At 53.5% G+C, this 56660-nt stretch carries 57 protein-coding genes (2 of these 57 cut by a window edge); 21 read left to right on the top strand and 36 right to left on the bottom strand.

Features of this window, described 5'->3' with window-relative positions; all coding sequences use genetic code 11:
* On the bottom strand, positions 1 to 434 hold the 5' portion of the coding sequence (locus RIC05_RS01940) for a cryptochrome/photolyase family protein (protein WP_350047625.1). It extends 1051 nt beyond the left edge of the window; the window shows 434 of its 1485 coding nt (coding positions 1-434); its start codon is at positions 432 to 434; its stop codon lies off the left edge, out of view.
* 113 nt (positions 435 to 547) lie between these two features.
* Positions 548 to 2068 carry a MocR-like pyridoxine biosynthesis transcription factor PdxR gene (pdxR, locus tag RIC05_RS01935; RefSeq protein ID WP_350047623.1) on the bottom strand — a complete coding sequence of 507 codons (1521 nt, stop codon included), beginning with the start codon at positions 2066 to 2068 and terminating at the stop codon, positions 548 to 550.
* A gap of 150 nt (positions 2069 to 2218) precedes the next feature.
* On the opposite strand from pdxR, the gene RIC05_RS01930 reads away from it, so the two are divergent.
* A complete protein-coding gene (locus RIC05_RS01930) occupies positions 2219 to 2896 on the top strand; it encodes a pyridoxamine 5'-phosphate oxidase family protein (RefSeq protein ID WP_350047621.1) in 678 nt (225 codons plus the stop codon).
* A gap of 74 nt (positions 2897 to 2970) precedes the next feature.
* Here the strand turns inward: RIC05_RS01930 and RIC05_RS01925 are convergent, their stop codons facing one another.
* Positions 2971 to 3879, bottom strand: coding sequence for a pseudouridine-5'-phosphate glycosidase (locus tag RIC05_RS01925; protein ID WP_350047619.1), 909 nt, complete (start codon positions 3877 to 3879; stop codon positions 2971 to 2973).
* A gap of 230 nt (positions 3880 to 4109) precedes the next feature.
* Between RIC05_RS01925 and RIC05_RS01920 the strand changes: the two genes are divergently transcribed.
* The gene (locus RIC05_RS01920) at positions 4110 to 5306 is read left to right on the top strand and encodes an MFS transporter (protein WP_350047617.1); all 1197 of its coding nucleotides are present in this window, start codon (positions 4110 to 4112) and stop codon (positions 5304 to 5306) included.
* Between the two features lie 56 nt (positions 5307 to 5362).
* On the opposite strand, the gene ilvC is transcribed toward RIC05_RS01920, so the two are convergent.
* From ilvC to RIC05_RS01880, 8 genes are all read right to left on the bottom strand, one after another.
* Positions 5363 to 6382, bottom strand: coding sequence for a ketol-acid reductoisomerase (gene ilvC / locus RIC05_RS01915; protein WP_350041871.1), 1020 nt, complete (start codon positions 6380 to 6382; stop codon positions 5363 to 5365).
* A 118-nt stretch (positions 6383 to 6500) separates the two neighbouring features.
* Positions 6501 to 7010 carry an acetolactate synthase small subunit gene (gene ilvN, locus RIC05_RS01910; protein WP_350041870.1) on the bottom strand — a complete coding sequence of 170 codons (510 nt, stop codon included), beginning with the start codon at positions 7008 to 7010 and terminating at the stop codon, positions 6501 to 6503.
* Positions 7011 to 7118: 108 nt separating this feature from the next.
* The gene (locus tag RIC05_RS01905; protein ID WP_350047614.1) at positions 7119 to 8882 is read right to left on the bottom strand and encodes an acetolactate synthase 3 large subunit; all 1764 of its coding nucleotides are present in this window, start codon (positions 8880 to 8882) and stop codon (positions 7119 to 7121) included.
* 152 nt (positions 8883 to 9034) lie between these two features.
* Positions 9035 to 9979: a tRNA (adenosine(37)-N6)-dimethylallyltransferase MiaA gene (gene miaA / locus RIC05_RS01900; protein ID WP_350047612.1), complete on the bottom strand. Its 945-nt coding sequence runs from the start codon at positions 9977 to 9979 to the stop codon at positions 9035 to 9037.
* A gap of 36 nt (positions 9980 to 10015) precedes the next feature.
* The gene (locus RIC05_RS01895; RefSeq protein WP_350047610.1) at positions 10016 to 10447 is read right to left on the bottom strand and encodes a type II toxin-antitoxin system VapC family toxin; all 432 of its coding nucleotides are present in this window, start codon (positions 10445 to 10447) and stop codon (positions 10016 to 10018) included.
* Positions 10447 to 10701, bottom strand: a complete 255-nt coding sequence (locus tag RIC05_RS01890) for a type II toxin-antitoxin system Phd/YefM family antitoxin (protein WP_350047608.1) — start codon at positions 10699 to 10701, stop codon at positions 10447 to 10449. The genes RIC05_RS01895 and RIC05_RS01890 overlap by 1 nt, the downstream gene beginning before the upstream one ends.
* A 76-nt stretch (positions 10702 to 10777) precedes the next feature.
* Positions 10778 to 11200 (bottom strand): type II toxin-antitoxin system VapC family toxin, encoded by a 423-nt coding sequence (locus RIC05_RS01885; RefSeq protein WP_350047606.1) that lies wholly within the window; start codon positions 11198 to 11200, stop codon positions 10778 to 10780.
* Entirely contained in the window at positions 11197 to 11451 is a 255-nt protein-coding gene (locus RIC05_RS01880; RefSeq protein WP_350047604.1) for a FitA-like ribbon-helix-helix domain-containing protein, read from the bottom strand. Before RIC05_RS01880 ends, RIC05_RS01885 begins: the two co-directional genes overlap by 4 nt.
* A 196-nt stretch (positions 11452 to 11647) precedes the next feature.
* On the opposite strand from RIC05_RS01880, the gene serB reads away from it, so the two are divergent.
* Positions 11648 to 12538 (top strand): phosphoserine phosphatase SerB, encoded by an 891-nt coding sequence (serB, locus tag RIC05_RS01875; RefSeq protein WP_350047602.1) that lies wholly within the window; start codon positions 11648 to 11650, stop codon positions 12536 to 12538.
* Positions 12539 to 12623: 85 nt separating this feature from the next.
* On the opposite strand, the gene RIC05_RS01870 is transcribed toward serB, so the two are convergent.
* The 4 genes from RIC05_RS01870 to hflK all read right to left on the bottom strand — a co-directional run bounded on the left by RIC05_RS01870 (position 12624) and on the right by hflK (position 16636).
* Complete coding sequence (locus tag RIC05_RS01870; RefSeq protein ID WP_350047600.1) at positions 12624 to 14123, bottom strand: DegQ family serine endoprotease; 1500 nt, start codon at positions 14121 to 14123, stop codon at positions 12624 to 12626.
* 202 nt (positions 14124 to 14325) lie between these two features.
* A complete protein-coding gene (locus tag RIC05_RS01865) occupies positions 14326 to 14517 on the bottom strand; it encodes a DUF2065 domain-containing protein (RefSeq protein ID WP_350041865.1) in 192 nt (63 codons plus the stop codon).
* Between the two features lie 116 nt (positions 14518 to 14633).
* Positions 14634 to 15506 carry a protease modulator HflC gene (hflC, locus tag RIC05_RS01860; RefSeq protein WP_350041864.1) on the bottom strand — a complete coding sequence of 291 codons (873 nt, stop codon included), beginning with the start codon at positions 15504 to 15506 and terminating at the stop codon, positions 14634 to 14636.
* Entirely contained in the window at positions 15506 to 16636 is a 1131-nt protein-coding gene (hflK, locus tag RIC05_RS01855) for an FtsH protease activity modulator HflK (protein ID WP_350041863.1), read from the bottom strand. The genes hflC and hflK overlap by 1 nt, the downstream gene beginning before the upstream one ends.
* 402 nt (positions 16637 to 17038) lie before the next feature.
* On the opposite strand from hflK, the gene RIC05_RS01850 reads away from it, so the two are divergent.
* The gene (locus RIC05_RS01850; RefSeq protein ID WP_350047598.1) at positions 17039 to 18211 is read left to right on the top strand and encodes an Mrp/NBP35 family ATP-binding protein; all 1173 of its coding nucleotides are present in this window, start codon (positions 17039 to 17041) and stop codon (positions 18209 to 18211) included.
* 86 nt (positions 18212 to 18297) lie between these two features.
* Here RIC05_RS01850 and RIC05_RS01845 read toward each other — a convergent pair whose 3' ends face one another.
* Positions 18298 to 18702 (bottom strand): hypothetical protein, encoded by a 405-nt coding sequence (locus RIC05_RS01845; protein ID WP_350041861.1) that lies wholly within the window; start codon positions 18700 to 18702, stop codon positions 18298 to 18300.
* 132 nt (positions 18703 to 18834) lie between these two features.
* On the opposite strand from RIC05_RS01845, the gene RIC05_RS01840 reads away from it, so the two are divergent.
* Positions 18835 to 19650, top strand: coding sequence for a helix-turn-helix domain-containing protein (locus RIC05_RS01840; protein WP_350047596.1), 816 nt, complete (start codon positions 18835 to 18837; stop codon positions 19648 to 19650).
* 56 nt (positions 19651 to 19706) lie between these two features.
* Here the strand turns inward: RIC05_RS01840 and purL are convergent, their stop codons facing one another.
* The 5 genes from purL to RIC05_RS01815 form a co-directional block, all read right to left on the bottom strand.
* Positions 19707 to 21920 carry a phosphoribosylformylglycinamidine synthase subunit PurL gene (gene purL, locus RIC05_RS01835; RefSeq protein WP_350047594.1) on the bottom strand — a complete coding sequence of 738 codons (2214 nt, stop codon included), beginning with the start codon at positions 21918 to 21920 and terminating at the stop codon, positions 19707 to 19709.
* Positions 21917 to 22606 (bottom strand): phosphoribosylformylglycinamidine synthase subunit PurQ, encoded by a 690-nt coding sequence (gene purQ, locus RIC05_RS01830; RefSeq protein WP_350047592.1) that lies wholly within the window; start codon positions 22604 to 22606, stop codon positions 21917 to 21919. The genes purL and purQ overlap by 4 nt, the downstream gene beginning before the upstream one ends.
* A gap of 81 nt (positions 22607 to 22687) precedes the next feature.
* On the bottom strand, positions 22688 to 22927 hold the full coding sequence (purS, locus tag RIC05_RS01825; RefSeq protein WP_350041857.1) for a phosphoribosylformylglycinamidine synthase subunit PurS: 240 nt from the start codon (positions 22925 to 22927) through the stop codon (positions 22688 to 22690).
* Between the two features lie 125 nt (positions 22928 to 23052).
* Positions 23053 to 23817, bottom strand: coding sequence for a phosphoribosylaminoimidazolesuccinocarboxamide synthase (purC, locus tag RIC05_RS01820; RefSeq protein WP_350047590.1), 765 nt, complete (start codon positions 23815 to 23817; stop codon positions 23053 to 23055).
* Between the two features lie 222 nt (positions 23818 to 24039).
* Positions 24040 to 24819 carry an NRDE family protein gene (locus RIC05_RS01815; protein ID WP_350047588.1) on the bottom strand — a complete coding sequence of 260 codons (780 nt, stop codon included), beginning with the start codon at positions 24817 to 24819 and terminating at the stop codon, positions 24040 to 24042.
* Between the two features lie 163 nt (positions 24820 to 24982).
* Here RIC05_RS01815 and RIC05_RS01810 point away from each other — a divergent pair, with 163 nt between their 5' ends.
* The 3 genes from RIC05_RS01810 to RIC05_RS01800 all read left to right on the top strand — a co-directional run bounded on the left by RIC05_RS01810 (position 24983) and on the right by RIC05_RS01800 (position 26964).
* Positions 24983 to 25300, top strand: coding sequence for a DUF1476 domain-containing protein (locus RIC05_RS01810; protein ID WP_350041854.1), 318 nt, complete (start codon positions 24983 to 24985; stop codon positions 25298 to 25300).
* Positions 25301 to 25463: 163 nt separating this feature from the next.
* Positions 25464 to 26141: a response regulator gene (locus RIC05_RS01805; RefSeq protein WP_350041853.1), complete on the top strand. Its 678-nt coding sequence runs from the start codon at positions 25464 to 25466 to the stop codon at positions 26139 to 26141.
* A 121-nt stretch (positions 26142 to 26262) separates the two neighbouring features.
* A complete protein-coding gene (locus tag RIC05_RS01800) occupies positions 26263 to 26964 on the top strand; it encodes a CTP synthase C-terminal region-related (seleno)protein (RefSeq protein ID WP_350047586.1) in 702 nt (233 codons plus the stop codon).
* A gap of 58 nt (positions 26965 to 27022) precedes the next feature.
* Here RIC05_RS01800 and RIC05_RS01795 read toward each other — a convergent pair whose 3' ends face one another.
* Positions 27023 to 27949, bottom strand: a complete 927-nt coding sequence (locus RIC05_RS01795; protein WP_350047584.1) for a DMT family transporter — start codon at positions 27947 to 27949, stop codon at positions 27023 to 27025.
* Positions 27950 to 28048: 99 nt separating this feature from the next.
* Between RIC05_RS01795 and RIC05_RS01790 the strand changes: the two genes are divergently transcribed.
* Positions 28049 to 28957 carry a LysR substrate-binding domain-containing protein gene (locus tag RIC05_RS01790; RefSeq protein ID WP_350047582.1) on the top strand — a complete coding sequence of 303 codons (909 nt, stop codon included), beginning with the start codon at positions 28049 to 28051 and terminating at the stop codon, positions 28955 to 28957.
* Between the two features lie 83 nt (positions 28958 to 29040).
* Here RIC05_RS01790 and purB read toward each other — a convergent pair whose 3' ends face one another.
* Positions 29041 to 30351: an adenylosuccinate lyase gene (gene purB, locus RIC05_RS01785; protein WP_350047580.1), complete on the bottom strand. Its 1311-nt coding sequence runs from the start codon at positions 30349 to 30351 to the stop codon at positions 29041 to 29043.
* A 292-nt stretch (positions 30352 to 30643) separates the two neighbouring features.
* On the opposite strand from purB, the gene RIC05_RS01780 reads away from it, so the two are divergent.
* From RIC05_RS01780 to RIC05_RS01770, 3 genes are all read left to right on the top strand, one after another.
* Complete coding sequence (locus tag RIC05_RS01780; RefSeq protein WP_350047578.1) at positions 30644 to 32398, top strand: HD domain-containing phosphohydrolase; 1755 nt, start codon at positions 30644 to 30646, stop codon at positions 32396 to 32398.
* A 221-nt stretch (positions 32399 to 32619) separates the two neighbouring features.
* Complete coding sequence (locus RIC05_RS01775) at positions 32620 to 33816, top strand: AraC family transcriptional regulator (RefSeq protein WP_350047576.1); 1197 nt, start codon at positions 32620 to 32622, stop codon at positions 33814 to 33816.
* A 127-nt stretch (positions 33817 to 33943) separates the two neighbouring features.
* Positions 33944 to 34810: a MipA/OmpV family protein gene (locus RIC05_RS01770; RefSeq protein WP_350043765.1), complete on the top strand. Its 867-nt coding sequence runs from the start codon at positions 33944 to 33946 to the stop codon at positions 34808 to 34810.
* A gap of 130 nt (positions 34811 to 34940) precedes the next feature.
* On the opposite strand, the gene radC is transcribed toward RIC05_RS01770, so the two are convergent.
* The 3 genes from radC to sfsA all read right to left on the bottom strand — a co-directional run bounded on the left by radC (position 34941) and on the right by sfsA (position 37483).
* Entirely contained in the window at positions 34941 to 35828 is an 888-nt protein-coding gene (gene radC / locus RIC05_RS01765) for a RadC family protein (RefSeq protein WP_350047574.1), read from the bottom strand.
* A 24-nt stretch (positions 35829 to 35852) separates the two neighbouring features.
* Entirely contained in the window at positions 35853 to 36659 is an 807-nt protein-coding gene (gene map / locus RIC05_RS01760) for a type I methionyl aminopeptidase (RefSeq protein WP_350047572.1), read from the bottom strand.
* Between the two features lie 110 nt (positions 36660 to 36769).
* The gene (sfsA, locus tag RIC05_RS01755; RefSeq protein ID WP_350047570.1) at positions 36770 to 37483 is read right to left on the bottom strand and encodes a DNA/RNA nuclease SfsA; all 714 of its coding nucleotides are present in this window, start codon (positions 37481 to 37483) and stop codon (positions 36770 to 36772) included.
* A gap of 127 nt (positions 37484 to 37610) precedes the next feature.
* On the opposite strand from sfsA, the gene RIC05_RS01750 reads away from it, so the two are divergent.
* Positions 37611 to 37826: a DUF6500 family protein gene (locus RIC05_RS01750; protein WP_350047568.1), complete on the top strand. Its 216-nt coding sequence runs from the start codon at positions 37611 to 37613 to the stop codon at positions 37824 to 37826.
* A 335-nt stretch (positions 37827 to 38161) separates the two neighbouring features.
* Here RIC05_RS01750 and RIC05_RS01745 read toward each other — a convergent pair whose 3' ends face one another.
* The 3 genes from RIC05_RS01745 to RIC05_RS01735 all read right to left on the bottom strand — a co-directional run bounded on the left by RIC05_RS01745 (position 38162) and on the right by RIC05_RS01735 (position 42028).
* Positions 38162 to 39070 (bottom strand): methyltransferase domain-containing protein, encoded by a 909-nt coding sequence (locus tag RIC05_RS01745; protein WP_350047566.1) that lies wholly within the window; start codon positions 39068 to 39070, stop codon positions 38162 to 38164.
* Positions 39071 to 39167: 97 nt separating this feature from the next.
* Positions 39168 to 41300: a 2Fe-2S iron-sulfur cluster-binding protein gene (locus RIC05_RS01740; RefSeq protein WP_350047564.1), complete on the bottom strand. Its 2133-nt coding sequence runs from the start codon at positions 41298 to 41300 to the stop codon at positions 39168 to 39170.
* A gap of 110 nt (positions 41301 to 41410) precedes the next feature.
* On the bottom strand, positions 41411 to 42028 hold the full coding sequence (locus RIC05_RS01735; protein WP_350047562.1) for a glutathione S-transferase family protein: 618 nt from the start codon (positions 42026 to 42028) through the stop codon (positions 41411 to 41413).
* A 135-nt stretch (positions 42029 to 42163) separates the two neighbouring features.
* On the opposite strand from RIC05_RS01735, the gene RIC05_RS01730 reads away from it, so the two are divergent.
* From RIC05_RS01730 to grxC, 3 genes are all read left to right on the top strand, one after another.
* Positions 42164 to 43078 (top strand): LysR family transcriptional regulator, encoded by a 915-nt coding sequence (locus tag RIC05_RS01730; protein WP_350047560.1) that lies wholly within the window; start codon positions 42164 to 42166, stop codon positions 43076 to 43078.
* A 60-nt stretch (positions 43079 to 43138) separates the two neighbouring features.
* Positions 43139 to 43903 carry a double zinc ribbon domain-containing protein gene (locus RIC05_RS01725; protein WP_350047558.1) on the top strand — a complete coding sequence of 255 codons (765 nt, stop codon included), beginning with the start codon at positions 43139 to 43141 and terminating at the stop codon, positions 43901 to 43903.
* Between the two features lie 125 nt (positions 43904 to 44028).
* Positions 44029 to 44286, top strand: a complete 258-nt coding sequence (grxC, locus tag RIC05_RS01720; protein WP_350044398.1) for a glutaredoxin 3 — start codon at positions 44029 to 44031, stop codon at positions 44284 to 44286.
* Positions 44287 to 44374: 88 nt separating this feature from the next.
* Here the strand turns inward: grxC and RIC05_RS01715 are convergent, their stop codons facing one another.
* The 3 genes from RIC05_RS01715 to RIC05_RS01705 form a co-directional block, all read right to left on the bottom strand.
* The gene (locus RIC05_RS01715) at positions 44375 to 45712 is read right to left on the bottom strand and encodes an NAD(P)H-dependent oxidoreductase (RefSeq protein WP_350047556.1); all 1338 of its coding nucleotides are present in this window, start codon (positions 45710 to 45712) and stop codon (positions 44375 to 44377) included.
* Positions 45713 to 45732: 20 nt separating this feature from the next.
* Positions 45733 to 46527, bottom strand: coding sequence for a phytanoyl-CoA dioxygenase family protein (locus RIC05_RS01710; protein WP_350044396.1), 795 nt, complete (start codon positions 46525 to 46527; stop codon positions 45733 to 45735).
* Positions 46528 to 46591: 64 nt separating this feature from the next.
* Positions 46592 to 47263 (bottom strand): GntR family transcriptional regulator, encoded by a 672-nt coding sequence (locus tag RIC05_RS01705; protein WP_350047554.1) that lies wholly within the window; start codon positions 47261 to 47263, stop codon positions 46592 to 46594.
* 472 nt (positions 47264 to 47735) lie between these two features.
* On the opposite strand from RIC05_RS01705, the gene RIC05_RS01700 reads away from it, so the two are divergent.
* Positions 47736 to 48563 carry a carbon-nitrogen hydrolase family protein gene (locus tag RIC05_RS01700; protein WP_350047552.1) on the top strand — a complete coding sequence of 276 codons (828 nt, stop codon included), beginning with the start codon at positions 47736 to 47738 and terminating at the stop codon, positions 48561 to 48563.
* Positions 48564 to 48602: 39 nt separating this feature from the next.
* Here RIC05_RS01700 and RIC05_RS01695 read toward each other — a convergent pair whose 3' ends face one another.
* Complete coding sequence (locus RIC05_RS01695) at positions 48603 to 48986, bottom strand: VOC family protein (protein WP_350047550.1); 384 nt, start codon at positions 48984 to 48986, stop codon at positions 48603 to 48605.
* Between the two features lie 229 nt (positions 48987 to 49215).
* Between RIC05_RS01695 and RIC05_RS01690 the strand changes: the two genes are divergently transcribed.
* Positions 49216 to 49755 (top strand): YHS domain-containing (seleno)protein, encoded by a 540-nt coding sequence (locus tag RIC05_RS01690; protein WP_350047549.1) that lies wholly within the window; start codon positions 49216 to 49218, stop codon positions 49753 to 49755.
* Between the two features lie 75 nt (positions 49756 to 49830).
* Here RIC05_RS01690 and RIC05_RS01685 read toward each other — a convergent pair whose 3' ends face one another.
* Positions 49831 to 51744 carry a PhoX family protein gene (locus RIC05_RS01685; protein WP_350047547.1) on the bottom strand — a complete coding sequence of 638 codons (1914 nt, stop codon included), beginning with the start codon at positions 51742 to 51744 and terminating at the stop codon, positions 49831 to 49833.
* 117 nt (positions 51745 to 51861) lie between these two features.
* Positions 51862 to 52389 carry a class I SAM-dependent methyltransferase gene (locus RIC05_RS01680; RefSeq protein WP_350047545.1) on the bottom strand — a complete coding sequence of 176 codons (528 nt, stop codon included), beginning with the start codon at positions 52387 to 52389 and terminating at the stop codon, positions 51862 to 51864.
* Between the two features lie 113 nt (positions 52390 to 52502).
* Between RIC05_RS01680 and RIC05_RS01675 the strand changes: the two genes are divergently transcribed.
* Entirely contained in the window at positions 52503 to 52937 is a 435-nt protein-coding gene (locus tag RIC05_RS01675; RefSeq protein WP_350047543.1) for a DUF1178 family protein, read from the top strand.
* Positions 52938 to 53114: 177 nt separating this feature from the next.
* The gene (locus tag RIC05_RS01670) at positions 53115 to 54542 is read left to right on the top strand and encodes a GGDEF domain-containing protein (RefSeq protein ID WP_350047541.1); all 1428 of its coding nucleotides are present in this window, start codon (positions 53115 to 53117) and stop codon (positions 54540 to 54542) included.
* A gap of 25 nt (positions 54543 to 54567) precedes the next feature.
* Here the strand turns inward: RIC05_RS01670 and ubiG are convergent, their stop codons facing one another.
* Entirely contained in the window at positions 54568 to 55332 is a 765-nt protein-coding gene (gene ubiG, locus RIC05_RS01665; protein ID WP_350047539.1) for a bifunctional 2-polyprenyl-6-hydroxyphenol methylase/3-demethylubiquinol 3-O-methyltransferase UbiG, read from the bottom strand.
* A gap of 425 nt (positions 55333 to 55757) precedes the next feature.
* Here ubiG and RIC05_RS01660 point away from each other — a divergent pair, with 425 nt between their 5' ends.
* Positions 55758 to 56660, top strand: the 5' portion of a protein-coding gene (locus RIC05_RS01660) for an aspartate kinase (protein WP_350047537.1). It continues 318 nt past the right edge of the window; 903 of the gene's 1221 nt are visible here — the first part of the coding sequence; its start codon is at positions 55758 to 55760; its stop codon lies off the right edge, out of view.

Genomic DNA, 56660 nt, shown 5'->3' with positions numbered 1-56660 from the left:
TCAAACAAAAGATTGGCCTTAAAGCTTTCACAAGTCAGACCACGATCCTGCAGTGTGGTTTTGATCTCGGTATCGCGGCTGGTTGATGGCCTGTCATATAACCGGTTCCAAAACACGGCTTTAACAGGGTTCTGATCTGCAATGTTTTCAAGGATGTTGCCCGCATTACCCGTGAACAGCCGCAAAGTTGCCATCGGACCTGCTTCATTCTTGCGGATCGCGGACAGGCTGTTTGTAAGGGCGATAAGGCTTTTTTCAAGCCACCAGCGGGTTGCGCCGCCAAGTTGATCGGAAATAACGCGATCAAGGATAAAGACCGGCAAGACCACGCCATTATTTTGATCGGCCCATTTTACCGCTGCCATCAATGCCGGATTGTCGGCCAGACGCAGATCATTTCGAAACCACATGATTGCGATCGGGCGTTCAGTCATCTGCATTCCTGATGTTCGTGGGGGAGTAAAACTTGGCGGTTGGACCCTAGGGGAGAGAGCGTCGCGACTTTAGGAAGGGGGACGCCGTGGCGCTCTCTCTGGCTTGGGGTACATTAATTGCTACGGTTAATGATCTCGATCAGTTCACCGAAACTTTCAGAAAGTGCATTTTTTTTCCAACCGGCAAATCCAAGCACCAATCCTTGCGGCAGGTTTTCGCGGTTTTCGGGTGATTTATCATGGTAGTAGGATGAAAGTGCCCGACAATCGAGCCCGGCCTTAACCATCTTTTCCTGAAGGGTGATATCGTCATGCCCGGCGATTAAACGGGCACACAGATGCAACCCGCCATCCGATGGCATGACCGATAAAATATCCCCGGCTGTTTCGGAAATCAGGGATTTAAGGTGTGCGCGCCGTTCGCCGTAGCGCAGGCGCATCTTGCGGACATGGCTGCCAAAATGCCCTTCGGCAAAGAATGTCCCAAGGGCAGCTTGGGCGGTGGGGGCCGGAACCCCGTCAGCAAATCCCCGCATGCCGCGAAATGCCGGGATCAGGGTCGGCGGCAACACAAGATATCCAAGCCGGATACCGGGAAACATCACACGGGAAAAAGTCCCGACATAGATCACCCGGTTATCACTATCCAACCCCTGCAGCGATGAAAGTGGCGGGCCGTCATAACGATACTCGCTGTCGTAATCGTCTTCGACAATCCACGCATCATTGGATGTCGCCCATTGCAAGAGTGACAGGCGTCGGGCAAGCGAAAGCGTGGTTCCCAGCGGATAATTCCGCGACGGGGTGGTTACAACAATCCGGGCCGGTGATCGGGTTTGGGAAAGCCCATCAACGCATAAACCTTCCGTATCGACCGGGATCGGGTGAACCATCGCACCGCTTGATGCCAAAACGCCGCGAATGCCTTCATATCCGGGGTCTTCGGTGGCAATGATATCGCCGGGATCGACAAGTGCGCGGGCAATCAGATCAAGTGCTTGTTGCGCGCCCGATACCACCATCACCTGATCGGCATGGCAATTGACTCCGCGCGATTGACGCAGCCATTTGGCGATTTCACCCCGCAACAAAGGCAGGCCAAGCGGATCGTCGGGAATGGTCAGATCAATATCAGGCGCCCGCCAGGACCGGCGCAACAACCGTGCCCAAAGATCAAATGGAAAGCCATCAAGGTCCGGGGTGGCCGGGTTAAACGGGCGCGCGACGCGAAACCGTGGAAAACGTCGCTGATATTCCAGCATGCGTTTGACACTTTGGCTAAGCCGCAAGGGGCGGTCACTGGCCGTTTTTGATGTTGGCGACTTCCGGTCGGGGTCTGCATGCATGTCGCGATCAGGAAGCGACCCCGCAACAAAGCTTCCGGCACCGACACGGGTTTCAAGATAACCTTCGGATGTCAAAAGATCGAAGCTGGTGACCACCGTGTTGCGTGAAATCCCCAACGACTTTGCCAAATCCCGGCTGGCCGGAAGGCGTTCACCCGGATGCAGGCGTCCATCAAGGATTGCCGCCCTGATCCCGTGATACAAACGGCGATAGGCGCTTAACGATCCTGCTTCGTTACCATCATTGGTTTGGCTTGGATAAATCCAGCTGTAGTCACTGCGCGACATGGCAAGCCTGATCAAATAATTGGTTCTATCATTTTTATTATAATGGACCTTTTGAAAAGTCCAATTCTAACCATGATGGGGCAACCAGGCGCGAAAGCCGCGCAATCTGTGCGATCAAAGCCACCACAAGACTTATGAAACGAGAACGCCATGTCTGAAACCATCGCAAAGCCGGAACAACCCGCATCCGATCAGTATGAAGTTTACCCCGATACCAAAATTGTGCGTGGCCCCAAACGCGCATCCTATGACCGGAAACTTGTTCACGGCATTATTGATGACGCGCTGATTTGCCATGTTGGCACGGTGGTGAATGGACGCCCGGCCATGATCCCGACCGCCCATTGGCGGGTGGGGGAGCGGATTTATATCCATGGTGCGTCGAAAAACCGGATCTTGGCCGCGATTGCCGAGGGGGCAGAAGCCTGCCTTTGCATTACCCATCTCGATGGTTTGGTGATGGCGCGTTCGGCCTTTCATCATTCGGCCAACTATCGGTCTGTCGTGATTTACGGCAAGGGCGAACTGGTATCTGATGAAGACGGCAAAATGGAACATTCCCGCCTGTTTGTTGAAAAGCTTGAACCGGGCCGGTGGGAAACCATTCGCGAACCCAACAAGCAGGAACTCAAGGCAACCATGTTCCTTGGCTTTGACTTAAAAGAAGTCTCGGCAAAGGTCAGAACCGGCGATCCGGTGGATGATGATGAAGATTACGATTGGGATGTCTGGGCGGGTGTTTTGCCCTGTGTGACCCAATGGGGCACGCCAATTGACGATGCCAAGATCAAGCCGGGGTTTGAAGGCAAAGGCATTCTGAAAAGTTAAATGCAAAACAGGCTGGCACATCACTGCCAGCCTGTTTTGGTTTACCGTCTTGTTTCGTGCGCGTTGGGCGCTGGTTAGCCCGCCATCGCAACCGCAATCTTTGCTCCAAGGCGCGCATTGTTGCGGACAAGGGCGATATTGGCTTCAAGGCTTTTGCCTTCGGTCAGCTTGGTCACACGTTCAAGCAGGAACGGCGTAACGTCGCGGCCAAGGATGTTCTGGGTTTTGGCGGCGGCCAGTGCGTCATCAATCGCACCTTCGATGGCCTCGCGGGCCAATGCCTTGTCGGCTTCCGGCGGATTGCCAATAACAACACCGCCTTCAAGTCCAAATTCCCATTTCGATTTCAGGAATGCCGCGATTTCATCCGGGCTATCAAGGCGAAGCGGGGATTTCTGGCCGCTTTCGATGGAATAGAATGCCGGGAATTCATCGGTGCCATAGGCAATAACCGGAACACCAAGCGTTTCAAGATGCTCAAGCGTTTTGGGAATATCAAGGATCGCCTTGGCCCCGGCACAGACCACAGCAACGCTGGTTTTGCCAAGTTCGGTCAGATCGGCCGATACATCATAGTTACCGGCAAGATCACGGTGAACACCGCCAATCCCGCCGGTGGCAAAGACGCGAATACCGGCTTTTTCCGCCAAGATCATGGTGGCTGAAACCGTGGTTGCGCCGTCGCGTTTTTTGGCAATGCAATATGGAATGTCGCGGCGTGACAGTTTCAGGATATCACTGCCCTTGGCGAAATATTCAAGTTCTTCGGGCAGCAGGCCGATTTTACAACGCCCGCCAATAACCGCGATCGTCGCCGGAATGGCGCCATTATCACGCACATCCTGTTCAACAGCGCGCGCTGTTTCAAGGTTTTGGGGATAGGGCATGCCATGGGAAATGATGGTTGATTCAAGGGCGACAACCGGCTTGCCAGCAGCAAGGGCTTCTGCGACTTCTGGGGCGATATCAATAGTGTCCGACATTCCGAAATGCTCATATCTGGTTTAAAGTTTTAAAGGCCAGAATTAAACAGATCGTGCTGTGAAATCCAGTGCAAAGCACAAAGATCAAGGATGGTTTGAGTATAGCTGCCTTGCATATGACATTGCATCGTTGCCGTATCTGCAACGCACCTGTGCCAGTGATCTGATTGTAACCATCTGATTTGGCGGGTATCTTGGGATACCACCAACCAGCTCAGAGCCCTTCCGCTATGAATGCCAAGCCCACTTTGACGACCGGTCTTCTGGCCTTTATGGCGGTCGGAAGCGGCCTGTCCGTTGCCAGTTTGTATTATGTGCAGCCCTTGCTTGAACTGCTTGCCCGTGAATATGGGTTGAGTGAAACCAGTGCCGGTTTGCTGGTGACGGTCGCACAGCTTGGCTATCTGACCGGTCTGATTACGGTGGTGCCCCTTGGCGATCATCATGAACGGCGCAAGTTACTTACCATCACATCCGCCCTGACGGCCTTGGGGTTGCTGGCCATTGGATTGGCGCCGTCATTTTTGATGTTGGTTGCTTTTAGCATCACGGTCGGCATCACTTGTGTAACTGCACAGATATTGGTGCCCTTGGCCGCCCACCTTGCCAGCGATGATAAACGCGGGGCTGCGGTCGGGGCGGTGATGAGTGGCTTGTTACTGGGGATCCTTCTGGCCCGCACATTTTCGGGCATCATGGCGGAATTGGCCGGATGGCGGTCGGTTTTCATCGTCGCATCGGTCTTGATGGCGTTTTATTCCGTCGCCTGTTACCGGATTATTCCCCATATCCCGCCAACTTCGCACACCAGTTACAGAACGCTTTATGTTTCCATCCTGCATCTGTTTCGTGACGAAGCGGTCCTGCGCCGCCGAAGCCTGATTGGCGGACTGCAATATGCTGTGTTTGGCATCTTCTGGACGTCGATGGCCTTCATGTTGGTGCGCCAATATGAGATGTCCGAAGCTGTCATTGGCCTATATGGCCTGATCGGCGCGATTGGTATCCTCGCTGCCCGCATTGCCGGAAGGCTGGCCGATAAGGGCTGGGCACGGCTAAGCACTGGTGGGTTTCTGATGACCACGGTGTTTAGTTGGACGTTGCTGTATTATGGGCAATGGTCGCTGGTTGCCTTTGCGATCGGGGTGGTGTTGCTCGACCTTGGAATTCAGGGTGCTCATATCTCAAATCAAAGCGAGGTCTATCGCCTAACCCCCGAAGCACGAAGCCGCCTCACCACGGGCTATATGGCCAGTTACTTCCTTGGCGGGGCCTGTGGGTCGGCCAGTTCGGCGGTGGCCTATGGCATCGGCGGGTGGGCTGCTGTTGTCACCCTTGGATCAAGCGTTTCGATCCTGTGTGTATTGATCTGGGTGGTTACAGAGCTTCGGTTTCCCGTGCGGCAAATGAAACAGGGTGCCAAATAGCAAAACGGCCGCCCCATCGGGACGGCCGTTTGCGTAAAAGCATCCAAGCGAAAAGCTTAGTTCTTTTCTTTGTCGACAAGCTGGTTTGCAGCAATCCACGGCATCATGGCGCGCAGTTTGGTGCCAACTTCTTCGATCGGGTGTTCTGCATTCAGGCGACGCGTTGCTTTGAACATCGGCTCACCGCAATGCATTTCCTGAACGAAGTCACGAACGAATTTGCCTTCCTGAATGTCGGCAAGAACTTCTTTCATGCGTTCTTTGACCGACGGATCAATAACACGCGGGCCGGTGACATAGTCGCCGTATTCTGCGGTGTTGGAGATCGAGTAACGCATGTTGGCCATACCGCCTTCATACATCAGATCGACAATCAGTTTCACTTCGTGCAGGCACTCGAAATATGCCATTTCCGGAGCATAACCAGCTTCGGTCAGGGTCTCGAAGCCGTATTTGATCAGCTGGGTAAGACCACCACACAGAACAGCCTGTTCGCCGAACAGATCGGTTTCACATTCTTCACGGAAGCTGGTTTCGATCACGCCCGAACGGCCGCCACCAATTGCCGAAGCATAAGACAGCGCCACTTCAAGGGCATTGCCCGAAGCGTTCTGTTCGATTGCGACGAGGCAAGGAACGCCGCCGCCACGTTTATATTCGGAACGAACCGTGTGGCCAGGACCCTTTGGTGCGATCATCATGACGTCAAGATCAGCGCGTGGCTCGATCAGGCCGAAATGAACGTTCAAACCGTGTGCGAACAGAAGTGCAGCACCCTGTTTCAGGTTGTCACGCAGTTCGTTTGCATAGATTGCTGCCTGGTGTTCATCCGGTGTCAGGATCATGACAACGTCGGCCCATGCTGCGGCTTCAGCCGGGGTCATGGCTTTCAGACCGGCGTTTTCAGCTTTCTTACGCGAAGAAGAACCTTCACGCAGGCCAACAACAACTTCTTTAACGCCGGAATCATGAAGGTTAAGCGCATGGGCATGACCCTGCGAACCGTAACCGATGATGGCAACTTTTTTGGTTTTGATCAGATTAACATCTGCATCGCGGTCGTAATAAACACGCATCTTTCGATACCTCTGGACGTTGGACCACGCTGAATTTTATGCGTGGTGGATGGTAATAATTATTTCGGGGATGAAACCCCAATGCCATGCCCGATGCGGATCACCGGACAGGGCAAACTCACATCGTTAGCGTGCCGCGTGAAATCGCAGCCACACCAGTACGCGAAATCTCCGAAAGCCCCAGCGGCGCCATCAATTTAATGAAGGCATCAATCTTTTCGGGGCTGCCGATGATTTCATAAACGAAGGAATTATTGGTCGCATCGACTGCGCGGGCCTTGAAGATATCGGCAATGCGCAGGGACTCAACACGCTGTTCGCCCGTTGCGATCACTTTGACCAAGGCAAGTTCACGTTCGACACATGGCCCCGCCAAGGTCAAATCGCTGACCTTGTGAACCGGGACAAGGCGCGAAAGCTGTGCCTTGATCTGTTCGATGACCATCGGGGTTCCCGAGGTAACGACAGTGATGCGCGACTGGTGGGCATCGGCGTCGACTTCTGCCACGGTCAGGCTTTCAATGTTATAGCCACGACCAGAGAACAGCCCGATAACACGGGCAAGGACGCCTGATTCGTTATCCACCAGAACGGATATTGTGTGTTTCGAAATTTCGGTTTCTTTCACGGTCTCGCTCCGCTAGAGCAGGGGCGGGGGCAACATCAGGTCGCCACCCGAACCGGCTTTTAATTTATGGTTTTGATGATATCGTCTCGCACGCGCTCTCGCTGCGGATCAGACCAGAACCATCCCTTCATCGGAATCAATGGCTTCGTCGCCGTTGGTTTCCTGCCCAAGCAGCATTTCATTATGCGGCTTGCCCGACGGGATCATCGGATAGCAGTTTTCCTTGTCGTCGACGGCGACATCCAAAATCACCGGACCGTCAATTTCCAGCATCTGCTTGATGGTATCATCAAGATCAGCCGGATCTTTGCAGGTCAACCCGGTAAAGCCGAATGCCTCGGCCAGTTTGACGAAGTCAGGCAGGGTTTCGCTATAGCTTTCGGAATAGCGCGACCCGTGCAGAAGCTGCTGCCACTGGCGAACCATGCCCATGTAACGGTTGTTCAGGATCACGGTTTTAACCGGCAGGCGATACTGTTTAAGCGTCGCGCATTCCTGAATGTTCATCATGATCGACGCATCACCGGTAAAGCAGACAACCGTTGCTTCCGGGTGGGCAACCTGCACACCAAGGGCGGCTGGCATGCCATAGCCCATGGTGCCAAGACCACCTGAGGTCATCCATTCATAAGGATGTTCAAACCCGAAATGCTGGGCGGCCCACATCTGATGCTGACCAACGTCCGTGGTGATGTAGGTTTTGCGATCACGGGTCAATTCATGGACGCGGCGAATAACGTGCTGCGGCTTGATCACGTCTTTTGGCTGTTTGTAGGACAGGCAGCGTTTTTCACGCCAGCCCTCAATCTCTTTCCACCAACCATCAAGCGCTTTTGCATCAACCTTGTACTGTTTGGCTTTCCAGATTTTGATCATGTCTTCAAGAACATGCCCAACATCGCCAACAATCCCGACATCGACCGGCACGTTTTTATTGATCGAGCTTTGATCAATATCGACCTGAACTTTCTGCGATCCCGGCGAGAAGAAATCAAGATTGCCTGTTACGCGGTCATCAAAGCGCGCGCCAATTGCGAACATGACATCGCAATCATGCATCGCCATGTTGGCTTCATACGTGCCGTGCATGCCCAGCATACCAAGATGCTGTTTGTCGGATGCCGGATACGCACCAAGCCCCATCAGGGTCAGCGTGATCGGAATACCGGTGGTGCGGGTGAAGTCGGCCAACAATTTACATGCCTGTTCGCCGGAATTGATCACACCGCCGCCGCAATACAGGATCGGCTTTTCGGCCGATGCCAACATTTTAAGGGCTTCTTCGATCTGGCCGCGATCGCCTTTAACCACCGGGTTATAGGTCCGGTGCTGAACCTGTGACGGTTCAAGGTATGGCGCCTTGCCAACCAGAATATCTTTTGGCAGGTCAATAACAACCGGACCCGGACGACCGCTTGATGCGACGTGGAATGCTTCATGCATTGTACGCGCAAGCTTGTCGCTGTCCTTCACCAGATAGTTATGCTTGGTGCAAGGGCGGGTAATGCCGGTGGTGTCGGCTTCCTGGAATGCATCATTGCCGATCAAATGGGTCGGCACCTGACCTGTCAGGCAGACAACTGGAATCGAGTCCATCAACGCGTCGGTAAGGCCGGTAACTGCATTTGTCGCACCGGGGCCGCTGGTTACCAGCACAACGCCGACCTTACCGGTCGAGCGGGCGTAACCTTCAGCAGCGTGGACAGCAGCCTGTTCATGGCGGACGAGAACGTGACGAATTCGGTTTTGTTTAAAAATCTCGTCATATAGCGGTAGGACAGCGCCGCCTGGATAGCCAAACACGACTTCCACACCCTGATCTACAAGGGCCTGCAACACGACTTCCGAACCGTTCAAAATACGTTCTACCATGATTTTCGAGCCTCTTTACTTAGCGACAACAACGTGTCGCGTGATAACCGCGTGGTTGAAACATGATCCAATTATCCTTGAATTGGAGTTGAAAAATCCGCCGAAACGGCGGTTTTCCGCCATTTAGGCGGGGGAAGCGCCAACCTATCGCCTCACTTTGGCGTGGTCAACAGAAATTGGTTAATATCATGACGCATTTTTGCTGCCAAACTTTCCGAATATTGCGCGTCGATGATTTCCTTGTCGGTCATTTGATGGCGAAACCACGTTAATTGACGCTTGGCATAGCGTCTGGTTTCGCGCTGCGATTTCTCTTTTGCGGTCTCAAGATCCATCTCACCGGCAAGGTGGGCGGCAAGCTCCCGGACCCCGACAGCCTTCATAACCGGGGCGCTCGGCGGTAGATCAAGGGCAATCAACCCGGCCACTTCATCAATTGCACCCTGCTCGATCATCAGATCAAAACGCCTGTTGCAGCGGTCATATAAAATGTCGCGCGGGGGCATGTAACAAAGTTTCTTGAATTTCATGTTTTCGGGCGGGGTTATGACCGGTTCGCTGTGCCAACTTGCCAATCCGCGGCCGGTATGGGCAAAAACCTCGGCGGCGCGAATCAAACGCTGGGTGTTTGTGCCATCCAGTGTTGCCGCTGTTTCCGGGTCATCCCGGGTCAGTTTGGCAAAGAACGCTGCGTGCCCCAATTCTGCCAACTCGGCACTGACCAGATCGCGAATCCGGGCAGGCACATCGGGGATCGGCGCAATGCCATTGGTCAGGGCATTTAAATACATGCCGGTACCACCCGTAATGATCGGCAGTTTGCCCTTGGCGTGACACTCGGCAATCTCGGCCATCGCCATGTCGCGCCACTTGCCAGCAGAACAGGCTTCGCGACCCGAAAGAACCCCGTAAAGCCGGTGCGGCACCCGCGCAGTTTCCGAATCATCGGGGCGGGCACTTAACACGCGCAGTTCTTCATAGACCTGCATGCTATCAGCATTAATCACCACACCGTCAAACGCATCGGCCATATCAAGCGCAAGGGCGGACTTACCACTCGCAGTCGGGCCCGCGACGATCAGGACAGGGGCAGTCATGGTTTGAGAAGTCGTTGGCATCATATCAATCAGTGTCTATTCAGTTTTTCCGGGCTGCCAAGGATCAAGCAGTCTGACACCTGACGGATCAAAGTCACGAGTGTTTCGTGTAACAATCGTCATACCATGAACCAAGGCGGTTGCAGCAATGAGTGCGTCACGTTCTGATTTTGGATCGGGAACATGCAACTGCGCACATTGTCGGGCGACAGCCTCATTGATCGGGAGAATTCTGTTTTCAAACGCCTTTAAAACGTGACCTTCAAACCAGCGGCGCAAAACGGTTGCCTGATCCTTGTCGCGTCGCGCGATCTGCAGAATACCGGTTTCGATTTCCAGAATGCTCACGACAGAGACATACAAGCTTGTCGTTTCGACGGAACTTGCCCAGCTTACAACGTTATCATCTGCCATGCCCTGTCCCGCCCGGCGCAATTCCGAAATAACATTTGTATCAAGGATGTACATTACGACAGATCAGCCGGTTTCAGGGTGACCTGTGCTGGTTGCGGCTCAAACGTGATGGCATCTGTTCCGGGCATGGCAAGAAGATCAACAATAGAGGGCAGGGAGCCTGTCAATTGCTGATAGTCTTCTATGGACAGCAGAACATGCGACGGCTTGCCCCGGTCCGTAATAATGACCGGACCGCCCTTTGACGCCTTTTTCGCCCCGCTGGTATCCTGATTGAAATCACGGCTTGTGATCGTTGTGATGCTCATGAGCGACCTCCTGAATGTAGCAACAATACTACATTTACGGTGTTGCGGAAACCGTCATTCAGGTGCCGGTGCCGGTTTATTCTGCCCAGTCCCACGGATTGATGACACGGACATTTGCAGCTTTGAACGGGGCAATATCGCGTGTTGCGACCGAAAAGCCCTGTGAGACGGCAATGGCAGCAATATAGCCATCTGGAACAGGCAGGCCCCGTCCTGCAGCCCGGGCTTTTGCAGCCAGTTCGGCATAATGGCGGGCAGCCGCCGGATCGAACGAAAGAACACGTCCGTCGAACAGGTGCATCAGACCATCCAGAACATTGCCAAGCGCGTCCTTGCGCCGACCGTCGGGCAGGGCGGCAATGCCAAACAGCAATTCTGCCAATGAAATGCTCGACAGATAAAGTGTTTCGACCGATTGGGCATTAAGCCATGCTTTTACGGTCGGCTCAGGATGGGGTTTCATCGCCTCGGAAATGACATTGGTATCGAGAAGGATCATTCAAACCCCATCGGTTCTGCCGGGGTCTTGTCGCGGATTTGTTCAAGGGTGGCAAAATCTTCATCCGTCAGTCCGGCCTCGCGGCCCAAAGCCATCAGGGCGTCCCCCATCTGCAGGCGTTCTTCCGGTCGCGTAGCTTCTTCCAGAATGGCGCGCACTTCGGCTTCAGCACTGCGGTTATGACGTTTGGCCCTTGCTTTTAAGGCGTTATGTACTTCATCAGGAATTTTCCTGACTGTGATCATACCCATGATTATTACCTCATTCTGGCAAGGGCGACTTCAATTTGAATTCATTTTATAGAATTGAATGCAAAATAACAAGTTTCATCAGGACGGTTATGTGAATGAGTCCAGACCCTAACAAACTCCTTGTCTTTGCCGGGCGCAATTCGGATAAAGAACCCAAATCCGTTCAACGCCCTTTCCGCCAAGGAGCCTGCAGACCATGAAATTGGTACTGACACTGATTGCCGTCCCCAATTCGAATGCACTGACAAAAGACGTGATTGATCGTGCGGCGATTGCCCTGACGGGGGCCGGGGCACTGGTTGGTGATGTGACCTGGCTTGCAGATGGCGAAGCATGCGATCTAAGCTTTGATGGCATCACCCTTGATATTGCAGATACCACGCTGGCCGAGGCGGAATTGCCGGTCGATGCCGTGACCCAAAAGGCCGCAGCACGTCGCAAGAAATTGTTGATTGCCGATATGGACAGCACCATGGTCACCGGCGAAACACTTGACGAATTGGCCGAGTTTGCCGGGGTCAAGGAACGGGTGGCGGCGATTACTGCGCGTGCCATGAATGGCGAGCTTGATTTCGAAGCCGCCCTTGATGAACGTGTCGGGCTTTTAGAAGGCATGTCGACCGATATGCTCAAAGAAGCCTGGAAAACCGTTGAATATACCGGTGGTGCGAAAACACTTGTCGCGACGATGAAGGCTAATGGTGCCTTTGCCGCCCTTGTATCAGGCGGGTTTGATTTCTTTACCGGGGCTGTTCGGGCCGAGCTTGGCTTTGATTATGATCAGGCCAATGTTTTGATCGAAGCAGATGGCAAGCTGACCGGCAAGGTGCAAAAGCCGGTTCTTGATCGTCAGGCCAAGGTGGACGCGCTAGAAAACCTGTCGTCTGAGCAGGGCATCACATCGGGTGATGCGATTGCAGTTGGCGATGGTGCCAATGATCTTCAGATGATCTCGATTGCCGGAACCGGGGTTGCGTTTCACGCCAAACCATCTGTTCAGGAACAGGCACGCATTTGCATCAATCACGGCGATCTGACCGCATTGCTGTATTTGCAGGGCTATGCAAAGTCCGATTTCGTTTCCTGATATCGTGTCATAACGGTTCAAAGAAAAAGGGCGGCCTGCCATATGCAGGTCGCCCTTTTTTCATCAGAGATCAAAGCCGGTTGGCTTATTCTTCTTGCGCAAGTGTCAGGCCGAAGTAACGCGGGCCAGCCGATGTTTCGATCAACATCAAGATGGTGCGTTTGTCGTCTTCAAGGGCGGACTTGACCGCATTGGTGACGTCTTCGACATTGGTAACCGAGCTGTGCGATGCTTCGATGATGATATCACCCGGACGCACCCCTTTTTCAGCGGCATAGCTGTCGCTGGCAACATCGGTGACAATCACACCTTCCGTGCCTTCGGCAAGGTTGTAACGCTGACGAAGGGCATCATCAACATTGGCAACCTTCATCCCAAGAGCCGGAAGTTCAGCCTCGGCGATTACCGGGGCTTCGCCACTTTCGGATGGGGCTGCACTTGCGGCAACGACTTCTTCTTCAAGCTCGCCAAGTTCGACCTGAACGGTCTGTTTCTTGCCATCGCGCCAGATCACAACATCAACATCTTTGCCGATTTTGGTTTCTGCAACGATACGCGGCAGGCGACGCATGCTTTCGACTTCCTTACCATCAAAGCTAAGGATCACATCGCCTTGTTTGATGCCGGCATCCTTGGCCGGGCTTTCGTCCGACACGCCGGCAACCATGGCGCCGGTTGAACTGTCAAGGCCGACCGAGTCTGCTATATCTTCGGTAACAGTCTGGATATGAACACCAAGCCAGCCACGACGGGTGCGACCATATTCTTTCAACTGATCGACAACGCTTTGGGCGATGCCTGACGGAATGGCAAAGCCAATCCCGACCGAGCCACCTGACGGCGAATAGATCGCGCTGTTGATACCGATGACGTCGCCATCAAGGTTAAACAGCGGGCCACCGGAATTGCCCCGGTTGATCGATGCGTCGGTCTGAATGAAATCGTCATACGGACCCTGATTGATGTCGCGATTACGCGCCGATACGATACCAGCCGTCACCGTGCCGCCAAGACCGAACGGGTTCCCGATTGCCATCGCCCAGTCGCCGATACGTGCGCTGTCTGAATCACCCCATTTGACAAATGGCAGGTCATTGTCTTTGGGATCAACTTTAAGCAACGCAACGTCGGTTTTCGGATCGCGGCCAATCAGTTCAGCATCAAGGGTTTCACCATCATGGAAGCGGACACTGATTTCATCGGCACCATCAATCACGTGGTTGTTGGTCACGATGTAGCCGTCAGCCGAAATGATAAAGCCCGAACCAAGGGCGGTCGCACGACGCTTCTGCGGGGCTGGACCACCTTGCTCGCCGCCTTGACCGTTGCGATCCATGAAATCACGGAACAGGTCTTCAAATGGCGATCCCGGAGGGAACTGGAAATCCGGTCCCTGACGTTCAGCGACCATCTGGCTGGTAGAGATATTCACAACACTGGGCAGGAGCCGTTCAGCCAGGTCTGCGAAACTTTCAGGAGCGGGGCGGGCATTCGCGATGTGCGAAACACTGGTCACGCCAAGGAGAACAATCACCAGTGCAGACGTCACTTTCATTCGCACCGGGTTGTATAATGCTTGTAGCATGTGTTTGATCCTGTTCGTTGCCGCGTTCACGGTATTTGTAATTCTACTTATGCAGCGCGCGATGGGATTGTTATTTTACCCGTCGCTTAATTAAACAAATTAAGCGCGACTTTGGCAGAATTTGGGCAGCTCTTGGGAAAAAGAAGGAATTCTTAGCGCAGCATCATGGCAAAAAGCTCATGTCTGGCTGTTTTTCCTGAGCTTACAGCCAGATACGGACTGCCCAGATCGCACCAATCGCAACGACCGCTGCAATCAACCCGCCAATGCGCAATTGCGATTCAGGTATTTCCTGAACCAGTTCCATCACCCGTTTTGCACCGCCGGGGAACAGCGTATAAAGCATGCCTTCCAGCGCAATCGCCAGAAGTATGGCTGTAGCAAGTTCCTTCATGGGCGTGGACGTATCCGGGGTTTCTTTATCCTGTCAGATGCGATGCACCGGCAGAACATATTTATGAAAACAAAAAGGGCGACCGCGCTAATATGCCGGTCGCCCTTGTGTTTTGTCTAGCGGCTTGTGTTAGGAGCCGACTTATTAAAGTATTGGAAAAACTCGCTGTCTGGTGAAAGCACCATGGTCGAGCCATTCGAAAGCGCGGATTTGTAGGATTCTAGCGTCCGATAGAATTCAAAGAAATTCGCATCGGTGCCATAGGCTTTACCCAGTACGACGTTTCGCTCGGCGTCGCCTTCACCACTGAGAACTTCGGCCTGACGGTTCGCCTCAGCAAGAATACCAACCCGTTCACGGTCTGCTTCTGCCTGGATTTTCGCCTTGAGCTCTTCACCCTCTGCGCGAAGCTGTGCAGCTTCGGCAATACGTGAAGAACGCATACGGTTATACACCGCCTGCGACGTTTCCTCTGGCAGATCGGTACGACCGATACGCACATCGATCAGCTCAACACCAAATTCCGTGGCCGGTTCGACCAAGGTTGCCTGGATCTTTTCCATGATCTGTGCCCGGTTGTCCGACAGAAGAGCCACAAGCGGAGCCTGTGCCAGTTCACCACGGATAACCGAATTCAGACGCTGGCCAAACAACTGAACAAAGTTCGTCGAGTTGGTTGCACGTTGACGGAAAATAAGCGGGTCGATGATTTTCCAGCGGGCAAAGCTGTCCACATTGACACGTTTCTGATCCGACAGAAGAACCTGTTGGACCGGCGGGTCAAGTTCAAGAATGCGGCGCTCGTAATATTCCACATTCTGGATCGGCAGTTTGAAATGCAGACCCGGTTCGGAAACCGCATGAACAGGATTACCGAACTGAAGAACAAGTGCTTGCTGGTCCTGACGTACGGTAAAGACGCACATTGAACCAACCACAGCGGCGATAACAACAACGACGCCTGCGGCAATAAGTTTAGGACTTGCCATTAGTTGTTGCCTCCTGCATTCGCGCGTTTCTGAATTTCTGGCAGCGGAAGATACGGCACAACGCCACCACCCTGACCGTTCTGGTCAATGATGACCTTCTCGGATTTGCTCAGGATTTCCTGCATGGTTTCAAGATACAGGCGACGTGTCGTGACATCTTTCGCGGTCAGATAGGAATTATAGATCGAGGTAAAGCGTTCAGCTTCACCCTGTGCTTCCTTGGTCACGCGATCCTTGTATGCGCGGGCCTGCAGAATGGTTCGTTCTGCTTCACCTTTTGCACGCGGGATGATGTCATTGCGATAGGCCAGTGCTTCGTTCTGGGAACGATCACGGTCCTGACGGGCACGCTGCACATCGTTGAATGCGTCGATGACTTCGCGTGGCGGGTCAACCTTCTGCATTTTCACTTCAGCAATGAAAACGCCCGACTCATAACCATCCATGATCGACTGAAGCAGCACACGTGTCTGCTCCTCAACCCGAACACGGCCAACCGTCAGGGCTTCTTCCAGACTGGTTTTACCGATGACTTCGCGGATCGAGCTTTCAGCTGCAAGCTTGATGGTGTTTTGCGGGTCGCGGACATTAAACAGGAATGATCCTGCGTCGCTGATACGCCACTGCACAACATAATCAATGTCGATGATGTTCTGGTCACCGGTCAGCATCAGGCTTTCTTCTGGCACATCGCGTGTGCCATTGCCGTTGCCAACTGTGCCCGCGCCGCGGAAGCCAACTTCAATCTGGTTGGTCCGCTCCACGTTCGGCTTGATCACCTCGCCAATCGGGGCCGGAAGGAAATAGTTCAGACCCGGACCGGTGGTGCCAACCCATTTGCCAAACAGAAGCGTTACGCCCTGCTCACCTGGCTGAACACGGTAGAAGCCGGTCAAAAGCCACAACCCGATCACAGCGATACCGATCAGGACAAAGCCCTTATAACCGCCACCACCGGGGAACAGCCGTTTCAGGCGTTCCTGGCCTTTACGAATCATTTCGTCAAAATCGGGGGGCGTGTTTCCGCCGCCACCTCCACCCTGAGGACGCTGTCCCCACGGGTTTTGGCCACCGCCGTTGTTTCCGCCGCTGCCCCAGGGGCCACCGCCCCCTTGTGAATTCCATGGCATCGAGTGTCTTCCTCTTCTTGCCGTTCGGTGTTTATCTTTACTTACCGAGTACCAGAGTCTGGCCTCACGAATATGTTTGAAAGGGCTGATCGAATTGTTGCGAAAAGGCTGTGCAAGGCAGCAGGAAGATTTTTATCTTTCAATGCCTCGCGACAATTTAACCCGATCAATCCGAACAACAACCGCATGAATTGCCAACACTTGCGTCAAACTCCTTGACCGGGATACCTGCCCGCTCTATGGGCTTTTCCTAGTATTTCGCAATTCTTGCTGTTGCCATTACAATCCTATTCGTGAGTCCAGACCCTAGGCCTTATATGACAGCTTGCCTTGCAAAACAATGTTACGCGCCTGCAAGTTCTGTGTGATCACGGACTTAAGCCAAAATTTGGAGACCGCAATATGACTTCCCCGAACCGTGAACAGATTGTCGCCGCCCTTGAAGGGGTAATCGACCCGGTCGATGGCAAATCAATCACAGCCAAGGGTATGGTGCAAGGTATTGATATCAATGATGAAGCCGTCAATGTCATGATTGCTGTCGATCCCGCTCAGGGACCGGCACTCGAAGACTTGCGCCAAGCCGCTGAAAAGGCTGTGGCTTCTGTGAACGGGGTCACAACGGCCCGTGTGGCCTTGACCGCAGAACGACCCAAAGCTGCAAACACGCCAAACCCGCAACAACCCGCGGCTGCAAAACCGCATCAAACAGGTCAGCGCCCGCAGGGTGCATCGCAAAAACCGCTTGAACTGCCGACCGTGCGCAGCATCATAACCGTTGCTTCGGGCAAAGGCGGGGTGGGGAAATCAACCACCTCGGTTAATCTTGCACTGTCGCTGGTCGCCAAGGGACTTAAGGTCGGTTTGCTTGATGCAGACATTTATGGCCCGAGTCTCCCGCGCATGATGGGCCTTCGCGATGCCAAACCGACCCCGTCGGGCACTCAGGGTAAAATGATCCCGCCATCGGCCTTTGGCATGCGCGTCATGTCGATCGGTTTTATGGTGGATGAAGAACAGCCCGTGATCTGGCGCGGCCCCATGGCGATGGGGGCACTAGAACAGCTTCTGCGTGATACCGATTGGGGCGATCTGGATGTTCTGGTTGTCGATATGCCACCCGGCACAGGCGATATTCAGCTTTCCATGGCCCAGCGCGTTCCGGTCACCGGGGCGGTGATTGTCTCCACCCCGCAAGACATCGCCCTTCTGGATGCCCGCAAAGGGCTGAATATGTTCCGCAAGGTCAATGTGCCGGTCTTTGGCCTGATCGAAAACATGTCCTATTACAAATGTCCCGAATGCGGTCATGTCGATCACATCTTTGATCATGGCGGGGCGCACAAGGCGGCAGATGAGCTGGGCGTGCCGTTCCTTGGTGAAATCCCGCTGGATCTTAAAATCCGACTGGGGGCTGATGAAGGCAAACCGATTGTGTGCACCGAGCCCGACGGCGAACATGCCAAGGCCTATGGCGCAATCGCCGACAAGATTGCAGCAGCAATTGACGAACAGGTCGGCCCGGCGACGGAGCCCAAAAAGAAAAGCCTGTTCCCGAAAATCAGCTTTAAGTAACGCCTTACGTAAAAAGACCTTTTATCACTTTGATACAAGCAAACCCCGCCACACAGATGGCGGGGTTTTGTGTGTTTGGCATGTGACTACGCCGTCATGATTTTCGCTGTCGTGGCAAGCTGGCGATACTCGATACTCGCCAAAACAATCACCGCAATGGCTTGGACGATGACAAAGGCGTTTCCCAGCATGGTCGGATTGATGGTCGGAAGGGCGAGAAGGCCAAAACTTGCGACGACCCATCCGACATTCCCAACAACAATCAACCAGACCCAGTACCGATTTGGTTGTGCCTGTTTGCCTGTGAAATACATCAGGGCAGCACAGGGGAACAGGATCAGACCGGCATAAAACAGAAGGTCGGTGGGCAAGCCCAGCCATCCTGCCAATGGCACGGTACCAAGGCAAAGCAACAGGCCAAAGACCAAGCAGGTTGCGGCATCCATCATCAAGATGGTTCTGAGTGTTTTTACGTTGGTATTTGCAGACATCACGTTTCCCTTTTCGTTGGTGGTGATATCGGCAATTTGCCGCATTCAGGTAATCACGGCGATTACGTCACAGGTAATGTTTTGACAGATTGTTTGGTGGTAACCTGTTTTGCAGTTTAAACGGGAAATGCAATGAGACAGGTAAACCACGATCAGTTTGCGGCCGCCTTGAAAACATGGCGAAAGCAGCGTCGTCTAAGTCAGTTGAATCTCGCCAGCGAGGCAGAGATTTCGACCCGGCATCTTAGTTTTCTTGAAACCGGGCGGTCAAAACCCAGCCGCGACATGGTCCTGCATCTTGCCGATTGTCTTGATGTCCCTTTGCGTGACCGCAACAGCCTTTTGGTCGCTGGTGGCTTTGCCCCGATCTACGCCGAACACGATTTTAATGATGATCAATCAGCGGGCATTCGCGTGGCTGTTGAACAGATACTGTCAGCACACGAACCCTATCCGGCACTGGCAATGGACCGTCACTGGAACATGGTGGCATCGAACCGCATCGTGCCAATGTTGCTGGCGGACGTTGATCCGGAATTGTTACGTGCCCCGGTCAATCTACTGCGGTTAAGTTTGCATCCCGGCGGGTTAGCACGGCGCGTGGTTAATTTTACCGAATGGCGCGATCATTTGTTGGATCGATTGCGGCGTCAGATTGATGTGACGGCAGATGCCACCTTACGTGGTCTTTATGATGAAGCCAGTCATTACCGCATGCCGAATGACGGGGCGAGTGCCAGCACTCCGGATACGAATGGTGGTGCCCTGTCGGGGCTTGTCGTGCCGCTTGTTCTGCAGACCGATTTGGGGATCATGCGATTTATCAGCACGACCACGGTGTTTGGGACGCCGGTTGAAGTTTCATTGTCCGAACTTGCCATCGAGACATTGTTGCCCGCGGACGGGCCAACAGGCAGCGCCCTGCATCAACTGGCGGCGGGCATTTAAAACAAAACCCCGCCAAGATTGCTCCGGCGGGGTTTTGTCTTTGAAGTCGCTACGGCTTACTGAACGGCTTCGGCCATGAAGGATGGCATCCAGCCTTCGTTCAGATCGCGCAGTTCCGAAACGCTGACTTTGCTCTCGCCTTCGATGCTTACCGCATCACCACCGGCCTGACCGATGATGACAGCAGCAACATTGGCACTGGCAGCAGCATTAAGAACCTGATCGGGATCGCGTGTCGCAATCACATAGCGGCCCTGATCTTCGCCAAACAGCCATGCGGCTTCGCTGCCCTGTTCTGGCAGGTTGATGTCGGCACCGATATTGCCTGCAAGGCACATCTCGGCAACCGTGACCAGAAGACCGCCATCGGCGATGTCGTGGCAGGTTTTGACAACACCAAGCTCGATCAGTTCACGCACCAGCGTACCGGCACGTTTTTCCGCATTCAGATCGACCGGCGGCGGGGCACCTTCTTCGCGCCCTTCGATGGTCTTGAGATACAGCGACTGACCAAGCTCACCGGTCGCAGCACCAATCATGATCAATGCACTGTCATCACGCTTCAGCGCGATGGTGGCATGATGACCCAGATCGGAAATAACACCAACGCCGCCAATGGCCGGGGTCGGCATGATGCCAACGCCATTGGTTTCGTTGTAAAGTGACACGTTGCCCGAGACGACCGGGAAGTCCAGTGCAATACAGGCTTCGCCAATACCCTGACAGGCGCCAACAAACTGGCCCATGATGCGCGGGCGTTCAGGATTACCGAAGTTCATATTGTCCGTAATGGCAAGCGGCTTTGCACCGGTTGCGATCAGGTTGCGATATGCTTCTGCAACGGCCTGTTTGCCGCCTTCGACCGGATCGGCCATGACATAGCGCGGGGTACAGTCGGTGGTCGCGGCAATGCCTTTGTTGGTACCTTGAACGCGGACCACACCGGCATCACCACCCGGACGGACAATCGTGTTGCCCATGACCAGATGGTCATACTGTTCCCAGATCCAGCGACGAGATGCCAGATCAGGCGAGGCAATCAGGGTCTTAAGCGCATCGATATGTGCAACCTTGCCCGAAAGACTTGCCGGATCAATGCGATCCTGTTTCGGGGTAACTTCCCACGGACGATCATATTCCGGCGATGCTTCAGCCAGCGGATCAATCGGAAGATCACCAGCCGTTTCACCGTGCCATTTCAGAACCATGCGTTTGGTATCGGTCAGTGTCCCGATCACCGCAAAGTCGAGTTCCCATTTGTCAAAGATCGCCTTGGCGGCGTCTTCACAACCGGGTTTCAGGACCATCAACATGCGTTCCTGCGATTCTGAAAGCATCAGCTCATAGGGCGTCATGCCTTCTTCGCGCATCGGCACTTTATCAAGCCACAGCTCAACACCAACGCCGCCTTTTGAGGCCATCTCGAACGACGATGACGTCAGGCCAGCCGCCCCCATGTCCTGAATGGCGACGATCATGTCGGTTGCCATCAATTCAAGGCAGGCTTCAAGCAGAAGTTTCTCCGTGAACGGATCGCCGACCTGAACGGTCGGGCGCTTTTCGTCACTGTCATCATCAAACTCGGCCGATGCCATGGTGGCACCATGGATGCCGTCACGGCCGGTTTTCGATCCGACATACACAACCGGATTGCCGATGCCAGCCGCCGCTGAATAGAAGATATTATCCACATCCGCCAGACCCACGGTCATCGCATTGACCAGGATATTGCCGTTATAGGACGCATGGAAATTGGTTTCGCCACCGATGGTCGGAACGCCCATGCAGTTGCCATAACCGCCGATACCTTCGACAACACCACTCAGCAAATGGCGGGTTTTCGGGTGCTCAGGCGCGCCAAAGCGCAGCGCATTCAGGTTTGCAATCGGGCGGGCACCCATGGTGAAGACATCACGCATGATGCCGCCAACACCGGTTGCAGCCCCCTGATAGGGTTCGATAAAGGACGGGTGGTTGTGGCTTTCCATTTTGAAAATGGCAGCCTGACCATCGCCGATGTCAATCACACCGGCATTTTCACCCGGGCCCTGAATAACCCAGTCGGCCTTGGTCGGAAGCGTTTTGAGCCACTTTTTCGATGATTTGTAGGAGCAATGCTCGGACCACATAACCGAAAAAATGCCAAGTTCGTTGATGTTGGGTTCACGGCCCATGATTTCGAGGACGAGCTTGTACTCTTCCTCGTTCAGTCCGTGTTCCTTGACCAGTTCAGGCGTGATCGGTGTGCTGTTGAATTCGTTGGTGCTCACGATACGGCCTCCACCATGCTTTTGAACAGACCGCGACCATCAATACCGCCATGCAGCGGATCGATGGCATTTTCCGGATGAGGCATCATGCCAAGAACATTGCCTGCTTCGTTGATGATGCCCGCAATGTTGCGCTGTGACCCGTTCAGGTTGGTTGCCGGATCGACGTCACCGTTCACATCGCAATAGCGCAGAACAACACGGCCTTCGCCTTCAATACGGTCAAGCGTGTCTGCATCGGCAAAGTAATTGCCGTCATGATGGGCAACCGGATAATCGACCACATCGCCCATGCCATACTGGTTGGTAAAGCGGCTGGTGGTGTTTTCGATTTTCAGATGCGTGTTTTTGCAGATGAATTTCAGGCTGGCATTGCGCATCAGCGCACCGGGCAGAAGACCTGCTTCTGTCAAAATCTGGAAGCCGTTACACACACCTAAAATGGTCACACCGGCCTTGGCGCGGTCAGCAACGGCGCGCATGATCGGCGATTTGGCAGCCATCGCCCCGCAGCGCAGATAGTCGCCATAGGAAAAACCACCGGGGACCATGATGATGTCGACGTTGGGCAGCTCGGTTTCGCCATGCCAGACCACGGTCGGTTTGGTGCCGGTGGCCTGTTCTAGGGCTGCAATGGCGTCATTCTCCCGGTTGATGCCGGGGAAGAGGATGACAGCGGATTTCATGAAATACCGTCTCTCGGTTAGTGTCCGTTAACGCAATCTCGATACGTCAAGGCTTGCAAAAGCAGGGCCTTGGCGGGGCAGTTAAGCCAGCTCGATGGTGTAGTCTTCGATCACGGTGTTGGCGAGAAGCTTCTCGCACATTTCGGTGACCTCGGCCTTTGCCTTTGCGGCATCGGTACCGTCCAGTTCCAGTTCAATGAACTTGCCCTGACGGACGTCATTGACGCCATCAAATCCCAGGCCCTGAAGGGCGTGGTGAACGGCTTTGCCTTGCGGGTCAAGAACACCGTTCTTCAGGGTGACATGAACACGTGCTTTCACGAGAAGCTCCTTTAAGTTCGCATGCGCGGCATTCGCGCGAAGAATGTTTGCAAACAAGACGCTGTCCGATGACGTGATCATCGGACAGCCATAAGAAAAGGCCGCGCGAGCGCGGCCTTGGGGTGTTATTTGGTCACGTCTTTGTTCAGCGACTCTATTTCGGCGGATTCAGGCAGGACACCAAGACGGCGTGCAACTTCCTGATAGGCCTCTTCGACGCCGCCAAGATCGCGACGGAAGCGGTCCTTGTCCATCTTTTCGTTGGTCACGGCATCCCAAAGGCGGCAGTTATCCGGGCTGAATTCATCGGCCAGAACCAACTGCGGGAAGTCGCCTTCCCAAACGCGACCGAATTCAAGTTTGAAGTCGACCAGTTTAATGCCAATGCCGCGCATCAGACCACAAAGATAGTCATTCACACGCAGCGTCATGCCAACAATTTCTTCAAGCTCGTCGGCGGTTGCCCACCCCAGAGCAAGGATATGTTCGTCAGAAACCAGCGGGTCGCCCAATGCGTCGTCTTTGTAGTAAAATTCGACGATCGGACGCGGAAGGCGTTCGCCTTCTTCCAGACCAAGGCGTTTTGCCATGGAGCCAGCAACGATGTTACGGACCACGACTTCAATCGGGACAATTTCGCATTTTTTGCAAAGCTGTTCGCGCATGTTAATGCGGCGAATGAAGTGGGTCGGGATGCCGATTTCTGCCAGACGGGTCATGACGAATTCGGTGATCATGTTATTCAGCACGCCCTTGCCGGCGATGGTGCCGCGCTTCTGAGCGTTAAACGCAGTGGCGTCATCCTTGAAATACTGAATGATCGTGCCGGGTTCGGTACCTTCGTAAAGAACCTTGGCTTTACCCTCGTAAATGGGTTGCTTTCTGGACATTGGCGGGATCTTTCACATCTAGGCCTGCGCTGCAACAGCACAGGCACCCTGAAATTCGCGCCCCCCATATAGCAGTGCTTGGCGAGAAACTCAATTGTCGCTTAAGCTCTATTTACGCAATCTTGATAATCAAAAATTGCAACCGTCTGCAATCGGGTGCCGCGATGGTCGATTTTGCGCTGCAACCGGTTGGGGGGACGTCTTTTTTCCGAACGGACCCGTTTAAACATCAACCGGGTGGAATGGTGTGGTGTCGGGTTGTCCATCGGCAAATAACCAGACCGGGCGACGCGGAAGTTCATGTTTGCTTGTCGGAATCGCAGGCAGCCCGATCAGCGATGAGCAAACCGTTTCAAAACCGATATTGCTGCGGACCAACATGGCATCGGCACGCATGTCGTGATGATCGGGATCTGGCGACTTGATCCCGGTATCGGCAAGCAGCGCCTGCCATGCAAACCAGTCATCGGCTTCGGGATTGGGGGCCGGTGCGCTGATGAAACGCGGCAGGTTTCGTTTGGTGCGCTCGCTGTTTTCAATATCGTTTAAATCATGGGCCGTTAAGATCGACAGACCTTCGGGGATGTCGGTGATCTCGATACGTCCGGTTCCACGATTGGCCAACCAATAGGCATCCCGATTGTCGGCAATCACCATGTTAAACGGGCGATAGGCATTGCCATCAAGTTCGGCCAGTGCCTGTGCCGCATCAATCGCATCGGCATGGTCAAGCGCCTCAAGCGGAAGCTCCCCACGTGATCTTTTGCCCTCTTCCGGGCCAAGGGTGCCAAACCGGTTCAAAACCGCGGCAACAACCCCGTCTTCGTTCACACCAAGCCAGGTGCCACCAGCCGTTTCATCCAGACCGGCAATCGCATCAGGCCGGTCAGCCCAATGACGCGCCGGGGATTTCCACGGTCGGTTATTCATTTCGTCTCGATTGGCGCCAATGATCACCGGCCATTCATGGTCGGGACGGCGTAAAATAATGACAGTACACATGAGCCAGATCAAAGCGTGTTGGTGGGGGATTTGTCAAATTCAAAAGTATCAGGCCAAGGGATGAAAATGCGGCTGCCTGTCCTCAAATACAATTAGATGAGGATACGCAATCTTGCCATCATCGATGTGCCCAATAGGGCGACACCATACAGGAGGGAATGCCATGAACAGCTTTAATGATCGGGAACGCGGGTTCGAAGCCAAATACAGCTTTGATCTTGAACAGGAATTTCGTGTTGAGACGCATCTTTATAAAATGCTGGCAAACTGGGCCGGGCAGCAGATGGGAATGACGCCCGATGAAAGTCAGGATTATACGAACGAAATCATCGGCAAAGTCGTTGCCAACCCGCGCGAAAACGGGGTTGTTGCGCTTTTGCTGGCCGATTTCGGACGCAAGAATATCGATGTTACCGTCTCGGCATTGAACGCAAAACTTGAAGAACTACGTCCGGTCGCGCGGGCCGAAGTCTTGACCTGATGGACAGGATGCTGTTGTCTGCTAAAAACTTCTAGTTTGCAAACCATTAGGGGCTCCCGTATCTTGCACTCTGAAAATAAACAAAAGTGGGTGCAACCTTTTGGTGTGGTAATCTTCTCCATGTAGGTGAAGATGCTGATTAGGTAGAAGAAGGGCAACAGCATTGCGTATCCTTTTGGCGGACGATCACGATTTGGTTCGTGAGGCACTATCACTGCTATTCCAACAATATTTCGACGATTGTGAAGTTGCTGAAGCTGGTGCTTTGGATCCGGCACTGGACCTGATCGTGGAAAACAACACATTCGATCTGGTTATGCTTGATCTGCGGATGCCGGGCATGAATGGCCTAGAAGGTCTGAAACGTGCATTGGACAAGGTTGCATCCTCGACCTTTGTTGTTTTGCTGTCGGGCACCTATCGCAGCGAAGATGTGCGCCACGCGATTGAAGCCGGCGCACACGGCTTTATACCCAAGACCCTGCGCGGGCAGGCCTTGGCAAATGCTGTTCAGCTGGTTCTGGCCGGGGATAAATATCTGCCATCCTCGATCCTGAATGATCTTGGCGACGGCATGGGCGGTGGTGGCGATGGCGACAGCCGCATGGTCGGTGGGTTTGGCAATGAAGGTGATTTTGCTCGTCTGACACCGCGTGAACGTGAAGTTCTGGCACTTTTGTCAGAAGGGCGTCCGAACAAGGACATCGCCCGTCATCTTGATCTGCGCGAAATCACGGTCAAATATCATCTGAAAAACATCTATCGGAAGCTGAATGTGTCGAACCGTGCACAGGCGGTCAAAATGGCGCTTGAAGATATGGCGCGTACCGGAAATCTGTAGTACGTTCGTCAAAGGCAGCTCTGTTTAAGCTCAAATCCCGGCTCGTGATTTCACGGGCCGTTTTTTGTTGTTAAATCAGGGGTGCTTTCCCTCGTAATGCCATCTGAAACGAGGAATTCTCATGACCATTCATATTGCGCTGATCGGCGATTATAACCCCGATGTTACCGCCCATCAGGCCATCCCCAAGGCCCTTGAAATCGCCGGGATTCAAATTGCTTCGCCCATAACGTTCGACTGGATTGCAACAACCACCCTTGATGGCGTTGATGCGAATGTGGTTCTGGGGCGCTATGACGCCATCTGGTGCGTTCCGGCAAGCCCGTATCAAAGCCTGGACGGTGCCCTTGCCGCCATTCGCTATGCCCGTGAAAACAAGGTTCCGTTTCTGGGAACTTGTGGCGGCTATCAGCATGCCATCTTGGAATATGCACATAACGTTCTTGGGCTTTCCAATGCGGCGAACGCCGAAATCGACCCGGACGCGCAAATGCCGTTGATTGCCCCATTGACCTGTGCGCTGATTGATCAGGATGGCGGGATTGATCTTGTGCAGGGAAGCCTGATCCAAACCCGTTACGGGGCTGATAACATCAGCGAAACCTATCGCTGCAGTTACGGTTTTAACCGTGAATATGCCGGGATACTTGATGGGCGGGATCTGGTGATATCGGCGTGGGATCGCGATGGGGATCCCCGTGCGGTCGAATTAAAAGATCATCCGTTTTTCATCGGAACTGCGTTTCAGCCCGAACGATCAGGCTTGCGCGGCGTTGCACACCCGTTGATTACGGCCTTTGTGAAAGCCGCCGTCAAACCATGAACCATAAAAAGCGCCCCCGGAAAATCCGGGGGCGTCGCCATCAAGCCAAGGGGAGGCCTCAGGCAGGTTCGGGCCGGTTGTGGGCCCGGGTATCTGTCGGGTTTGCGGGTGTTCTGCCCGATTGCATGATGAAAACACCGCTCAGGATGATGGTCATTGCGACCACGTGAAGAACCGTGACCGTTTCCCCAAGGATCAGGATCCCCGTGATCAAGCCAATCACCGGCGGGATATAGGTCACACTCGCAGCTTTGACCGCACCCAGTTTTTCCACCACATGGTAATAGCAAATAAAGGCGATTCCGGTGCCAAACAGGCCAAGACCAACGATCAGACCAGTCGCGATTTTCCAATCATTAAAAATCGCATCGGCATTGGTCATATCGGTGAAAGTCAGCATCATGATCGATGCCAAACCAAGCTGATAGGTACACAGCGCAAGCGATGAAATGCCAAGCGGGCTTAAGAACCGGCGGGCATAGACAAAGGACAGGCCAACACAGGCCGATCCAAAGGCGATATAGCCAATTCCCGCCAAATCACTCACCGACACACTGGTGTTCCAAGGCTGGGCAATCAACATTACCCCGGCAAAGCCAAATAAAAGCCCGCCAATCGACCGGCGGTTGATCGGCTCACTGCGCAGAAAGATGGCTGCTCCGACAAAGGAAAACATCGGGATTGCCCCTGAAAGCATTCCGGCCACACTGGTCGGCAGAAGGGCGATGCCACGGGCAAAGCTGATATAATAAACCGACGCGGCAAGCAGCGACATGACGACAAAATGATGAATATGACGCAGATGTGCCCAGCGCAGTTTGCGCCGGATCATTGCGACCGCAAAGACGGGGATAAAGCCAATCACCACGCGCACGACCACAACCTGTTCGGGGGAAATCAGGGTGCTGGATGTCTTGTTGAACAGAAATGTCAGACCCCAGACAAGGGCAAGAAGACCAAAGACAAGATAGGCATTCTTCTGCATGGCAGTTGATCCATCAAGAGGTATTTGATGGAATTTTATGCCGCTACAGAGTATTCTACAAATCATGCTATCTGCCATATGATATAGAAAAATTGCATCATGGTGTCTTATCCGCCGCTTAAATCCCTACCGGCTTTTGAGGCCGCCTTGCGCTTGAACAGCTTCTCGCTGGCGGCCGACGAACTGAATGTCACGCCCGGTGCGGTGGGGCAGCAAATTCGCAAACTTGAAGAATGGTTGGGGGTGGATTTGTTTACCCGTGCAACCCGGCAGGTCTATCCGACGGCGGATGGGCTGGCCTATGCCGCGCGGATTGGCCCGGCATTACAGCAGATCGCCGATGCCAGTGGGTATCTGCGCCGACGTAACGATACGTCAGTTCATTTCGCCATGCCGCCCAGCTTTGCCGCGAAATGGTTTTCACCGCGCATGGCCAAATTCCTGATCATGCATCCGACAACTGCCCTTCATGTCGGATCAACCGAAGAAAAGCCGAATTTTGAACATGACGGGCTCGACATCGCGGTACGTTATTTCAACGGCAATGACGATGGGCTTGAAGCGGTTCTGTTATATCGCGGGCAGGCGGCGGTATTTTGCGCCCCGTCCTATCGCGATCAGCTTGGCCTGAAAACGCCGCCTGATTTGGTGCGGGCAACCTTGATCAATGACACCAAACATCATTGGTGGGCCGATTGGCTGGCGACCTATGCCGGTGTCACGCGCGAAGAAACGCAAACTCTTAAACATATCGATATTGACCAAACCGCAATGGTGATCGAAGCCGCCATTCACAATCAGGGTGTGGTGATCGCAAATCCGTTACTGGCCGAAGAAGATGTCAATGAGGGCAAGCTTGTCCACCTGTTCCCTGAACATGTTTTGACCGTGCCGCTGGGCTATTATCTTGTGCATCCGAAAAACCGTGAACTGCGTAGTCAGGTGCGGCTGTTTCGCGACTGGTTGCTGGATGAGGCCCGCGATCTGGTCGAACGGCAGGTTTTTTGACAGGGCTAGTCATTGTTCAGAACAAAAAAAATCCCCGGACGCTGATTGCAAACCGGGGATTTTGATTTTGGTCCGTGTGGCCGTTAGTCGGTAAACACGCGGGCAAAGATCGTGTCGACATGCTTGGTGTGATAACCAAGGTCAAACAATGCTTCGAGCTTATCCATCGGGATTTTCGCCGTAACGTCTTCGTCGGTTTTCAGAAGCGACAGAAGATCGCCTTCACGGTTCCAGACCTTCATCGCATTACGCTGAACGATGCGATAAGAATCTTCGCGCGACACACCATACTGGGTCAGGGTCAGAAGAACCCGCTGCGAGAAGACCAGACCACCCATCTGGTTAAGGATTTCATCCATGCGTTCCGGATAGATCACAAGGTTCTCAACCACATTGGACAAACGCATCAAAGCAAAATCAAGCGTCACGGTCGCATCAGGACCGATGTTACGTTCGACCGAGCTGTGCGAAATGTCGCGTTCATGCCACAGGGCAACGTTTTCCATTGCCGGAATGGCCATCGAACGCACCAGACGGGCAAGGCCGGTCAGGTTTTCGGTCAGAACCGGGTTGCGTTTGTGTGGCATCGCCGAGGAGCCTTTCTGCCCCTTGGAGAAAAATTCTTCAACTTCGCGCACTTCGGTGCGTTGCAGATGGCGAATTTCGGTTGCCAGATGTTCGATCGACGATGCGATGACACCAAGGGTCGCGAAATAAGCCGCATGACGGTCACGCGGGATCACCTGGGTCGAAACCGGTTCCGGTTTCAGGCCAAGTTTCGCACTGACATGCTCTTCAACGCTTGGATCGATATTGGCAAATGTGCCAACCGCGCCGGAAATCGCACAGGTCGCGATTTCGTCACGGGCCACAACCAGACGGTCGCGGTTACGTTTGAATTCTGCGTAGAAGGTCGCAAGCTTCAGACCAAAGGTCACCGGTTCGGCGTGGATGCCGTGTGAACGGCCCATGCACGGGACGTCTTTGGTTTCATAGGCGCGCTTTTTAAGCGCGGCCAGAAGCTTGTCCATATCGTCAAGCAGGATGTCGGTTGCCTGGGCAAGCTGCACGTTAAAGCAGGTATCAAGCACGTCCGAGCTGGTCATGCCCTGATGGACAAACCGGGCTTCTTCGCCAACCTGTTCGGAAAGTTCGGTCAGAAACGCAATCACGTCATGTTTGACTTCGGCTTCGATACCGTCAATGCGGTCGATGCGGTCCTGGGTATAAGGTTTGTCACCTTTTTCCCAAACGAGCTTTGCAGACTCAGTCGGGATAACACCAAGTTCAGCCAGTTTATCAGCAGCGTGAGCTTCGATTTCGAACCAGATACGGAATTTGTTCGCCGGTTCCCAGATTGCAGTCATCTGTGGACGGGAATAACGGGGGATCATGCGGTCGCCTCCGGGCAAGATGGTTGGGTGCCAGAGAATGATCCGAATGATCGGAATGCGTGATCAATTGCACGATCATCAGGCCGGCACGCTTTCACCGCGTCGGATAGTCCATTCCGGGGGATTTAGCAACCCTGCAGACGGTTATGGCAGGGATGTGACATCATTTTTACCAGAGATAAACTTGTGATCTGTTAGAATTATAGCAACTTACATAAGATATGTAGTGTAATTGGACATTGCATAATTGATGGGATGCAGACGATCCGTTCGTTGAGTGGGCAGAAAATTAATGGCGCGTGACCGCGACGAGGCTAAGAGTCAACAAGAAGAAGTGACCGACAGCCACAACACAGATGCGAACTATCTTGCGCAGTTGGTGGATCTTGGTATTGCGCTTTCTGCCGAGCAGGGGCGTGAAGAACTTAACGAGAAAATCCTTCTCGCAGCCCGAAAATTCACCAACGCAGATGGTGGATCGCTTTACCTTGTCAATAACGAGGAAAGCGAACTGCATTTCCGTATCCTGATGAATGATACGCTCAACACCTTCTTTGTTACCGGTCGCGAAGCCGAAAAACCTTTCCCGCCCTTGCCGCTTTATGACGAAGAAGGACGGCCCAATTACCGGAACATCGCGACCTATGTGGCACTCAGCGGCAAGTCGATCAATATCGAAGATGCCTATTGCGCCGAGGGGTTTGATTTTTCAGGAACGCGCGCCTTTGATGCCAAGACCGGCTATCGGTCGAAATCCTTCCTCACCGTGCCGCTTCGAAATACCCGCGGAACCGTGATCGGCGTTTTGCAACTGATCAATGCGCAGGATGATCAGGGCAATGTGATTGCGTTTGATAAATCAATAGAACCAATCATTAATGCGCTGGCCAGTCAGGCTGCGGTTGCCATTGAAAACAGCAGTCTCCTGATCGCACAGCGCGATTTGATGGAAAGCTTCGTGCGTGTTCTTGGTCACGCGATTGATGCCAAATCCCCCCATACAGCAGATCATTGTTCCCGCGTGCCGGTCATTGCCCGGATGCTGGCTCAGGCCGCGGTGGATGACAAACGCGGGCCGTTTTCCAATTTCTATCTGACCGATATGGAATGGTATGAACTTGATCTGGCCGCATGGCTTCATGATTGCGGCAAGATCGTAACGCCTGATCATGTGATGGAAAAGGCGACCAAGCTTGAAACCATCCATAACCGCATTCACGAAATACGAACCCGGTTTGAAGTCCTGCGCCGTGATGCTGAAATTGCGATGCTTAAACGCAAACTTGCCGGGGAAGACCCGGATCAATGCGAAGCCGATTTCAACAAACAGGTGGCTGAACTTGAAAGCCAGTTCGCCATGGTCGCCGATGCCAATATTGGCGATGCCGAAATTGATACCGATACGATCTTTGCCCTGCATGACATCGCCGAATTGACCTGGACCCGCCATTTTGACCGCACGGTTGGGCTTTCATGGGCGGAAAATGAACGGCTGAGCGACGGCGAACTTGCCACCATGCGCGAACCGGGTGTCGAAACGATTTTGATGGACCGCGAAGACCACATTTATCAGGGCTTTAACCGGGGCGAGCTTTATAATCTGTCTGTCTCGCATGGCACCCTGACATCGGAAGAACGTCAGGTGATCAATGACCATGTTGTCATCACACAGGACATGCTCGCACAACTGCCCTATCCACGCGAATTGCAGCGCATCCCGCAGATTGCCGGCAACCACCATGAAAAAATGGATGGGTCCGGTTACCCGCATGGCCTGACCGGGGATGATATGGGCGTGCTCGAAAAAGTCATGGTGATTGCCGATATATTCGAGGCCCTGACAGCCGTTGACCGGCCTTATAAACGGCCCAAGCTTCTATCTGAATGTATCTCCATCCTTGGCGATATGCGCGACAAAGGACAAATCGACAATGATTTGTTCGAACTGTTTCTGGTCAGTGGCACCTATATCGAATATGGCCGCAAATACCTGCGCCCGGACCAGTGCGATGAAGTCGATATCGAACAGTTCATCATTTCGCGCTGATCAACCTTTTCCAGAATATGACATTTAGCCGTTGAGAATTGAATTTCTCCGGGCTACGGGTTATCACGCAGATGGCTTCGCCAGACAGCCACGGACAATTAACAGGTCCTGACCCTAAATACATTCGACCCATTCGATCATCTTCCCGGCGGCACATACGCCCGCATGACATCCGCACCGGACATGACAGGACAATGATAGAAACATCGAAGATAACCCTGATGATTATTGCTGTTGTCGGGTTGGGGCAGGCGGCCTTCCTGATGTTGTTGCTCCGTCACGAGGGGAAGCGTGCATTCCGGGCAAATCGCTGGCTGATGGTGTTTGCCGGTGCAGCCTGCCTGAGCTTCATCGAAGACATCACGGATGTTATCCTTGATGCCCGGCTGGTTTTGCTCCTTGCGCCACTCTTCATGGCAGCGGTTTTTGCCTTTGTGCCGTCGATTTATCTTTATTTCCGTGAAATTGCCGACCGCCCTGTCGAAAAACCGATCCTTCATTTCGCCCCCCTCGGACCGGTCTTTGTTGCGATGTCCGTCGTTGTCTGGATTTTGTTTGCGCAATTTGTGCCCGACATAATCCGGCAGGATGGCATCGATATCGATAGTGCGCTTGATCAGCACTTGCCACTGACGGTTCTGATTGTGGCCGTGTTTGCCGCTCTTTACGTCCAGCTTTTCATTTACATGCCCAAAATCTGGAAAGTCGCATTGGGTTATCTGCTTCAGGCAAAAGAACAGCTTGGCGCGGATCAGAACGCTTTGCGGCGCTGGACGCTGGAAATTCTGATCGGCATTACGACGATCTTTGTCATATTCACGCTCGCGTCACTGATTGATGTCTTTGTTGCGGATGGCACTTGGTTGACCACATTCGTGCAGGGAAGCTTTGTTCTGGTGTTCTTCCGTCTGTGTCATCTGATGGCGTCCACGCCGACCCTGTTTGTGCAGGCTGAATGGCAGCAAGGTGATGACGGCACGGTCGAGGAAAAAGACCCTAGCGTTTCTCTTGAAAATGCGGATGCATTCACGTCTTCGGACACCACAAAACCCTTTATTGATGAAGAAGATGTTGCGCGTATCCGGGATCGCCTGAACAGGATTGTTGACGAGACAGATTTGCTGTTTGATCCGTTGCTGTCATTGCCAAAGCTTGCCAGCGCCGTCGGGGCAACGCCAAACCAGCTGTCCTATGTTTTGAACCAGCATCTCGATAAGAAGTTTTTCGACTTCATCAATGAAGCCCGGACGCGCGAGGCATCGCGCCTTTTGGTCGAGCACCCCGAACGAACGGTCCTCGATATTGCCACCAGTGTCGGCTTTAATTCCAAATCCACCTTCAATCTTGCCTTCAAAAAAATCACCGGCAAGACGCCAAGCGCATATCGGCAGCAAAATCTCGAAAAAATAACGATCTAGCGCGTGCGAATGCGCATTCATACGCCTGATCGATCCTTTTCACGTTCGAGCCTGTAGCATCGGACGCCACCCCCGTTTTTGTACGGCATGGTCTGGCCATCAAACAAACTAGGGGTGTTTAGACATAATGTTGTTACGTGATTATTTGCGTCGGTATGACGTTGTGATGTTGGTTGCCGGGCTTGGTATATGTTCCGCAGCCCTGTTTATGGTTCTGTCGTCTGGGTCGGCCTATGCCCAGACAGCAAATCCCGGACAACGTGAGTTGATCCGCGAACAGGTTAATCCTCAGGAAGAAGATGCCCTCAAACCATGGTTGGGCGGGGATTGGCAAATCGGGGCTTGGGGCAGCATTAGCAGCAACCCGTATCGCGGGGCAGATTCGACCGATCTCGATGCCTTGCCGATGCTGGCCTATGACGCAGAACGTTTGCATATCGGTATTGATGGTATTGATGCCAAAGTCTGGACAAACGATTTCGCCAGTGTGTCCTTGATTGGCAATCTTCGCATGGAGCCGTTTGATTCCGGTGACTCACCATATCTGAACGGGCTTAAAGACCGTGATATGGCCTATGAGCTTGGTGTTGGCGGATCATTGCGCTTGTGGCGTGGTGAGTTGCAGGCAAGTTATCTGACCGATGTGAATGATGCCTATGGCGGGCACGAGGTTGATGTCGGCTATTACGTCCCGACGGACTGGGGCAAGGCCAACTTCAATTTTGGCGGTGGTGTCACCTGGCAAAGCAAGGACCTGACGGATCACAATGTTGGCGTTCGCCGTAACGAAGTGCGCAGTGACCGGGCCTTTTATGCACCTGACGCTGCTTTCATCCCCCATCTTGATCTAAGCATCATCTATCCGCTCACCGATTCTTTCGCCATCGTCGGCACCAGCGGGGTCGAATTCCTGCCAGCCGAATATTCCGACAGTCCGTTGATTGACGAAGACTATGTCCTAAGCGGCGGTATCGTCCTGGTCTATACCTTCTGATCGCGCATCGGGACGCCGATTACCCTCGACCTTTCGATGGCAACCCTGTCATCGGCACGGACCAGCACCCTGCGGGATTATGCTGGTCCGTGATTTCTTTTGTGCGGGGCAATGTTGAAAGCAGCCTTGGTCAGATCAAACCAAGACTCTTGAACGAATTATATCCCGCCTGGCTGATGATGATGTGGTCATGAACGCTCATGTCCATTGCCTTGGCCGCATCAATGATTTTACGGGTCATTTCGATATCCCCCTGTGACGGGGTGGCATCGCCGCTGGGGTGGTTATGAACGAGAATGATTGCACTGGCATGAAGCTCCAGCGCACGTTTGATCACTTCGCGGGGATAGACCGGGGTATGATCGACCGTGCCGCGTTGATGGCATTCATCGGCGATCAGGCGGTTCTTGCGGTCCAAAAACAGCAAATGCAATTCTTCGGTCTTAAGATGCCCGATCCGCACCCGGCAATAGTCAATCAACTGTTCCCAACTGGCAATCACCGGCAATTCCATCGCCCGTTCACGCGATAGGTGTTGTGCGCTGGCCTCGGCGATCTTGATCGCGGCAATGCCGGCTTCGCCAAGCCCCTTGGCAGTTTGCAGGTCTTCCGCCCGGGCTGATAGCACATTGGCAAAGCTGCCAAATTGCGCAATCAACGATTTTGCCAATGGTTTGACGTCGCCGCGCGGCATGGCCATGCACAACATCAGTTCAAGCAATTCGTAATCGGCCAGCGCAGTTGGCCCGCCTTTGACAAACCGTTCGCGCAACCGTTGGCGGTGGCCGTGATAATGCGGCTTTGCTGTTTTCGACGGATTTGTGGTTTTGCCAGCGGCAGTCATTGCGGACGAAGCTGCATTTTGCGAAGCCTCATCTGGCGTTAAAGCGGGCGTGGTGTCAGAAGAGGCAGGATCGCGGGTCTGATTGAAAAAGACCCGTGTGCCGTCATTGATTTCAGCCGGATTGATGTCAGCCGGGGAAGTGGAAGCAGGCTTGCGATCTTCTGTCTCGCTCAAATCTGCTTCCTCCGTTTTTTTGCCTTATTCGGCTGCCGCGCTGATGTCATAGGGCGGTTTGTCCAGACCGGCCGGGGATCGGGTGAAAACTTCAAACCCGTCTTCCGTCACGGCCAGCGAATGTTCAAACTGTGCCGACAGTTTGCGGTCTCGCGTCACAGCTGTCCAGCCATCGGGCAAAATTTTACACGCATAGGTGCCCTGGTTGATCATGGGTTCAATCGTAAAGATCATCCCCGGTTCCAGAACAAGCCCTTCGCCCGGCTTGCCGTAATGCAAGATATTCGGCGCATCATGGAACACCTGACCAAGGCCGTGACCACAGAAATCACGCACAACCGAAAACCGTTCGCTTTCGGCATAGGACTGAATGGCATGACCAATATCGCCAAGGGTCGCACCGGGCTTAACCGCATTGATCCCGCGCCAAAGCGACTCATAAGTCACATCGACAAGACGCTGCGCCATAACCTTTGGCGTGCCCGCAATATACATCCGTGATGTATCGCCATACCAGCCATCAAGAATGACCGTGACGTCAATATTCATGATGTCGCCATTGCCAAGCTTCTTGTCGCCGGGAATGCCGTGACAGACCACATGATTGATGGATGTGCAGATTGATTTGGGAAAACCGCGATAGCCCAAGCAGGCCGAAATCGCATTATGATCACGGATATATTCATCACACAGGCGATCAAGTTCGCCCGTGGTGACACCCGGCACAACGTGCGGGGTAATCATATCAAGCACTTCCGCTGCCAGCCGCCCGGCGGCGCGCATGCCTTCAAATGCTTCGGGTCCGTGAAGTTTGACTGTTCCGTTCGCCACCCGAAAATCTCCTTAAGCCAGGCTATGTATCAATGCGGTTTATCGTCCAATGACATAAAGCCAGATGCCGGAATTGGCAAGGATTGGCTGATATGCGCCATGTTGTCTGCTTATGGTTCGATAATCGGGCGTGCGCTTCGCACCGTGACCGCGCTGGTATCAATCGAACAGTCATAGGCAATCGCTTCCACCCCGTTTGCCCGTGCCGATTGGAACCGTTCCCCGTAATGCGGGTCGATATCGGTCGAAAGGGTAAATCGGTCACAATCAGTCCGCTGGATCAGATAAAACATCACCGCACGATGACCCTCGGCGACCATATCGGCCATTTCATCAAGATGCTTTGCCCCGCGTGCGGTGACCGCATCGGGGAACTCGGCCAAGCCCGGCGCATCTTCATCGCGTTTCAAATGCACGTTCTTAACTTCGACATAGCAAAGCCCGCGTTTCGGATCGGACAGCAAAATATCAATGCGCGAATTCTTGCCGTATTTGACTTCACGTTTCAGGGTTTCGTAGCCCTTAAGTTCGGGCACCTTGCCGTTCAGGATCGCTTCTTCGACAATCGCATTGGGATGGGCTGTGTTAATCCCGATCCACGCATCACCGATCTGGCACAGCTCCCAACTGAATTTCAGTTTGCGTTTTGGATTGTCCGATGTGGAAAGCCAGACATCAATACCGGGTTCCTTAAGTCCGATCATTCCACCCGGATTGGCACAATGGGCTGTAATGACCTCCCCGTTATCAAGTTCAACATCGGCCAGAAAACGTTTGTAACGCTTGATCAGCTTGCCATGGATCAGGGGTTGGGGAAGCTGCATATCAAACCTTTCGGAAAACTGTCCTGACAGGACCTGTCAGGGGAGAAACATGATCAGAGTGCCAATTTCGCGGCAAAGCGTTCATACATCAACCCCTCACGACAAATGATCATATTCAGGAGCCATCATGCGCCAAAGCCTGCGCGATAAAATCATTGCCGTTTGCGATCAGAAAGTTGCGCAAAAAGGCCCGAATGTCGGCCTGTCATTCTATGCGTTCTTTGCCAATCGCAATGATAATCCGGCCCTACTGATGGAAGCTGCCACCTGGTGGATCGAAACCCATCAACTTGATCATTTTGAAAAGGCGATCAAAATCCGCGAGATGGTGAAAGTTGAGTAAGGCGTGTATCTGTGCAAGCCAGAAAGCTACTTATTCTTTTTGTTTCTCAAAAATTTTCTGAACGGCTGTAGGATTTTTTCACAGTCGGGCGTCAAGGCCTGTATCATTGAGAATAGCCAGACTTGCAAAAGTGCATCTTCCAAATCCGGATTTATCTCTAGAACGAAAAATACTAGCCAAACAGACATGGAAATAGCCCATGCCCAGCCGAAAACAGCTGTAACACGTTCCCAGCTATTGGTGCCCGGAGGACCAGAAAGTAGGTTGCCTATGATGATAATGACGCATGGAATAAGGATGTTAGTCACCTTCAACCTATTCTCTAATTAACTAACTTAGGGCCCATTTTCATTATCACCCAAAAAATCAACAAGGCTGACCTGACCTGTGCCACGGCGCAGGGGTTTTGGCTGACTTTCATCCGGGGCCCATGCGGTCAGATAGATGATCTGAAACTTGGCATGAATGCGGCCATCAGGGCGGGCGTGGCGTTCGTGATAAATCGCCGCCGCGCGTGCCAATGTGCTGCGTTTGGTGAATTTTTTGGATCGTTTGGCAACAAGGTTGCTTTCGCCCATGCCCGAAAGATCACGCATCAGTTTCAGGGCATCGGGGTAATCGATCAAAAGATCATCGGCATCGACAACCGGAAGGGCAAAGCCGCTCCGTTGAAGCAAGGCCCCGGCATCCTTCACATCGACAAACGGCGAAACACGCGGCGATACACCGCCTTCTTCTTCGGCCTCTGCCGTCATCAGGGCTTCGCGAAGGTCCTTAAGCGTTTCACCGCCCAACATACAGGCCAGCAACAACCCGTCGGATTTAAGCGCACGGCGGGCTTGTAGCAACATGCCGGGCAAATCATTGACCCAATGAAGCGACAGGTTGGACAGGATCAGATCAAGCGACCCTTCAGCAAAGGGCAGGAATTCTTCATCCGCGACAATCGTGCCATTGGTGTTACTGGCGTTATTGGCCTGTGCTGCCTTGGCATAACGCTGCGAAATATCGGCTTGATAAAGCTGTTCGATCTCGCCGCGTTTGCCAATGATCTGGCCCAATTCACCACTATGACAGCCAAGATCAACCGCGATTGGGAATGAACGGGTGGTGTCATCAAGCCGGTCGGCAAGCCGTTCGGCGGTTTCGGCAAACAGGAAATTGAAATCCTGTGCGCGGGTTGCCGCGCGATCACGGCGCAGCTTTAAAATCTGTCGATCAAAGACAGTGATCGGATCGGCCATCGGGCGGGATGCTCCGGCAAAGTCGTTTCAAATGTTACGACCTAGATAGAGCGTTGCTCCCGCCCTTGCAATGCAAGAACAAAAAACCTTGGTTCTGCTAAATGGCCAATATAAGCGACACGTCGTCCTCGTCTTCTGTTTCGGCCGGGATAGCACAGCACATCAGGGCTTCGTCATCGCCAACCGTTGCGCCGGGCCGGTTTTTATAGGTAACACGGCCTTGCGTGATCTTGGTTCGGCATGTGCCGCAATTACCACCCCGACAGCTTGCCTCGGGCGCAAGGCCTATCTCCTCGGCAAGCTCCAACAGTGTTTTGTCCGCATCCGGTTGCCAAACCGCGGACTGGTTTGACGGCGCAAATTCGACTTTCACTGGCTTGCTGCTTGCGGGGGGCAGTTCGGGCAAATCATCATGAGTATCTTGGCTGCGGGTAAGCGATGCCGGGCCAAAGGCCTCTGCATGGATGCGGGCATTAGAAATATTAAGTCCGCGCAGGCCATCATACAGTGCCTGCATGAAAGGGGGCGGGCCACAAAGATAAAAATCAAAGTCATCAAATGGCAGCAAGGACCGCAGCAAATTCATATCGATATGCCCTGATGCTTCATAGTTCTTTCGCGGTTCTGCATCGGTCGGATCGGTCAGAATGCGGACGATACGAATGTTGCCTTGTGCCGTATTTACCAACTCAATGAGTTCATTATTGAAGGCCTGATCTTTGATATTGCGTGCGGCGTAAAACAACCAGGTTGGGCGGAAGCTGCGTGTGCGCAGACCTTCATAAACGACGTGACGTAGCATTGAGATCATCGGCGTGATACCGATCCCGCCTGCAATAAGGACTGCCGGGCGCTTTTCTTGGGCATCTATCGAAAAGTCGCCCGCCGGCGCACGGGCTTCGATGATATCACCGACGCGAAGATGATTATGCAGGTGACCTGAAACCAAGCCCTCTTTTTTTACACTGATGCGATAGCTGTTATCGGATGGACCGTTTGACAGCGTATAGGTTCGGATCAATGGTTTGTCGCTACCAGGAACATACACACGGATTGGCAGATGCTGGCCAGCTTTGTGGGGTAAGATACCATCTTCATCGACTGGTTCGAGATGGAAGGATTTGATTATTTTGTTTTCTTTCACAATCCGGGCGATCTGGAACTTCCGCCAAATCGTCGCAACCTTCATTGCCGAAAGTTTGCGTTCCGCAGTTTCCCAGTCGCCGGTCAAAAGACTGTTGGGCGATGCGCCATTGGTTTGATCGCGCCAGCGAACTGGTAAGGCGGCTTTGCGAAAAACCACCTTGCGCGGGAAGACGCGCCATAAACGTTCAGCCCCCAGAAAGGCTTCAATTTCCGGTCCATCAACAATGACCTCGGCATCACCGCTGATCTGAAGAACATCGCCGGTGGTAAAATCGGTAAACACCAGTCCGGCCTTTGGATTGGACAGGATATTTCCCAGTGTGTTGAAAAACAGGTTTCCGGCAAAATCGGGAATGGTCAGGGTGCCATCTGCATCGACATGAACAAAGCCTGCTTTGCCCCCGCGGTGGGACACATCGACTTCCCGGTTTTCATCGCTGCGATCAACATAGGTCGCAACAAAAAAGGTATCGGCCTGCGCGATCATGGCGCGTGCCCGATCATCCAGTTCCGTTGATATTTCAGGCTGCGAAGATATCGGGGCCAATGGGTTGCCGACGAATTCGAAATCACGCAACCGGATATATTGTGGGCAATTGCCAAAACTGTGCCCGACCCGGATGGAGAAACCATCATCGGACTGGCGCATGATCCGACCATTCAGGCGGTTGCGCCGCCGTGACTGTAACTCAATCCCGAGCATACCGATTGCCTTGCCATCCCCCACACCGGCATCGGCCGGATCAGTTGCATCGCGCGGAAGGTTGACTGAAAGCTGATAAGGGTCGGGTGATTGTAAGAAACCGGGATGATTGGCCCGCAATGTCGCCCAGACATCCCCATTGTCATCAACCGCGCCAAACACGGCAAAGGGCAGTTGCGGATAAAACTGGCGATGCTGATCAAGCAGATGATCGCGCAGAACACGCTTGCCGACTTCTGCCATCTTTGTTTCGACCCCGGCAAGCTGTTGCATATGGATTTCACCCTCATGCCACGGGCCGGAATTGTCCGCACCTGACGGGGTGAATGCAACCGGACTGGAAGACGGGATTGTTGAGGGTGATACAATGCGCGTGTTCATGACAGTTTCCTTTGCAACAGCCGAGAAAAAGGGAAAGGGCCGGTCAGGGGTTTAGGGGGAACATTGCGTTTGAACAGGGGGTAAACACAGTGAAAGACCGACCCTGCCCATCAAATCGCGGTGCGGAGACCGGCGACTGTTTGCTCGAACGGAACAAAACCGGGAAGGGCTTCAACCCGGTTCAGCCATGCGCGCACATTGCCATAGGGGGCAAGGTCAATATTGCCTTCGGGCGCATTGGCGATGTAGCTGTAAAGGGCAATATCGGCGACGGTCGGGTGATCAAGGGCGATCCAGTCATTGCCCGAAAGCTGACTTTCAATTTGCACAAGAATGGTGTGGGCGCGCGCGATGACCTCATCTGCATGGAACGGCGCGTTAAACACCGTGATCAGGCGGGCCGCACAAACGCCATAGGCAATCTGCCCGGCCGCGACCGAAAGCCACTTTTGAACTTTTGCCGCACTTTCGGCGTCCTCGGGCAGCCAGTTGGTCGCCCCCAGCTTCTTGGCAATATAGGTCATGATGGCAATGGAATCCGAAATCACGACATCACCATCTTCAAGAACCGGGACTTGCCCAAGGGGATTCAGCTTTAGAAATTCAGTGGATTTGTGCGCACCATTTGCCAGATCGACATTAATGACTTGATGGTCAACACCAAGAAGGCTCAGAAACAAATGGGCGCGATGGGCATGACCGGAAAGCGGGAAATAATGTAGTTTCATGGTCTGGGTCCTTCCACGGAAGACGTTGCTGTGATGCTCCCATCATGATTGTTCCCCTTATTTTGATGAATATGGTTTTTCAGGAATATATTATTTCGTATAGTGGAATAATGTTGAACGGCAGGGTGCTGTGCGATGGACCGATTTCAAGCCATGAAGATTTTTGTCCGCGTCGTCGAAGCACGCAGCTTTGCCGGGGCCGCGCGTGAATTGCGCCATAGCCCGCCTGCGGTCACACGCGCCGTTGCGTTTCTGGAGGATGTAACCGGTGCCCGCCTGCTGACCCGGACAACCCGTTCGGTCACGCTGACGGAACCCGGGGCGCGTTATTATACCGAGTGCAAGCGTCTTTTGGCTGACTTGCAGGAGGTTGAGGCAGCTGCAGGCGGGGCCTATGCCAAGCCAAGTGGCATGCTGACGGTTACCGCTCCTGTGCAGTTCGGTCAGATGCATGTTGCGCCAATTGTCGGGCGCTATCTTGATCAATACCCGGATATGAGTGCGCGATTGATGCTGTTTGATCGTGTTGTCAATATTGTCGAAGAGGGGATCGACCTTGCCGTGCGCATTGGCCATTTGGCGGACTCGTCGCTAAGTGCGGTGCGTGTCGGTGAGGTGCATCAGGTTATTTGCGGGTCGCCAGACTATTTCGCCAATCACGGGATGCCGGAAACCCCCAATGATCTGAATGGTCACCGGATGATTGCCGCGACCGGATCATCAGCAAGTCTGGACTGGCAGTTCAAATCGACAGTCGCGGGCGGGCGCAGCATTCAGGTTTCCCCAAGTGCCAGATGGCAAACCAATTCAATCGAAGCGGCACGTAATGCGGCTTTGGATGGTTGGGGAATTGTCCGGATGCTGTCTTATCAGGCAGCACCCTTCATTGCGGGCGGCACACTTCAGACCGTGCTTGACGATCATGCACCAGATCCCGTGCCGATCCATCTGGTCCATCCCGAAGGCCGCCATGCCCCGGCAAAGGTCAGAAGCTTCATCGAACTTGCAAGCAGTGTTCTTCGTGCCAATCCGTTGTTTAATTATAGGTAGTTCAATCAGGGCGTGTGCTACGCTGTGTCTGTTTGGCGCAGGGCATGGGAATACCGTTTGATGATCGCATTTTTACGTAGCGCGACACGGATCGGGATTGATGCAATCCTCCCGCCCCGCTGTGGGGGATGTGGTGCGATTACCGACAGTCCGCATGCGGTGTGCGCTGAATGCTGGGCGGGATTGCGGTTTATCACCGCACCACATTGTGCCTGTTGCGGCTATCCGTTCGAACTTGATGTTAGCGCTAACATCGTTGCAGACCAGAATGTTGATCAAACCCTGTGTGGCAACTGTCATCAAAAAAGGCCCGGATTTGATCAGGCACGTGCGGCCCTGATTTATGATGATCACAGCCGGGATTATTTGTTGCGGTTCAAACATGCGGACCGAACGGATTTAACCCCGCTTTTGACCCGGTGGGTGTTTCAGGCGGGCTACGGGATTTGGGGGCAGGCGGATTTAATTATCCCGGTGCCGTTACATCGCAGGCGTCTTTTAACCCGCCGCTATAATCAGTCGGGGTTGTTGGCGGCAAAACTGTCCGTGCAAACCGGCGTGCCGTGGGATGGAAGAATACTTAGGCGTGCGCGCAATACCCGCAGTCTTGGGGGCTTGGGGCCATCATCGCGCAAACGCGAAGTTGGCGGTGCTTTTGCGATTGATCCGAAACGTGCAGATAAACTGGGGCTTTCCGGGGCGCGGGTGGTTTTGATTGATGATGTGCTGACCACCGGGGCAACCGCCAATGCCTGTGCCGCGATTTTAAAGCGATCTGGTGCCATGCACGTATCTGTGATCACGGTTGCGCGTGTCGTGCGATGACGCATTGCAAAATTTCTGATATAGAACCGTCATCCAGACTGATTTTCACGCCGTTTTTGATGCTGAAGTCCCGGATTGCCGGGGGATTGAGCACGAATGGCGCATAGAAGAAGGACATTCGCCAAATGGCAAAAGTTGAAGTTTACGCGACCGAATGGTGCCCGTATTGCAAACGCGCACGCAAGCTTCTCGAAGAGAAGGGTGCCAAGTACCAACTGATTGACGTGATGATGGAACCAAAGCGCAAAAAGGAAATGATGGACCGTGCCAATGGCCGTCATACCGTGCCGCAGATTTTCATCAATGACGAACATATCGGTGGCTGTGACGAGTTGATGGCGCTTGAAGCCGCCGACAAGCTGAGCGCAAAACTGTCCGCCTGATTAATCTGGTTAGCGCTAATTGTATGATGATAAAAAACCCCGGCTGATTGGCCGGGGTTTTTTGGTGGTGGTGGCGCGGGGGAGATTGTCAGGAAAAGGTCTTTTCCATTTCCTTGCGAAATGCGATTGCCGGGTCATTGAGATCAAACTCGACATCATCCCATGTCAGGGTCTGATCAACGCCAACCGCACGTTTGATTTTCAAATGATGGGCAAGCCCGATGGGAAGTGCGTTGCGCGAACGTGATGTGTGGGCAGGGGTAAGCTTGCCATACACCGTATAGCCACCTTCACCATCCAGCATTTCACCGACTTTTAGCGCACGTTTGGCAGTGGCGACCGCATCACCCGACCATGCGCGCGGTGATCCGGTGGCTTCACCGCGAAGGGCGGCCGAGGCAACCGAAATACCAAGCTCCAAGCCGATCAAATGGTACGGCTTATACATGGTTGAATATTGCCCGCTTGGATCGGTGAGCAGGCCATATTCATTAAAGCACCGTGCGACATAGTCGCTTGGCGCTTCAAAGGTGACATACACACCCCAGCGCAAATCACGAAACACCGGGCGGGTATCTCGTTCAAGACTTGAAACAACTTCGACCGTGCCTTTGCGATCAAGGATGCCGCCACTTTCGCGTGGGCATAAAAGACGCGGTAAATCATCGACGCCGCATGCCGGGAACTGCAGTCCGCAATCTTGCGGTACAAGGTCGCAGGCGTTTGATACCGCGGCCATTTCGATGGCTGATTTGGTGCCATCAAGGAAGCTGTTGAAAATCTGCGGGTTCATGCCACCCGCCTTGGCCTGATCGGGTGTCAGGCCATAATGATGCCAGACATCATCCGGGGTGACGTGGTGATAGATCGGAAGGTATTTTGTGCCCTTGCCCGCACAGGTAACCGGCAGGCCAACCGCACGTGCCCAATCGACCATTTCCGAAATCAGGGCAGGCTGATCGCCATAGGCCATGGAATAGACAAGACCGGCGGCCTCGGCCCGTTTGGCCAAAAGTGGTCCGGCAAGAACATCGGCCTCGACATTGACCATGACGATATGACGGCCATGTTCAATCGCCTTCAACGCAAAGCGAATGCCCGCCGCCGGACTTCCGGTGGCATCAATGATGACTTCAAGCCCGTCCGCTTCGATCAGGGCATCTGCGTCTTCGGTGATCCAGGTCGTGCCGTCCTGATACGCATTGGCGGCATTTGTTGCCGCGAACTGATCATCGGTCCAGCCAACCCGGCGCAAGGCGGATTTGGCGCGATCAATGCTAAGATCGGCAACGCCCAGCACGTGATAGCCCGGATGATGCCCGGCCTGACTTAAAAACATCGATCCGAATTTACCCGCACCAATGATGCCAACCCGGACCGGATTGCCATCATCGGCACGTTTGCGCAGTTTTGCGTCGAGATTCATCTATGTCTCCAGCGGCAGGTTTATGCAGCGGACCGCTTGGCGACCAACTCATCAAGGCAGTCATCGGCAAGCGGTGTGATCGGTGTGAAATCGCGGTGTGCGATCCATGGTTTGCGATTAAACGCCCGGATGTGGTTGGAAACGGCGCACAGGCTGAGATAGACAATCGTTCGATCAAACGGGCTGATATTGGGCGGGCTGGCATGAACCAGATTGCCATGGAACATCACAACCGATCCGGCCGGACCAACCGGGGCTTCGCAGCCGCCATCTTTTGCCAGTTCGGTCACGGTTTCCCGATCCAGTGTCCAAAGCGGATAGGATGTGGTTTCAAGATCGTGACCGGCCTTAAGAACGCCTGCCTTATGGCTTTTGGGAATGAATAAAAGCGGGCCGTTGGCCGGGGTGACGTCTTCAAGAAACAGGGCGATGTTAAAGGCGCGCGGTTCGGGCATTTCGTCGTCGCGCTGCCAGGTGCCGTAATCCTGATGCCATTGCCAGACAGCGCCATCAAAGGCCGCTTTGGCGTTGATCTTGTATTGATGCATATAGACCTGCTCGTCCAAAAACTGTTCAACAGGTTCGATCAGGCGGGGATGGGCGCCCAGACGGCGGTGGGCTTCGTTATAGGTGTGTGCGGCAAAGGCGGTGCGGGCAACGCCGGATGTCTCGCGCCAGACTTCTTCACGGTCCGATGCATAGATCTGGCGGGCTTCGGCCAGAAGCAGGGCGGCTTCATCACGGGAAAACAATTCAGGTAGAAAGACAAAGCCCTTCTCGCGAAATTCGGCAAGGGCCGTTTCGTTGAGTTTCATGACGTTTCCTCCGGACCGCACATTGTTGTTTTTTATTTTGCGGCTGATGCCCGATTACGGGCGGTTAATTTGATTGTGTTTGGCGATCCTTCATTTTCGATATCAGGCGCTGCTTGGCATTTTGGCTATGGCCAATGGCAAGCTGTTGGGCAAGAAGGCCATCGCCGGCACAAATTGCGTCGGCGATGGCTTCATGTTCCGTCCAGATCGGGTTACGGGAAGACCCGCTCTGAAGATAGGCATGCATAACACGCCGGATTTGCAGCCAGACGGCTGCAGATGCCTCAGGCAATAGGGGATTGCCCGACAGGCGATAGATCGTTTGATGAAATGCGACATCGGCTGCAACAAGTACCGCGGTGTCGCCGCTGCTCAGGGCGTGGTGTCCCTGTTGAATGGCAGCCCGCAGTGCCGATTCCCGGTCAGAATCCAAGGAATGTGCCGCAAGACGGGCAGCGAGCCCGTCAAAGGCTTCTCGAAGGTCATAAACGTGACGGACCAGATTTGTGTCCACCTGGGTAACGCGATAACCGCGCCGCCCCATAGGTTCGACCAGTCCGTCACGACGCAGCAGCCCCAGAGCTTGCAACACGGGTTGCCGCGAGACATTGAGTTCCTCGGCCAAGGCTTCCTGACGCAAAGGTGTCCCGGGAGGGAGAGCACCGGAACACAAGGCATCAACCAGGCGGTCATGCACTTCGTCAGTCAGACTTTTTCGACCGGAAAGAGGTTCCATCTTCAATCCTTCTTAGGTGTACGGAATACTGTATACACTAATTCGATGCAGCGAAAGGGGCAATTTCCGTGATTTTGTTTGTTCAATAAATGTGAATAAAGCGGCTTATTATTCAATTTCACTGAATAACTAGTCCGTGTTGGGCGAAGTTGAGCAGGGTCGGTCAGGGTCGGTCAGGGTCGGGCAAGGTCGGGCAAGGTTGCACAAAGTTGGGCGAGGTTGGGTGAGGTTGCGCAAGGTTGGCAGGGTTGGGCGAGGTTGAACAAAGATGGGCAAGGTTGGGGAAGGTTGGGCGAGGTTGCAGAAGGTTGAACAAGGTTGAACAGGGTTGGGCAAGGTGGGGCAGGGTTGGGGAAGGTTGCACAGGGTAGCACAGGGTTGGGCAAGGCGGTCCGTTATGCCAAATGCCTATTGCCGCCTCGCGCCGTGATCGCCATCATAAAGAAGATAAGGATAAAAAGGAGAATGCGTCATGACCCGTTTCATTGCTGCCTGTGTGCAGGTCAATTCCCGTGATGTGATGTCAGACAATCTTGCGCGCGCGGCGACCTATGCCCGTGATGCCCATGCGGCCGGGGCAAGATTGATCGCATTCCCTGAAAACGTGTCGATGATGTCATTTGGCGGGGATAAAGTCCGTGCAGCGGCCTTTCTGGAAAAAGACCATCCCGGCCTGACATTCTTTTGTGATCTGGCAAAAGAACTGCAATCAACCCTGATTGTCGGATCGTTGCATGTAAAAGCAAGCGACGAAGACCGGGTGGCCAATCGTTGCTTTGTCATCGGGCCGGATGGCAAAATCATCATATCATATGACAAAATCCATATGTTTGATGTCGATCTGGCCAATGGCGAAAGTTACCGCGAAAGCAAAACATTCCGTCCCGGTGATGCTGCCAGACTGGCCGAGACAGACTTTGGCAAGATCGGGATTTCGATTTGTTATGATGTGCGGTTCCCCCATCTGTTTCGCGATTACGCCAAGGCCGGGGCAAAGATATTAAGCGTACCGGCGGCCTTTACCCGCACAACCGGACTGGCCCATTGGCATACCTTGTTAAAAGCACGCGCGATTGAAAACGGATGTTTCGTGATTGCCGCGGCCCAATGCGGGGAGCATCCGGGCAACCGGCAGACATTTGGCCATTCGCTGATCATTGATCCGTGGGGTGAGATTCTGGCCGATGGCGGGACCGATCCCGGCTTTATCACCGCCGAGATCGATCTGGAACGGGTGGATGAAATCCGCCGCATGGTGCCATCGCTTCAAAACGGCCAAACCTATAAGCCCTGCCAGTAAAACTGGCTTGGGGCGGGGGCAGGCGATTTGCCGAGGTGGTCAGGTGTAACTGACCACTTCAAATTCAATGTTGTTTTCATCGCGGAAATAGAACCGGCGACCGGGTTCATAATCGGCGTGGTTGCCGGTTTGATAGCCGGATTCTTTGATTTTTTGTTCGGTCGCATCAAGATCATCGACGACCACGGCAATGTGGTTCATGCCGCCACGGGTTTGATAGGAGCTTTCCGCCCCTTTGTTCGGGGTGCCCGGAGAATACAGGGCAACGTAACTGTTGCTGCCGCCGACATGATAGGTCACGCCATCATAGATCGACGGACCTTGCCACCGGATATTCCAGCCAAACCAGTCATGGAGATGCTGGGCGGTCTTGGCCGGGTCAGAAACAGTAAAATTGACATGTTCCAAAAATGCTTCAGTCATGGCGTTCCCTTTCATAACGGGGTTTGTTTTCGTGGTGTGTCTCTTTGGTAATTCCTCAAGTTAAGTTTAGGTCAAGCGGTAAATAATGCTGATTTATCGAAATTGTGTTGATTGTGGTCCGGGGTGCTCACGCGTCCTCACGAAACAGTGTCGCAACGTCATTTCGATTTTCCAAGGGGATCGGTCAATCTTTGCCCATCAAGGAAATTCAACTGGAGATGCAAGGGTGATGTTTAAACGAATTCTTCTGGGATCAGCCGTTCTGGTCGCGATGACGGGTGCGGCCTTGGCCGGCGAGCAATATGTCGATGAAACCGGCTTTGCGATCAGCGGTTATGACGCGGTGGCCTATTTCAATTTACCGCAAAAGGATGTCGGCATGGACCAACCCCATGCCGTCCCCGGACGGGCGGATATCACAGCGGATTATAACGGTGCGACCTGGGCCTTTGCATCAGAAGAAAACCGCGACATGTTTTTGGCCGATCCGGCAAAATATGCCCCGAAATATGATGGTCACTGTGCCTTTGGCGTGGCAAAGGGCGGCAAGGTTCCAGCCAACCCGAACCTGTGGCGGATTGTTGATGGCGAGCTTTATCTCAACATCACACCGACGGTGGTCGGGTTCTGGACGACGGACATTTCGGGCAATATCAACACGGCCGAGGGCAATTGGTCCGGTCTGGAAAGCAAGGCGGCATCCGCCAAAAGCTGGATGGCGATCACGGACAATGACGGGACCTATGATATGGCCGCCCCGATCAAGTAACGGGATGCCTAAGCAGAAAAAACCCACCGGCACTCAGATGCCGGTGGGTTTCTTTTTGAGCGGTTATTTTATCTGTTAACCGGCGATTTCGCCGCCATCAGATTTGGTGACGGCCACGACCGACGGGCGCGGCGGCAAGGTTGCCTGGAAGTCCGGCCAGCGGGTGCTTGGCGCATCATAGGAAGAACCGTCTGCCGGATGCTGAACAGCGAGGAACAGGGTGGTTCCATCCGGGGTGAATTCCGGACCGCACATTTCCGCCCCAACCGGGCAGGCAAAGAAGAATTTGGTAAGGGCCCGACCCGGACCATCGACATCGGTTGCCCACATGCCATCAGGAATGTCTGATCCCTGTGCGCCATCCGATGAAATCCAGAGACGGCCACGATGGTCAATCGCCATATTGTCCGGGCAGGACAACCAGGATTCGGCTGCCGGATGGTAAACCGCCTTGTCATCGGCGTTGGACGGGTTGCCCGCAGCAAGCATGATATCCCAGGTAAAGCGATCAGCCGTGTGATCGGCATCCTGACCACGCCCACCCGGAGGGGTGAGTTCAAGCACATGGCCATGCGGGTTGGCAGCACGCGGGTTCGGTGCGTTGCCTTCCTTGCGCTTGGAATTGTTGGTCAGCATGACATAGACCTTGCCATTGACCGGGTTCGGTTCGACATCTTCCGGGCGGTCCATCTGGGTTGCGCCCAGAAGGTCGGCGGCACGTCGGGTTTCAATCAGGATATCGGCCTGACTGGTGAAGTCGTTTTCAGTGGTCAGCGGGCCTTGGCCAAAGATCAGCGGCATCCAGTCAAGGGTGCCGTCTTCGTGGAATTTGGCAACATAGAGCGTGCCGTCATCCAGAATGTCCATGTTGGCTGCGCGGTCATTCGGATTGTATTTGTTGGTTGCAACGAACTTATAGAGATAATCGAAACGCTGATCATCACCGGAATAGGCAACAACGGAGTTGTCCTTGTTGATGATGACGGTCGCACCTTCGTGCTTGAAACGGCCAAGGGATGTGCGTTTTTTCGGCATCGAGGTCGGATCATAAGGATCGATTTCAACCATCCAGCCGAATTTGTTGGGTTCATTCGGTTCTTTTTCGACATTGAAGCGGTCGAAATATTTAACCCAGGAATACCAGCTGTCCGGTTCGATGCCGAGGCGTTTGTAGTTGCGTTCTTCGCCGGTTTTGGCGATGTCGCCGCCGAAGTAACCGTTGAAGTTTTCTTCGGAAATCAGGACCGTACCCCACGGGGTTTTACCACCGGCACAGTTGTTAAGCGTGCCGATAACGCGGGTACCGGAAGCGTCCGAGCTGGTTTTCAGGCGGTCATGGCCTGCTGCCGGACCGGTGATTGCCATTTCGGTATCAAGGGCCGAAATACGACGGGCATATTTCGAATCTTCGATGATGTTCCATTTGCCGCCGGTCTTTTTGATTTCAACGATGGAATGACCGTGGGCGGCAATTTCATGCAGCGCCTGTTCCTGAGATGCGCCCATGGAGTCTTTGAGGCCCGGCCACATCAGTTCGGCATTGGTATATTCGTGGCTGATGCACAAAAGACCATGGTCGGAGCTGTTCGAGCCAACCGGAAGCGGCATATAGCCGACATAGTCGCAGTTATAGCCAAACTGTTTGTTTTGCGCGGTTGCATCAACCTGACCCGGAACAAATGCCGGTGCGTCAGAAACGACCTTGTCGCCCCAGCGGATAAGCACGTCGGCCTGATAGCCTTCGGCGACAGCGTGGGTTTCGGTGATTTTCTGCGGGATGGATTTAAAGGTAAGCGTCGATGCGGATTGTGCCTTTGCAACGCCACGAGTTGCAATGCCGGCACCAACAACAGCAGAGGTCGCCATCAGGCCCTTGAAAAAGCCGCGTCGGGAAAAGCGCGCATTGATCAGATCGTCAATGCGTGGATTGTTGGTCGGGTTGGACGGAATATCGTCACGATCTTCAATGATTTCGTATTTATCGTTCATGGCTTTTTCTCTCTCAAAATGCCTAAAGCGGAAACCGCAGCAGGAAAAATGCCAGAAACGACAAGCGGCGTTTGTGAAGATTGTATTTATTTTGTGCAAAATCAATTTGTTACAGTTTTATTGCGATGGTTTCTTTGCGGCAATTGACTGTTTTACAGCGGTGGGCCGGGTGCTGCCATCCGGGTGGATTGGGCCCTGTTTGAACGCGCAAATGTCCCAACCTGCAAATGCCTGACGCAATTCATCCGGGTATAGAAGAAAATCAGGCGATCTGGGGCGGCCATAGGCTTCGTTGCCGACCATGAAGGTTTCATAGATCAAGGTGCCGCCAGAGCGAACTGCATCGCGAAGGTATGGAAAGAGCGGTCGGTGCAGATAGTTGGCGACAATAACAAGGTCAAACGATTGGCTGCCTAGTGGCCAGGAACCGGTTTCAAGGTCGGCTTCCTGCCATGTAATATCGGGATGATCGGCCATATTTGTTTGCGACAAATCACGATCCAGACCGGTCACGGACCATCCTTGTTTTGCCAGCCAAAAACTGTTGCGTCCTTTGCCGCATGCCAGATCAAGTGCGCGGTTGCGACCCTTTGTCGGGGCAGGGCAGTGTTGTGTGATCCAGTTGGATGGCAATTGGGATGACATTGTTATAAATCTTGTTTATTGAAGGTTCACCTGTGACGGGGATGCGCACCATAGCAGGTCACATCACAGATATCTTATCGTCATGCGATTAGTTTGGTTCCATAGATACCATCATGATTCTATTTCAGCTTAAATGCGAACATGATCACGAATTTGAAGGCTGGTTCAAAGACGGCGCGACATATGACGTGCAGGCCGCCAGCGGGGATTTGTCGTGCCCTGTATGCGGGACGTCAAATGTTGGCAAGGCATTGATGGCGCCGCGTTTACGCACCACCCGCCAGAAAGAAGATGCCGCCGAAAAGCAACGCCAGGTCGCGGTTGCCGAGGCCACCAAAGCCGCCATTAGCGAAATTCGCAAGCAGGTCGAAAGCAATTGCGAGAATGTCGGGAACAAGTTTGCCGAAGAAGCCCGCAAAATCCATTACGGTGAAACAAAAAAGCGCGGTATTTACGGCGAAGCATCCCTGAAAGAAACCGCCGAACTGGTTGATGAGGGCATCGATGTGCATGCGCTTCCGTGGGATGATAAGACCAAGAAAAACTGATCAGGGCCTGTGGCGCGAAGCTTTGATCCCGTCTGTCTTCATGTAATCCAGTCCACACGCATTTTTGATCAGACTTTGGTTGGTAAGTGGCCGTAAGGCTGGTTTGCTTCGTTTGTTTATGCGTAAAATCGACTACACTATCGGTTAGGGTAACGGGGATACATCGGGGGGAATGCCGTGACATCACGGGCAGCATTCATTGGATATGTGCCATATCTGATCGGGGCAATTGGCGTCGCAATACTTGTTTTTGCCGCCGCCCTGTTTGGCATATTGACGCGCCCCGACGGGCTTCTTGCCGTGTTATGGCCCGCCAACGCCTTGTTGCTGGCGGCCTTTGTCCGTGTGCCAACAATGAATTCCCCGATCGGATGGTTGGGCGCAATTGCCGGATTTATCTGTGCAGACCTTTTAACCGGCAGCGACATCAACAAGGCGGCCTGGCTGACATTGGCGAATATGGTCGGTGTTGCGGTCGGGTTGGTGCTTATTCGGCGTTGGGACGCACAAGATCGAAAGTTGCGCCGACCGGAAGGGATTCTTTACCTGTGTCTGGTGGGGCTTGCGGCAGCCTTCGGGTCCGGGCTTGTCGGGATCGTGATTGCGATTGTTCTGTTCAAGTCTGATCCGGGTATGACGTTCTTGTTCTGGACGAGTACCGAATTTGCCAATTACGTCATCATCCTTCCTTTTGCCCTGACCGTGACGCGCTGGCCAACCATTCAAAAAAGCTGCCTTGGGCTGATGGAAACCGTCAAGGGGGACTGGCGGCAGTTGCGTGGCAGTTTGCCTGTGGTTTCACTGGGTGTAAGTCTGGTCATGGTTGGCTTTGTCGGGGGGCCGGGTGCGATTGTTTTTCCCCTTCCGGCTCTTTTGTGGTGCGCGCTTAATTACAGGATCAATCTGGTTGCGCTTTTGATGATGCTGACGTCGCTTTGGCTGATGGTGGAGCTGGAGCTTGATTTTCTGGTCAATCTTCCCGAGGGGGATGATCCCTATTACGGAGTCATGTCGATCCGGATCGGTCTTGCCATGCTCGTACTTGGGCCGCTGACGGTGGCGTCAATTGATCGGGCGCGAACCGCACTTGTTGAACGTCTGGACCATGCCGCCAATCATGATTTCCTGACCGGCATTCTAACCCGTGGGGCTTTCATGCCGTTGGGGCAGGAAATGGTGGATCGCATTGCCGAGGAAAAAGGGCGCTTGACGGTTATGGTGATGGATCTTGATCACTTCAAAAGGATCAATGACGATCATGGTCATGCATCCGGCGACAGAGTTCTGGTCGAGGTGTCGCGCGTCATTCAGCGAAGTTTACGCGCTGGGGATCTGTTTGCGCGGTTGGGCGGCGAAGAATTTGCAATTCTTGTGCCCAATATCGCCCCCGCAGATGCACAAGGATTAGCGCAGCGTATTCGCAAGGCCGTGGAAGAAAGCAGCATCGAAACGCGAAATGAAATCCGCCTTCATAGCTCTGTCAGCATCGGTATGATCTGCCGTGAACTTGATGCGCCTGTTGCACTTGATAGCTTGGTAAATGAAGCAGACAAGGCAATGTATGAAGCCAAACGGGCAGGCCGCAATCGGGTGGTGCAGCGTTAAGCAGGCGAGGGTGCGTTACGCTGCGTTATGCTACGTCCGGTTTACGGGCAATGACCATATAATTGACGTCAAGATCACGCGGTGCCGGGGACCATTTGTCATTGATCGGGTTATAGGCAACCCCGGTGATATCGGTCATTTCAAGTCCTGCACCTCGCAAGAATCCCGACATTTCCGACGGTTTGACAAATTTGCGCCAGTCATGGGTGCCGGCAGGCAGCCAGCGCAGAATGTATTCCGCACCAATTTTTGCCAGTGCCAGTGATTTGATCGTGCGGTTAAGCGTTGCGACAAACATCAATCCACCGGGTTTTAAAACCGATGCGCAGGCCTGCATGAAAAATTGCGGGTCATCAACATGCTCGATGACTTCCATATTGAGCACGATATCAAACTGCTTGCCTTCATCGGCCAGCATTTCCGGTGTTGCGCAGCGATAATCGATTTCAAGGCCCGATTGTTCGGCATGGACCTTGGCGACTTCGATGTTGTTTTCGGCAGCATCGATCGACGTCATTTTTGCCCCCATACGGGCAAGCGGTTCGGACAGCAAACCCGCACCACAACCGATATCAATGATCTCGATATCTTTCAGCGGTTCGATGGTGTTGGGATCGCGTCCGACATGGGCGCAGATATTGTCGCGCAGAAGGGCCAAACGGACCGGATTGAATTTATGCAGCGGCTTCATCACGCCATTGGGGTCCCACCATTTTTCCGCCATCGCAGAAAAACGTGCAATTTCCTCGGCATTGGCGGTACGGCTGGTTTTGGCGGATGCATCCGACATGGGCAGGCTCCGAAGGCGTTAAATCAAGTTTGCTGTGCGTTGCCCTGTTTACGCGGGGCGGGTCATCAAGGCAATACTCTGCTGTTAAATACGGGCATTTGGTGGGCATGGATGTGCGATTGTCCGGGGCTGATGTGCCTTGCGCAAACCGTATGGATCATCAGGGTTATTGGGTAATATTCGTCGAATATTTCACCGAATTTGCATCCCGCACGTGGTTTGAGACATATTTGGATGGAAAAAAGTGCCTTCACGCAATTTATCGGCTGCGTTGATGCTTGTTTCGCAATGATTATGGAAGTATTGATAACGCCGCCCGGATCAGGAGAAGCGCCGTTTGTTGGCATGCACCCCTGTTTCGGGACCGGATCACATACCGTCATTTTCGGATAGCCGATAGACGGCGAGCTTAGCGGGGATACTTCATGGCCCGTATTGTCATGAAATTTGGCGGCACTTCGGTCGCCGATGTTGAAAAAATCAAGAACGTCGCGCGTCGGGTCAAAACCGAGGTGGATGCAGGCAATCAGGTTGCTGTTGTCGTTTCTGCCATGTCGGGCAAAACCAATGAACTGGTTGGCTGGGCGCATGAAGTTTCGCCGATGTATGATGCACGTGAATATGACGTCATCGTATCATCGGGTGAACAGGTTACCGTCGGCCTTCTGGCGATGGCGCTGCAAAGCATGGACGTGCCTGCACGGTCATGGCTTGGATGGCAAATCCCGCTTAAGACCGACGGCGCACATGCCAAGGCACGTATCAAGGACATCGATACGACCGAACTTGATAAACGCATGAATGGCGGAGAAGTCGTTTGTGTGGCCGGTTTCCAGGGCATTGCACCGGATAACCGGATCACGACACTTGGTCGTGGTGGTTCGGATACGTCTGCGGTTGCACTTGCGGCGGCACTGAATGCGGATCGTTGCGATATCTATACCGATGTCGAAGGTGTTTACACCACCGATCCCCGCATTGTGCCCAAGGCACGCAAGATCGACAAGATTACCTACGAAGAAATGCTGGAACTCGCTTCGCTTGGTGCGAAGGTCCTGCAAACCCGTTCTGTCGAGATGGCCATGAACCATCGCGTCCGGGTGCAGGTCCGTTCGACCTTTAGCGACGCAGAAGGAACACTTGTTGTAGACGAGGACGAGATCGTGGAACAGGAAGTCGTCAGTGGGATCGCCTATAGTCGTGACGAAGCCAAGATTACCTTGGTGAAAGTTGCCGATAAACCGGGGATTGCCGCTTCTATTTTCAGCCCGTTGGCTGATGCTAATATCAATGTCGACATGATAGTGCAGAACGTCTCGGAAGACGGC

Source organism: Thalassospira sp., from assembly GCF_040218635.1.
GTDB lineage: Bacteria > Pseudomonadota > Alphaproteobacteria > Rhodospirillales > Thalassospiraceae > Thalassospira.
The sequence above is the reverse complement of the archived record's forward strand: the minus strand, read 5'-3'. Positions and strand labels throughout refer to the sequence as shown.

What these genes read in the sequence shown, in the direction of transcription:
- pdxR (WP_350047623.1), bottom strand. Translation starts at nt 2,068, where the DNA reads ATGTCGCGCAGTGACTACAGCTGGATTTATCCAAGCCAAACCAATGAT.
- RIC05_RS01930 (WP_350047621.1), top strand. Translation starts at nt 2,219, where the DNA reads ATGTCTGAAACCATCGCAAAGCCGGAACAACCCGCATCCGATCAGTAT.
- RIC05_RS01925 (WP_350047619.1), bottom strand. Translation starts at nt 3,879, where the DNA reads ATGTCGGACACTATTGATATCGCCCCAGAAGTCGCAGAAGCCCTTGCT.
- RIC05_RS01920 (WP_350047617.1), top strand. Translation starts at nt 4,110, where the DNA reads ATGAATGCCAAGCCCACTTTGACGACCGGTCTTCTGGCCTTTATGGCG.
- ilvC (WP_350041871.1), bottom strand. Translation starts at nt 6,382, where the DNA reads ATGCGTGTTTATTACGACCGCGATGCAGATGTTAATCTGATCAAAACC.
- RIC05_RS01905 (WP_350047614.1), bottom strand. Translation starts at nt 8,882, where the DNA reads ATGGTAGAACGTATTTTGAACGGTTCGGAAGTCGTGTTGCAGGCCCTT.
- miaA (WP_350047612.1), bottom strand. Translation starts at nt 9,979, where the DNA reads ATGACTGCCCCTGTCCTGATCGTCGCGGGCCCGACTGCGAGTGGTAAG.
- RIC05_RS01895 (WP_350047610.1), bottom strand. Translation starts at nt 10,447, where the DNA reads ATGTACATCCTTGATACAAATGTTATTTCGGAATTGCGCCGGGCGGGA.
- RIC05_RS01890 (WP_350047608.1), bottom strand. Translation starts at nt 10,701, where the DNA reads ATGAGCATCACAACGATCACAAGCCGTGATTTCAATCAGGATACCAGC.
- RIC05_RS01885 (WP_350047606.1), bottom strand. Translation starts at nt 11,200, where the DNA reads ATGATCCTTCTCGATACCAATGTCATTTCCGAGGCGATGAAACCCCAT.
- RIC05_RS01880 (WP_350047604.1), bottom strand. Translation starts at nt 11,451, where the DNA reads ATGGGTATGATCACAGTCAGGAAAATTCCTGATGAAGTACATAACGCC.
- serB (WP_350047602.1), top strand. Translation starts at nt 11,648, where the DNA reads ATGAAATTGGTACTGACACTGATTGCCGTCCCCAATTCGAATGCACTG.
- RIC05_RS01870 (WP_350047600.1), bottom strand. Translation starts at nt 14,123, where the DNA reads ATGCTACAAGCATTATACAACCCGGTGCGAATGAAAGTGACGTCTGCA.
- RIC05_RS01865 (WP_350041865.1), bottom strand. Translation starts at nt 14,517, where the DNA reads ATGAAGGAACTTGCTACAGCCATACTTCTGGCGATTGCGCTGGAAGGC.
- hflC (WP_350041864.1), bottom strand. Translation starts at nt 15,506, where the DNA reads ATGGCAAGTCCTAAACTTATTGCCGCAGGCGTCGTTGTTGTTATCGCC.
- hflK (WP_350041863.1), bottom strand. Translation starts at nt 16,636, where the DNA reads ATGCCATGGAATTCACAAGGGGGCGGTGGCCCCTGGGGCAGCGGCGGA.
- RIC05_RS01850 (WP_350047598.1), top strand. Translation starts at nt 17,039, where the DNA reads ATGACTTCCCCGAACCGTGAACAGATTGTCGCCGCCCTTGAAGGGGTA.
- RIC05_RS01845 (WP_350041861.1), bottom strand. Translation starts at nt 18,702, where the DNA reads ATGTCTGCAAATACCAACGTAAAAACACTCAGAACCATCTTGATGATG.
- RIC05_RS01840 (WP_350047596.1), top strand. Translation starts at nt 18,835, where the DNA reads ATGAGACAGGTAAACCACGATCAGTTTGCGGCCGCCTTGAAAACATGG.
- purQ (WP_350047592.1), bottom strand. Translation starts at nt 22,606, where the DNA reads ATGAAATCCGCTGTCATCCTCTTCCCCGGCATCAACCGGGAGAATGAC.
- purC (WP_350047590.1), bottom strand. Translation starts at nt 23,817, where the DNA reads ATGTCCAGAAAGCAACCCATTTACGAGGGTAAAGCCAAGGTTCTTTAC.
- RIC05_RS01815 (WP_350047588.1), bottom strand. Translation starts at nt 24,819, where the DNA reads ATGTGTACTGTCATTATTTTACGCCGTCCCGACCATGAATGGCCGGTG.
- RIC05_RS01810 (WP_350041854.1), top strand. Translation starts at nt 24,983, where the DNA reads ATGAACAGCTTTAATGATCGGGAACGCGGGTTCGAAGCCAAATACAGC.
- RIC05_RS01800 (WP_350047586.1), top strand. Translation starts at nt 26,263, where the DNA reads ATGACCATTCATATTGCGCTGATCGGCGATTATAACCCCGATGTTACC.
- RIC05_RS01795 (WP_350047584.1), bottom strand. Translation starts at nt 27,949, where the DNA reads ATGCAGAAGAATGCCTATCTTGTCTTTGGTCTTCTTGCCCTTGTCTGG.
- RIC05_RS01790 (WP_350047582.1), top strand. Translation starts at nt 28,049, where the DNA reads ATGGTGTCTTATCCGCCGCTTAAATCCCTACCGGCTTTTGAGGCCGCC.
- purB (WP_350047580.1), bottom strand. Translation starts at nt 30,351, where the DNA reads ATGATCCCCCGTTATTCCCGTCCACAGATGACTGCAATCTGGGAACCG.
- RIC05_RS01780 (WP_350047578.1), top strand. Translation starts at nt 30,644, where the DNA reads ATGGCGCGTGACCGCGACGAGGCTAAGAGTCAACAAGAAGAAGTGACC.
- RIC05_RS01775 (WP_350047576.1), top strand. Translation starts at nt 32,620, where the DNA reads ATGATTATTGCTGTTGTCGGGTTGGGGCAGGCGGCCTTCCTGATGTTG.
- RIC05_RS01770 (WP_350043765.1), top strand. Translation starts at nt 33,944, where the DNA reads ATGTTGTTACGTGATTATTTGCGTCGGTATGACGTTGTGATGTTGGTT.
- sfsA (WP_350047570.1), bottom strand. Translation starts at nt 37,483, where the DNA reads ATGCAGCTTCCCCAACCCCTGATCCATGGCAAGCTGATCAAGCGTTAC.
- RIC05_RS01750 (WP_350047568.1), top strand. Translation starts at nt 37,611, where the DNA reads ATGCGCCAAAGCCTGCGCGATAAAATCATTGCCGTTTGCGATCAGAAA.
- RIC05_RS01745 (WP_350047566.1), bottom strand. Translation starts at nt 39,070, where the DNA reads ATGGCCGATCCGATCACTGTCTTTGATCGACAGATTTTAAAGCTGCGC.
- RIC05_RS01740 (WP_350047564.1), bottom strand. Translation starts at nt 41,300, where the DNA reads ATGAACACGCGCATTGTATCACCCTCAACAATCCCGTCTTCCAGTCCG.
- RIC05_RS01735 (WP_350047562.1), bottom strand. Translation starts at nt 42,028, where the DNA reads ATGAAACTACATTATTTCCCGCTTTCCGGTCATGCCCATCGCGCCCAT.
- RIC05_RS01730 (WP_350047560.1), top strand. Translation starts at nt 42,164, where the DNA reads ATGGACCGATTTCAAGCCATGAAGATTTTTGTCCGCGTCGTCGAAGCA.
- RIC05_RS01725 (WP_350047558.1), top strand. Translation starts at nt 43,139, where the DNA reads ATGATCGCATTTTTACGTAGCGCGACACGGATCGGGATTGATGCAATC.
- grxC (WP_350044398.1), top strand. Translation starts at nt 44,029, where the DNA reads ATGGCAAAAGTTGAAGTTTACGCGACCGAATGGTGCCCGTATTGCAAA.
- RIC05_RS01715 (WP_350047556.1), bottom strand. Translation starts at nt 45,712, where the DNA reads ATGAATCTCGACGCAAAACTGCGCAAACGTGCCGATGATGGCAATCCG.
- RIC05_RS01710 (WP_350044396.1), bottom strand. Translation starts at nt 46,527, where the DNA reads ATGAAACTCAACGAAACGGCCCTTGCCGAATTTCGCGAGAAGGGCTTT.
- RIC05_RS01705 (WP_350047554.1), bottom strand. Translation starts at nt 47,263, where the DNA reads ATGGAACCTCTTTCCGGTCGAAAAAGTCTGACTGACGAAGTGCATGAC.
- RIC05_RS01700 (WP_350047552.1), top strand. Translation starts at nt 47,736, where the DNA reads ATGACCCGTTTCATTGCTGCCTGTGTGCAGGTCAATTCCCGTGATGTG.
- RIC05_RS01695 (WP_350047550.1), bottom strand. Translation starts at nt 48,986, where the DNA reads ATGACTGAAGCATTTTTGGAACATGTCAATTTTACTGTTTCTGACCCG.
- RIC05_RS01690 (WP_350047549.1), top strand. Translation starts at nt 49,216, where the DNA reads ATGTTTAAACGAATTCTTCTGGGATCAGCCGTTCTGGTCGCGATGACG.
- RIC05_RS01685 (WP_350047547.1), bottom strand. Translation starts at nt 51,744, where the DNA reads ATGAACGATAAATACGAAATCATTGAAGATCGTGACGATATTCCGTCC.
- RIC05_RS01680 (WP_350047545.1), bottom strand. Translation starts at nt 52,389, where the DNA reads ATGTCATCCCAATTGCCATCCAACTGGATCACACAACACTGCCCTGCC.
- RIC05_RS01675 (WP_350047543.1), top strand. Translation starts at nt 52,503, where the DNA reads ATGATTCTATTTCAGCTTAAATGCGAACATGATCACGAATTTGAAGGC.
- ubiG (WP_350047539.1), bottom strand. Translation starts at nt 55,332, where the DNA reads ATGTCGGATGCATCCGCCAAAACCAGCCGTACCGCCAATGCCGAGGAA.